At 64.7% G+C, this 57,671-nt stretch carries 48 protein-coding genes, 1 tRNA gene and 1 pseudogene (1 of these 50 running past the window's edge); 20 read left to right on the forward strand and 30 right to left on the reverse strand.

Annotation, left to right across the window (positions count from 1 at the left end; all coding sequences use genetic code 11):
- The 9 genes from ACCQ16_RS07495 to purB all read right to left on the reverse strand — a co-directional run.
- A protein-coding gene (locus tag ACCQ16_RS07495) for an IMPACT family protein (protein ID WP_277569812.1) crosses the window boundary here: on the reverse strand, positions 1-550 show its 5' portion. Its footprint begins 53 nt before the window's first position; only the first 550 of its 603 coding nucleotides appear in the window; it begins with the start codon at positions 548-550; its stop codon lies off the left edge, out of view.
- Positions 551-817: 267 nt separating this feature from the next.
- Entirely contained in the window at positions 818-1,411 is a 594-nt protein-coding gene (locus ACCQ16_RS07500; RefSeq protein WP_277572888.1) for an LOG family protein, read from the reverse strand.
- Between the two features lie 213 nt (positions 1,412-1,624).
- Complete coding sequence (lpdA, locus tag ACCQ16_RS07505; protein WP_014089806.1) at positions 1,625-3,067, reverse strand: dihydrolipoyl dehydrogenase; 1,443 nt, start codon at positions 3,065-3,067, stop codon at positions 1,625-1,627.
- Between the two features lie 111 nt (positions 3,068-3,178).
- Positions 3,179-4,393, reverse strand: a complete 1,215-nt coding sequence (sucB, locus tag ACCQ16_RS07510) for a dihydrolipoyllysine-residue succinyltransferase (protein ID WP_029819101.1) — start codon at positions 4,391-4,393, stop codon at positions 3,179-3,181.
- Positions 4,394-4,435: 42 nt separating this feature from the next.
- A complete protein-coding gene (locus tag ACCQ16_RS07515) occupies positions 4,436-7,264 on the reverse strand; it encodes a 2-oxoglutarate dehydrogenase E1 component (RefSeq protein ID WP_008571999.1) in 2,829 nt (942 codons plus the stop codon).
- A gap of 180 nt (positions 7,265-7,444) precedes the next feature.
- On the reverse strand, positions 7,445-8,374 hold the full coding sequence (locus ACCQ16_RS07520) for a GNAT family N-acetyltransferase (protein ID WP_029819104.1): 930 nt from the start codon (positions 8,372-8,374) through the stop codon (positions 7,445-7,447).
- Positions 8,371-9,867: a JmjC domain-containing protein gene (locus ACCQ16_RS07525; protein WP_029819105.1), complete on the reverse strand. Its 1,497-nt coding sequence runs from the start codon at positions 9,865-9,867 to the stop codon at positions 8,371-8,373. The genes ACCQ16_RS07520 and ACCQ16_RS07525 overlap by 4 nt, the downstream gene beginning before the upstream one ends.
- A gap of 245 nt (positions 9,868-10,112) precedes the next feature.
- Entirely contained in the window at positions 10,113-10,613 is a 501-nt protein-coding gene (locus ACCQ16_RS07530; RefSeq protein ID WP_011346970.1) for a DUF3060 domain-containing protein, read from the reverse strand.
- A 243-nt stretch (positions 10,614-10,856) separates the two neighbouring features.
- Complete coding sequence (gene purB / locus ACCQ16_RS07535; RefSeq protein WP_127165897.1) at positions 10,857-12,224, reverse strand: adenylosuccinate lyase; 1,368 nt, start codon at positions 12,222-12,224, stop codon at positions 10,857-10,859.
- A gap of 164 nt (positions 12,225-12,388) precedes the next feature.
- On the opposite strand from purB, the gene ACCQ16_RS07540 reads away from it, so the two are divergent.
- Complete coding sequence (locus tag ACCQ16_RS07540) at positions 12,389-13,372, forward strand: CAP domain-containing protein (RefSeq protein WP_372380243.1); 984 nt, start codon at positions 12,389-12,391, stop codon at positions 13,370-13,372.
- 10 nt (positions 13,373-13,382) lie between these two features.
- Here ACCQ16_RS07540 and ACCQ16_RS07545 read toward each other — a convergent pair whose 3' ends face one another.
- Complete coding sequence (locus ACCQ16_RS07545; protein ID WP_277572890.1) at positions 13,383-14,705, reverse strand: hemolysin family protein; 1,323 nt, start codon at positions 14,703-14,705, stop codon at positions 13,383-13,385.
- A 283-nt stretch (positions 14,706-14,988) separates the two neighbouring features.
- Between ACCQ16_RS07545 and ACCQ16_RS07550 the strand changes: the two genes are divergently transcribed.
- Positions 14,989-16,395, forward strand: a complete 1,407-nt coding sequence (locus ACCQ16_RS07550) for a class II fumarate hydratase (protein WP_127165893.1) — start codon at positions 14,989-14,991, stop codon at positions 16,393-16,395.
- A gap of 129 nt (positions 16,396-16,524) precedes the next feature.
- Here the strand turns inward: ACCQ16_RS07550 and ACCQ16_RS07555 are convergent, their stop codons facing one another.
- The 7 genes from ACCQ16_RS07555 to ACCQ16_RS07585 all read right to left on the reverse strand — a co-directional run bounded on the left by ACCQ16_RS07555 (position 16,525) and on the right by ACCQ16_RS07585 (position 21,176).
- Entirely contained in the window at positions 16,525-16,947 is a 423-nt protein-coding gene (locus ACCQ16_RS07555; protein ID WP_014089812.1) for a hypothetical protein, read from the reverse strand.
- 366 nt (positions 16,948-17,313) lie between these two features.
- Positions 17,314-17,850: a DUF2884 family protein gene (locus ACCQ16_RS07560; protein ID WP_014089813.1), complete on the reverse strand. Its 537-nt coding sequence runs from the start codon at positions 17,848-17,850 to the stop codon at positions 17,314-17,316.
- A gap of 28 nt (positions 17,851-17,878) precedes the next feature.
- A complete protein-coding gene (locus ACCQ16_RS07565) occupies positions 17,879-18,697 on the reverse strand; it encodes a DUF4097 family beta strand repeat-containing protein (protein WP_029819110.1) in 819 nt (272 codons plus the stop codon).
- 10 nt (positions 18,698-18,707) lie between these two features.
- Entirely contained in the window at positions 18,708-19,694 is a 987-nt protein-coding gene (locus tag ACCQ16_RS07570; RefSeq protein WP_011346978.1) for a hypothetical protein, read from the reverse strand.
- Positions 19,691-20,566 carry an ABC transporter ATP-binding protein gene (locus ACCQ16_RS07575; protein WP_005913764.1) on the reverse strand — a complete coding sequence of 292 codons (876 nt, stop codon included), beginning with the start codon at positions 20,564-20,566 and terminating at the stop codon, positions 19,691-19,693. Before ACCQ16_RS07575 ends, ACCQ16_RS07570 begins: the two co-directional genes overlap by 4 nt.
- Positions 20,563-20,925 carry a GntR family transcriptional regulator gene (locus ACCQ16_RS07580; protein ID WP_003483692.1) on the reverse strand — a complete coding sequence of 121 codons (363 nt, stop codon included), beginning with the start codon at positions 20,923-20,925 and terminating at the stop codon, positions 20,563-20,565. Before ACCQ16_RS07580 ends, ACCQ16_RS07575 begins: the two co-directional genes overlap by 4 nt.
- Positions 20,926-20,927: 2 nt before the next feature.
- Positions 20,928-21,176 carry a hypothetical protein gene (locus ACCQ16_RS07585; protein ID WP_074038585.1) on the reverse strand — a complete coding sequence of 83 codons (249 nt, stop codon included), beginning with the start codon at positions 21,174-21,176 and terminating at the stop codon, positions 20,928-20,930.
- A 133-nt stretch (positions 21,177-21,309) separates the two neighbouring features.
- Here ACCQ16_RS07585 and ACCQ16_RS07590 point away from each other — a divergent pair, with 133 nt between their 5' ends.
- The 11 genes from ACCQ16_RS07590 (at position 21,310) to ACCQ16_RS07640 (ending at position 31,281) form a co-directional block, all read left to right on the forward strand.
- Positions 21,310-21,867, forward strand: a complete 558-nt coding sequence (locus tag ACCQ16_RS07590; protein WP_011346979.1) for a glutathione peroxidase — start codon at positions 21,310-21,312, stop codon at positions 21,865-21,867.
- Positions 21,868-21,897: 30 nt separating this feature from the next.
- Positions 21,898-22,083 (forward strand): hypothetical protein, encoded by a 186-nt coding sequence (locus tag ACCQ16_RS07595; RefSeq protein WP_223866235.1) that lies wholly within the window; start codon positions 21,898-21,900, stop codon positions 22,081-22,083.
- Positions 22,001-22,924, forward strand: a complete 924-nt coding sequence (locus ACCQ16_RS07600; protein ID WP_228734475.1) for an FKBP-type peptidyl-prolyl cis-trans isomerase — start codon at positions 22,001-22,003, stop codon at positions 22,922-22,924. Before ACCQ16_RS07595 ends, ACCQ16_RS07600 begins: the two co-directional genes overlap by 83 nt.
- 25 nt (positions 22,925-22,949) lie before the next feature.
- Positions 22,950-24,299: a UDP-glucose dehydrogenase family protein gene (locus ACCQ16_RS07605; protein ID WP_277572891.1), complete on the forward strand. Its 1,350-nt coding sequence runs from the start codon at positions 22,950-22,952 to the stop codon at positions 24,297-24,299.
- Positions 24,292-24,528 (forward strand): SlyX family protein, encoded by a 237-nt coding sequence (locus tag ACCQ16_RS07610; RefSeq protein ID WP_008576524.1) that lies wholly within the window; start codon positions 24,292-24,294, stop codon positions 24,526-24,528. The genes ACCQ16_RS07605 and ACCQ16_RS07610 overlap by 8 nt, the downstream gene beginning before the upstream one ends.
- Before the next feature lie 18 nt (positions 24,529-24,546).
- Positions 24,547-25,281, forward strand: coding sequence for a DUF2058 domain-containing protein (locus ACCQ16_RS07615; RefSeq protein WP_014089817.1), 735 nt, complete (start codon positions 24,547-24,549; stop codon positions 25,279-25,281).
- Between the two features lie 331 nt (positions 25,282-25,612).
- On the forward strand, positions 25,613-26,458 hold the full coding sequence (locus tag ACCQ16_RS07620; protein WP_277572943.1) for a transporter: 846 nt from the start codon (positions 25,613-25,615) through the stop codon (positions 26,456-26,458).
- Between the two features lie 138 nt (positions 26,459-26,596).
- Complete coding sequence (locus ACCQ16_RS07625) at positions 26,597-27,772, forward strand: LacI family DNA-binding transcriptional regulator (protein WP_029819117.1); 1,176 nt, start codon at positions 26,597-26,599, stop codon at positions 27,770-27,772.
- Positions 27,773-27,785: 13 nt separating this feature from the next.
- Entirely contained in the window at positions 27,786-29,096 is a 1,311-nt protein-coding gene (gene fucP / locus ACCQ16_RS07630; protein ID WP_008576532.1) for an L-fucose:H+ symporter permease, read from the forward strand.
- Positions 29,093-30,079: a carbohydrate kinase family protein gene (locus ACCQ16_RS07635; protein WP_277572892.1), complete on the forward strand. Its 987-nt coding sequence runs from the start codon at positions 29,093-29,095 to the stop codon at positions 30,077-30,079. Before fucP ends, ACCQ16_RS07635 begins: the two co-directional genes overlap by 4 nt.
- Complete coding sequence (locus ACCQ16_RS07640; RefSeq protein WP_277572893.1) at positions 30,076-31,281, forward strand: AGE family epimerase/isomerase; 1,206 nt, start codon at positions 30,076-30,078, stop codon at positions 31,279-31,281. The genes ACCQ16_RS07635 and ACCQ16_RS07640 overlap by 4 nt, the downstream gene beginning before the upstream one ends.
- A 140-nt stretch (positions 31,282-31,421) precedes the next feature.
- Here ACCQ16_RS07640 and metH read toward each other — a convergent pair whose 3' ends face one another.
- The 3 genes from metH to ACCQ16_RS07655 form a co-directional block, all read right to left on the reverse strand.
- Complete coding sequence (gene metH / locus ACCQ16_RS07645) at positions 31,422-34,175, reverse strand: methionine synthase (protein ID WP_029819121.1); 2,754 nt, start codon at positions 34,173-34,175, stop codon at positions 31,422-31,424.
- Between the two features lie 166 nt (positions 34,176-34,341).
- Positions 34,342-35,472 (reverse strand): homocysteine S-methyltransferase family protein, encoded by a 1,131-nt coding sequence (locus ACCQ16_RS07650; RefSeq protein WP_218495654.1) that lies wholly within the window; start codon positions 35,470-35,472, stop codon positions 34,342-34,344.
- Positions 35,469-36,464 (reverse strand): ArsR/SmtB family transcription factor, encoded by a 996-nt coding sequence (locus ACCQ16_RS07655; RefSeq protein ID WP_011346987.1) that lies wholly within the window; start codon positions 36,462-36,464, stop codon positions 35,469-35,471. Before ACCQ16_RS07655 ends, ACCQ16_RS07650 begins: the two co-directional genes overlap by 4 nt.
- Before the next feature lie 88 nt (positions 36,465-36,552).
- Between ACCQ16_RS07655 and ACCQ16_RS07660 the strand changes: the two are divergent.
- Positions 36,553-37,875: pseudogene (locus ACCQ16_RS07660) on the forward strand (acyl-CoA dehydrogenase family protein).
- A gap of 208 nt (positions 37,876-38,083) precedes the next feature.
- The gene (locus ACCQ16_RS07665) at positions 38,084-39,607 is read left to right on the forward strand and encodes a platelet-activating factor acetylhydrolase IB subunit (RefSeq protein WP_277572894.1); all 1,524 of its coding nucleotides are present in this window, start codon (positions 38,084-38,086) and stop codon (positions 39,605-39,607) included.
- A 336-nt stretch (positions 39,608-39,943) separates the two neighbouring features.
- Here the strand turns inward: ACCQ16_RS07665 and ACCQ16_RS07670 are convergent.
- Positions 39,944-40,030, reverse strand: a tRNA-Leu gene (locus tag ACCQ16_RS07670).
- Positions 40,031-40,151: 121 nt separating this feature from the next.
- Here ACCQ16_RS07670 and rnr point away from each other — a divergent pair.
- The 4 genes from rnr (at position 40,152) to ACCQ16_RS07690 (ending at position 47,785) form a co-directional block, all read left to right on the forward strand.
- A complete protein-coding gene (gene rnr, locus ACCQ16_RS07675; protein WP_372380244.1) occupies positions 40,152-42,680 on the forward strand; it encodes a ribonuclease R in 2,529 nt (842 codons plus the stop codon).
- Between the two features lie 273 nt (positions 42,681-42,953).
- On the forward strand, positions 42,954-43,427 hold the full coding sequence (locus ACCQ16_RS07680; protein WP_033837274.1) for a GFA family protein: 474 nt from the start codon (positions 42,954-42,956) through the stop codon (positions 43,425-43,427).
- Positions 43,428-43,735: 308 nt separating this feature from the next.
- Entirely contained in the window at positions 43,736-44,485 is a 750-nt protein-coding gene (gene rlmB / locus ACCQ16_RS07685; RefSeq protein WP_011346992.1) for a 23S rRNA (guanosine(2251)-2'-O)-methyltransferase RlmB, read from the forward strand.
- A gap of 264 nt (positions 44,486-44,749) precedes the next feature.
- Positions 44,750-47,785: a ligand-binding sensor domain-containing diguanylate cyclase gene (locus ACCQ16_RS07690; protein WP_277572896.1), complete on the forward strand. Its 3,036-nt coding sequence runs from the start codon at positions 44,750-44,752 to the stop codon at positions 47,783-47,785.
- Positions 47,786-48,017: 232 nt separating this feature from the next.
- Here ACCQ16_RS07690 and rnt read toward each other — a convergent pair whose 3' ends face one another.
- The 9 genes from rnt to ACCQ16_RS07735 form a co-directional block, all read right to left on the reverse strand.
- Positions 48,018-48,659 carry a ribonuclease T gene (rnt, locus tag ACCQ16_RS07695; protein WP_008572178.1) on the reverse strand — a complete coding sequence of 214 codons (642 nt, stop codon included), beginning with the start codon at positions 48,657-48,659 and terminating at the stop codon, positions 48,018-48,020.
- A gap of 256 nt (positions 48,660-48,915) precedes the next feature.
- Positions 48,916-49,323, reverse strand: a complete 408-nt coding sequence (locus ACCQ16_RS07700) for an RcnB family protein (protein ID WP_011346994.1) — start codon at positions 49,321-49,323, stop codon at positions 48,916-48,918.
- Between the two features lie 110 nt (positions 49,324-49,433).
- Entirely contained in the window at positions 49,434-50,144 is a 711-nt protein-coding gene (gene phoU, locus ACCQ16_RS07705; RefSeq protein WP_008572166.1) for a phosphate signaling complex protein PhoU, read from the reverse strand.
- Between the two features lie 128 nt (positions 50,145-50,272).
- Positions 50,273-51,103 carry a phosphate ABC transporter ATP-binding protein PstB gene (gene pstB / locus ACCQ16_RS07710; RefSeq protein ID WP_005913798.1) on the reverse strand — a complete coding sequence of 277 codons (831 nt, stop codon included), beginning with the start codon at positions 51,101-51,103 and terminating at the stop codon, positions 50,273-50,275.
- A 22-nt stretch (positions 51,104-51,125) separates the two neighbouring features.
- Positions 51,126-51,995, reverse strand: a complete 870-nt coding sequence (gene pstA, locus ACCQ16_RS07715) for a phosphate ABC transporter permease PstA (protein WP_008572164.1) — start codon at positions 51,993-51,995, stop codon at positions 51,126-51,128.
- Entirely contained in the window at positions 51,995-52,969 is a 975-nt protein-coding gene (gene pstC / locus ACCQ16_RS07720) for a phosphate ABC transporter permease subunit PstC (protein WP_003487154.1), read from the reverse strand. Before pstC ends, pstA begins: the two co-directional genes overlap by 1 nt.
- Positions 52,970-53,081: 112 nt before the next feature.
- Entirely contained in the window at positions 53,082-54,173 is a 1,092-nt protein-coding gene (gene pstS, locus ACCQ16_RS07725) for a phosphate ABC transporter substrate-binding protein PstS (RefSeq protein ID WP_008572162.1), read from the reverse strand.
- Between the two features lie 347 nt (positions 54,174-54,520).
- Positions 54,521-55,540 (reverse strand): phosphate ABC transporter substrate-binding protein PstS, encoded by a 1,020-nt coding sequence (pstS, locus tag ACCQ16_RS07730; protein WP_008572161.1) that lies wholly within the window; start codon positions 55,538-55,540, stop codon positions 54,521-54,523.
- Between the two features lie 190 nt (positions 55,541-55,730).
- Entirely contained in the window at positions 55,731-56,981 is a 1,251-nt protein-coding gene (locus tag ACCQ16_RS07735; protein ID WP_008572160.1) for an OprO/OprP family phosphate-selective porin, read from the reverse strand.
- A gap of 337 nt (positions 56,982-57,318) precedes the next feature.
- Between ACCQ16_RS07735 and ACCQ16_RS07740 the strand changes: the two genes are divergently transcribed.
- The gene (locus tag ACCQ16_RS07740) at positions 57,319-57,639 is read left to right on the forward strand and encodes a hypothetical protein (protein ID WP_014089829.1); all 321 of its coding nucleotides are present in this window, start codon (positions 57,319-57,321) and stop codon (positions 57,637-57,639) included.
- Positions 57,640-57,671 lie beyond the last annotated feature (32 nt).

Raw genomic sequence — 57,671 nt, forward strand, 5'->3', positions numbered from 1 at the left:
GGCGGGTTTTCAAGCCGGCGAGCTGATCTGCAGGCAGTTGCACGCGCAACGCTGCACCTTCGGCATCGAAGTGTTCGTCCAGTTTGTCGGCATGGAAGGCCGCCAGTGCTGCGTGCACCAGGCCCAGATCGTCGAACCGGCATTGCACCTGCACCAGCGACAACGCGATCAATGGCTGTCGCGTTGCCAGCCGCAGGCACTCGGCCGCGGTACCGCCGTAGGCGCGCACCAGCCCGCCAGCACCGAGCTTGATGCCGCCATACCAGCGCGTGACCACGACCACCACCCGATCGAAGCCCTGGCCATCGATGGCGGCCAGGATCGGCCGGCCGGCGGTGCCGCTTGGCTCGCCGTCGTCGCTGGAGCGGTAGTCCTGCCCGAACCGATAGGCCCAGCAGTTGTGCGTCGCGTCCGGCACTGCCACGCGCTGCACGACCTCCAACGCATGCGCGGGAGCATCCAATGCGGCAGCGTGGGCCACAAAGCGACTGTGCTTGATGTCCAGACTGTGGTGCGCATCAGCGGCGAGGGTATCGAGCATCGCCGCCATTCTATGCGAGGCGGTGCTACCGATCGCTGCAGCCATCGTGACTGCCGTTGCAAGCTGGCAACACGGCGCCGTGCGCGTGCCGTCGTGCTGCAGCACCTGCGCAGTGTGGCAGTGACGGCGGGCGACGCGCCGGCAGTGGCATCGTGCGTGCCGACGCCGCGGCAGCGGCTACGTACACACCGTCATCGTGTGCCAGGCGACCAGGGAGCCGCGCTCTGCAATCCAGCCGACGCGCAGTGAGACGCTGTTTGTCTTGGCTGCCTTCTATTACACCAGCGTGGAACGACGCTTCTCGTCGATCCACTTCGACGCCTGCGCCGGGGTGTAATGCTGCATCCATTCGAGCATCTGCTCGATATCGGCGCCGTACCACAGGTCGGCGCGTTGGTCCGGGTGCAGGAAGCGCTCTTTGACCATGCGGTCGATCATGCCAATCAGCGGTGCGTAAAACCCTTCGATGTCCAGAAACGCGCACGGCTTGTTGCCGATGCCGAGCTGGCGCCAGGTCAGCATTTCGAAGATCTCTTCCATGGTACCGAAGCCGCCGGGCAGGGCCACGAACGCATCCGACAGCTCGAACATGCGCATCTTGCGCTCATGCATGGAGCCGACGATTTCCAGCGTGGTCAACCCGCGGTGCGCCACTTCCCAATCGGCCAGCTGCTGCGGAATCACCCCGGTCACTTCACCGCCGGCCGCCAGCACCGCATTGGCCACGGTGCCCATCAAGCCAACGTTGCCGCCGCCATACACCAGGCGCAAGCCCTGCTTGGCGATGCGATCGCCCAACGCAATGGCGCGCTCGGCATAGGCGGGTTTGTTGCCGGCATTGGAGCCGCAGTAGACGCAGATGCTTTTCATGGGATTCGGGATTGGGGAGTAGGGATTCGTAAAAGCGGGGGCGCGCCGCGTCGATGTCATCTGGAAAGCCGTGGAATGCACGTTGCACGACTGTTCTGACTGGGCCTGAAAAACTTAACGCCGGAATCTACCCGGCGTTATGTCATGGCTGAGAATAGTCAGAGGCGGGAACCGCAGTTGCGAATCCCAACTCCCGAATCCCAAATCCCGGCCTCAGTTAGCCTTATGAATCGCGCGCTTGCTCACCGCCATGGCGGCATCGTGGATCGCTTCGGACAGCGTCGGGTGCGCGTGGCAGATGCGCGCCAGGTCGTCGGCCGAACCGTTGAACTCCATGGTCAGCACGCCTTCGTGCACCAGCTCGGACACGCCCACGCCCACCAGGTGCATGCCCAGCACGCGGTCGGTTTCGGCATCGGCGATGACCTTGACGAAGCCGGCTGGCTCGCCCATGGCCACCGCGCGACCGATCGCTGCGAACGGGAAGCTACCGGCCTTGTAGGCGACGCCCTCGGCCTTCAGCTGCTGCTCGGTCTTGCCGACCCAGGCAATTTCCGGCTCGGTGTAGATGACCCACGGAATGGTGTCGAAGTTGACGTGACCCGGCAGGCCAGCAATCAGCTCGGCGACCGCGATGCCTTCCTCGAAGCCCTTGTGCGCCAGCATCGGGCCGCGCACGCAGTCACCGATCGCCCACACGCCATCCACGCCGGTGTGGCAATGCCCATCGACCTCGATCTGGCCACGGTCGGTGACCTTGACGCCCGTGCCTTCGGCCAGCAGGTTCTTGGTGGCGGCCTTGCGGCCCACGGCCACCAGCAGCTTGTCCACGGTCAGGGTCTGCTCGCCGGCCGCGTCGGTGTAGCTGAGCACCACCTGCTTGGCATCGCCACTGCCGGTGATCTCCGTCTTGCTGACCTTGGCGCCCAGCTTGATGTCCAGACCCTGCTTCTTGAATTCCTTCAGCGCGGTCTTGGCAACCTCGGCATCGGCCAGCGCCAGGAAGTCCGGCAGCGCCTCGAGGATGGTGACCTCGGCGCCCAGGCGCTTCCACACGCTGCCCAGCTCCAGACCGATCACGCCGGCGCCGATGACCGCCAGACGCTTGGGAACGGCGGTGAAATCCAGGCCGCCGACGTTGTCGACGATGGTGTCGCCGTCGAACTTGGCGAACGGCAGTTCGATCGATTCCGAGCCGGCCGCCAGGATCACGTTGGTGCCCTTGAGTTCGATCTCGCCGCCTTCGTGCTGGGTCACCTTGACGATGTTGCCCGGCTGCAACTGGCCGAAGCCGTAGTACGGGGTGATCTTGTTGGCCTTGAACAGCATCGCGATGCCGCCGGTGAACTGCTTCACGATCTTGTCCTTGCGGCCGATCATGGTGGGCACGTCCATCTTGGCGTCGTTGAAGCTGATGCCGTGGTCGCCGAACAGGTGACCCATGTTCCAGAACTGGCGCGAGGAATCCAGCAGCGCCTTGGACGGAATGCAGCCCACGCGCAGGCAGGTGCCGCCCAGCGCCGGCTTGCCGTCCTTGCCCAATGCCGCGTCGATGCAGGCGACCTTCATGCCCAGCTGCGCCGCACGGATGGCGGCGTGATAACCGGCCGGACCGGCACCGATGACGACGACGTCGAATTGTTCTTGTTCGCTCATTCTTCGCTCACGAGATTAGGAATTGGGGATTGGGGATTCGCAAAACGCAGGATGCTCGAGACCGGGATGCTTTCGCCATCCCGAATCCCGAATCACCAATCCCGGCTTTCATCACAGACCGAACAGCATCCGGCCCGGGTTTTCCAGCTGATTCTTGATGTCGACCAGGAACTGCACCGAATCCTTGCCGTCGATGATGCGGTGGTCATAGGACAGCGCCAGGTACATCATCGGCGCGATCACGACCTGGCCGTTCTCGGCGATCGGACGTTCCTTGATCGCGTGCATGCCCAGGATGGCGCTCTGCGGCGGGTTGATGATCGGCGTGGACAGCAGCGAGCCGAAGGTGCCGCCGTTGGTGATGGTGAAGGTGCCACCCTGCAGGTCGTCCAGGCCCAGCTTGCCGGCGCGCGCCTTGGCGGCGTAGTCGGCAATGCCTTGCTCGACATCGGCGAACGACTGGCGCTCGACGTTACGCAGCACCGGCGTGACCAGGCCCTTGTCGGTCGACACCGCGATCGAGATGTCGCTGTAGCCGTGATAGATGATGTCGTCGCCGTCGATCGAGGCGTTGACCAGCGGGAAGCGCTGCAGCGCGTTGGCGGCGGCCTTGACGAAGAAGCTCATGAAACCGAGCTTGATGCCGTGTGCCTTCTGGAACTCGTCCTGCAGTTCCTTGCGTGCGGCCGACACCTTGGCGAGGTTGACCTCGTTGAAGGTGGTCAGCATCGCGGTGGAGTTCTTGGACTCCATCAGGCGCTTGGCAATGGTCTTGCGCACGCGGGTCATCGGCACGCGCTCTTCCGGACGGGCGCCCGAGGCCTTGCCGACGCCGCCGGCCTTGGCGAAGTTGACGATGTCTTCCTTGGTGACCGCGCCACGACGGCCGGTGCCTTCGACCTGCGACGGGTCCACGCCCTGGGTGATTGCGGAGAAACGCGCACCCGGCGGCAGCGCATCGGCAGCCGACTTGGACGCAGCAGCAGGCGCGGCGGCGGCAGCCGGTGCCGGAGCGGCGGCCGGCGCAGCAGCGGCAGGCGCCGGTGCATCGGCCTTCTTGGCTTCAGCCGGTGCAGCGGCAGCCACGGCGCCTTCTTCGATGATCGCCAGAATCTGGTTGCTGGTGACCGTGCTGCCGGTGTCGAACTTGATTTCCTTCAGTACGCCGTCGACCGGCGAAGGAACTTCCAACACGACCTTGTCGGTTTCCAGGTCGACCAGATTCTCGTCGCGCTTGACCGCTTCGCCGGCCTTCTTGTGCCAGCTGGCGATGGTGGCGTCGGAAACGGATTCGGGCAGTACCGGAACTTTGACTTCGGTGGCCATTCGGGGAGCGTCCTAGGGTTTTCGTTCTTTGGGGAAGAGGAGTTATTCAGCGACTTGGTCGTTGAACGGGTTGAGCAGCGCATCGGCGACCAGCTTCTGCTGCTCGATGATGTGGTCGGCCATGTGGCCGGCGGCAGGCGAGGGCGAACGGGCACGGCCGGCGTAATGCAGGCTCTGACCGCCGGCCAGGCAGAAGTTGAGGTGGTGGCGGATCTGGTACCACGCACCCTGGTTCTGCGGCTCTTCCTGGCACCACACCACATCGGTGGCGTTGCCGTAGGCCTTGAGCTCGGCCGCCAGCTGCGCGCGCGGGAACGGATACAGCTGTTCGATGCGCACGATGGCAACGTCGTCCTGGCCGCGCTTGGTCTGGTCTTCGAGCAGGTCGTAATAGACCTTGCCCGAGCACAGCACCACGCGCTTGACCTTGGCCGCGTCGGCCTTGGCGTCCGGGATCAGATGCTGGAACTGACCGTCGGCCAGTTCTTCCAGGCTTGACACCGCCAGCTTGTGGCGCAGCAACGACTTGGGCGTCATCACCACCAGCGGCTTTCGGGTGGTCATGCGCATCTGGCGGCGGATCATGTGGAAGCACTGCGCCGGCGTGGTCGGCACGCAGACCAGCATGTTCTCCAGCGCGCACAGCTGCAGGAAGCGCTCCAGACGTGCGGAGCTGTGTTCCGGGCCCTGGCCTTCGTAGCCGTGCGGCAGGAACAGCGAGAGGCCCGCGATGCGGCCCCACTTGGCTTCGCCGGCGGCGATGAACTGGTCGATCACCACCTGCGCGCCGTTGGCGAAGTCGCCGAACTGCGCTTCCCAGATGCACAGTGCATTCGGGTCGGTGGTGGAGTAGCCGTATTCGAAGCCCATCACCGCTTCTTCGCTCAGCAACGAGTCGATGACGGTGGCGTCTTCCGGGTTCTGCACCAGCTGGCGCAGCGGCAGATAGTAGTCGTCGGTCTTCTGGTCATGCAGGATCGCGTGACGGTGGAAGAACGTGCCGCGGCCGGCGTCCTGGCCAACCAGACGCAGCTTGTGGCCTTCGGCCAGCAGCGTGGCGTAGGCCAGGTTTTCGGCAAAGCCCCAGTCGCCGGGCTGATCGCCGGCAGCCATCTTGACGCGATCTTCGTAGATCTTCGCCACGCGGGCGTGCAGTTCGACGCCTTCCGGGATGGTGGTGATCAGCTTGGCCAGACGGTCCAGCTGGTCGCGCTTGACGCGCGTGTCCACCGGATCGGCAGCGGTTCCGACCAGGTACTTGGACCAATCGATGGCGAATTCGTCCGGCTTGCGCTTGGCCAGTTCGGTGGTGTATTCGCCCGAATCCAGCTTGTTGCGGTAGCCGTCCACCAGTGCCTTGGCCTCGTCGGCGCTCAGCACGCCTTCGCTTTCCAGCTTGGCGGCATACAGCTCGCGGGTGGTCTTGTGCTTGCGGATGGTCTGGTACATCACCGGCTGGGTCGCTGCCGGTTCGTCGGCTTCGTTATGGCCCCAACGGCGGTAGCACACCAGATCGATGACCACGTCCTTCTTGAACTGCTGGCGGAACTCGTAGGCCAGCTTGGACACGAACATCACCGCGTCCGGGTCGTCGCCGTTCACGTGGAAGACCGGCGCGCCGATCATCTTGGCCACGTCGGTGCAGTACAGCGTGGAACGGGCGTCGTCGCGGGTGCTGGTGGTGAAGCCGATCTGGTTGTTGACCACGATGTGCACGGTGCCGCCGACCGCGAAACCGCGCGCCTGCGACATCTGGAACAGCTCCATCACCACGCCCTGGCCGGCGAATGCGGCATCGCCGTGGATCAGGATCGGCAACACGCTCTTGCGCTCGGCATCGCCGAAACGCTCCTGGCGCGAACGCACGCTGCCGACCACGACCGGGTCGACGATTTCCAGGTGCGAGGGGTTGAAGGCCAGCGCCAGGTGCACCTGCTTGTCCGTGCCAACGGCAATGTCGGCCGAGAAGCCCATGTGGTACTTGACGTCGCCGGTGTGCGCGCGGTCGTCATGGGCATGCTCGAACTTGCCTTCGAATTCGTCGAACAGCTTGCGCGGATTCTTGCCCAGCGTATTGACCAGCACGTTGAGGCGGCCGCGGTGGGCCATGCCGATCACGATGTCCTTGACCTGATCGTTGCCGGACTGGCGAATGATCTCGTCCATCATCGGGATCAGCGAATCGCCGCCTTCCAGCGAGAAACGCTTCTGACCGACGTACTTGGTGTGCAGGTAGCGCTCCAGGCCTTCGGCAGCGGTGAGCCGCTCCAGGGTGCGCTTGCGGCTGGCCGCATCGCCGGCAATCTTGCCGCCGGCGTCTTCCAGGCGCTTGTAGATCCACTGGCGCTGGTCGAACTCCTGGATGTGCATGAACTCGGCGCCGATGCTGCTGGCGTACGTCGCCTTCAGGCGCGTCAGCAGATCCTTCAGCTTCATCCGCGGCTGGCCACCGACGCCGCCGGTGCTGAATTCGCTGTCCAGATCGGCCTGGGACAGGCTGTGGAACGGCAGGTCCAGGTCGGGCGGGTTGACCGGCGGGACCAGGCCCAGCGGGTCGAGCTGTGCGCCGAGGTGGCCACGGGCGCGGTAGGCGGTGATCAGACGGCCGACATTGCGCTCGCGCTCGTCACTGGCGCCTGCGCCGGTGCCGGCGTTTGCAGCCTGCTTGGAAGCGGTGAGGATGTGGGCGATGGCCGCCGAATGCGGGACGTCACCGGCACCGCGACCTTCGAAACCATCGAAGTAGCTCTTCCACTTCGGATCGACACTGTCCGGGGCGACGAGGTACTGCTCGTACAGATCCTCGATATAGGCGGCGTTGCCGCCGGCGAGCTGCGATGACTGCGCGAACTGCTTTAGGAGATTATCCACGATGGTAAGTCGGGTCTGCTGTGGGGATGATTGTGCGGAAGCGGCAGGGCGAGATGCCCCATCGGTCGGTCTCAAATCTCGAAAAATTATACCCCCTTGCGCTAGTGAGGGGGCGTCTGCAAGCTGACCGGCGGGGTAGACCAATTGCGCGCGCGCCTACGTGCAAGGGGCGCTTTGGGGTCAGATGCCGAGCGCGCGCGGCTCGTTCCAGAGCGCGCTGCGCTCCCATATCTGCGCGAATTCGCGCTCCAACTGGCGGCTGCGCGCTGCGCCCGACAGCCAGGTTTCGCCATCATCGAAGCGATGACCTGTTGGACGAAAGTAGTAGGCGTCGTCGCCGACGACATAGGCCGATGCAAAACTTGCATCGACCGGGTCGCTGACCGCGCGGAACCGGAACACGCTGGGCAGGCGCTGTGCCAGGCGCAGCATCGCGCTGCTGCTGGCCGCGGCGCTGGCGGTGTCCTGCACCAGGACATGTACGCGCTTGTCGTGGCGGGCGGTGGCGAAACGGCGCAGCGCATCCAGCACCGCCGCGTTGTCGAACAGGGGCGGGTCCAGGGCGCGGGTGTAGATGAGCACCTGGCGGCGCGCGGTGCACAGCAGCCCGGTGGTGGCGGCCAGGGCTGCGGTGAAGGTGTCCACTGCCATCGGGCCGTCGAGGCGACGGTGCACGACGGTGCCGGGCGCATCGCGGGCCTGGCCGATGCGCTCGGGTGAAAGGTGGGGCGCGTCGGGCAGAAAGCCCAGGCGCGCGAAGACCGCTTCCGCAGCTGGGGTGGGACATGCGTGCAGGCCGGGCCAGCCGTGCTGCCGTGCCGCGTCGACCGCGGCAGCGAGCAGTTGGTCCGCCACGCCACGGCGGCGCCAGTCGGGCAGAACGCCGAGCCGGTCGAGACGGCGGTCGGCGGTGAGCCGCACCGAGGCGATCAACTGGCCGTCGTCGGTGCGCGCTGCCAGATGCAGGCTGAGTGGGTCCAGTGCATCCCACTCGACACCGCTGGTGTCGCCCGCGGTGTCGGTGGCACAGGCCGGCCGCAGCGCACGCAGCGCCGCGGCGTCGGCGGCCGGATCCAGCGTGACGATCTGCGGTCTGGCGTGCGCGCTCATGCAGGCTTGGTGGCGTCGTCGCTGTCGTCGGAATCGGTCTCGTCGGCGATCGCGCTGTCGACGTCCTGCTCGGCTTCGGCGGCGTCGCCGGGTTCGACATCGGCCTCCAGCGCCTCTGCAGGGGTGTCGGCAGCGTCGGCAACCTGTTCGACATCGGCGTCGGTATCGATGTCCCCGTCCGCCTCCGGCGCGTCGTCCTCGGCGTCTTGGTCGCCTTGGTCGTCGTGGTCGGCCGACACGCTCAGGGCATGCGCGTGGTCGTCGTCTGCGATGTCGTCCTCGGCATCTTCGTGGGCGCGCTGGTAGTGGCCCTGTGCCAGCAGCTCCAGCACCACCTCGCGGCCACGCGGGGACAACTGCGCGTACAAGGTGCCGTCGATCTCTTCGGCTGCCGCCAGCCGGGACGCATCCTTGGCCGACAGCGCAAACTCCAGGCCGCTGCAGAACAGCGTGGCACCGCGCTTGGCGCGCCGCCAGGCCAGTCGCGACCACGGGTGGCGGTGCAGCAGCACGCCTTCTTCCAGCGCCTGCTCGACCGCTTCGCGCGGGATCGGCTCGGGCGCCGGCACCACGTCGCCGGAGGCGCGGTAGGTGGTCATGAAGCGGCCGAACCAGTCGCCCAGACGGTCGGGGTCGTTCATGCGCAGCGCATTGAGCGCAGCGACCACGCGGTTCATCGCGGTGACGTCGATCTCGTAGGGGTCGGCCGGCACCTTGAGGTCTTGGTCGTGATAGCGCACGGCCTCGTCGGCATCGGCAATCAAGGTGTCCAGGTAATCGCCGATCAGCTCGGCCGAGGATGGTGCGCGGGTGCCGATGGAGAAGGTCAGGCAGGCGTCTTCGGCCACGCCGTGGTGCGGGATCAGCGGCGGCAGGTAGAGCATGTCGCCCGGGCCCAGCACCCAATCGTGGGTGGGCTTGAACTCGCGCAGCAGCTTGAGCTCGACATCGTCGCGGAACGCCAGCGGCGTGGCCTTGCGGCCCTGGACGGTGCGCGCATCGATCTGCCAGCGGCGGTGGCCCTGGCCCTGCAGCAGGAACACGTCGTAATGGTCGACGTGCGCGCCCACCGAACCACCGGTGGCGGCGAAGCTGATCATGATGTCGTCGATGCGCCAGCGCGGCAGGAAGCGGAAGTGCTCCAGCAGGGCACGCACGTCGGCGTCCCATTTGTCCACGTCCTGCACCAGCAAGGTCCAGTCATGGTCGGGCAGGCCGGGGAAATCGGTTTCCTGGAACGGGCCGGTGCGCACGTCCCAGCCGTCGGTGGCGCGGTCGTGGCTGATCAGGCGCGCCAGCACGCCGTCTTCGCAGGCCAGCCCGGCCAGGTCTTCCGGCTGCAGCGGCGAGGCGAAATCCGCGAACGCATTGCGGATCAACAGCGGGTGCTTGTGCCAGTAATTGCGCAGGAAACGCTCGACCGGCATGCCCAGCGGCTGTCCCGGACGGGCCTGGACTTCGATGGCAAGTGGGGTCGCTTTACGTACGGCCATGTGGGGTCCTTACACGATGTAGAAGAGAGTGTGGTGCGCGGCATCGGCCGGCGCCAATGGCCTATTGTCGACTGCCCGCGCCGGATGTCCACCTGTGCGGCGCGCAGCGTGCCGGCTCGCGTTCGCCGCTGCAGGGCTGGTCGGCATTTCCGATCGCTTCTTCATGTCGATGGCCTTGCGAGCGGCATGGTGGCGCTATCGGCGCACGCCGATCGCCGCGTGCGCCGATAGCGCACCAGCGCGCATCACATCACCTTGTTGCCGCTGCCACGGTCGTCCAGTACAGGCTTGCTGGATGGGTTGACGGTGTTGTCGTTGCCCGAAAACCGCACCTGTTTCACGGCACGCGCGAGCACAAGATTCTTGTTGCCCTGGATATCCACGCGATCGACATCGGTGAGATTGAGCGTGTTGTCGTGACCGCTCACGCTGAGCTGGCCAAGTTGCTGGTTGAGCACCGTGAAGTTGCTTCCCTCCAGGCGAATGCTGCGCGCGGTGTCCAGATTCATCGCGCCACGCGAGGCGGTGATGGTGACCGTGCCGCACTCGCCGTGCAGGATCCATTCGCTGTCATTGCGGGTCAGCCGGACATCCTTGCCGGCACAGTCTGCGCCGCTGGCCGGATCGGTCAGCGTGTTAGATACCGCCGACGGGGCCTGCGCGGCGGGGCCATCGCCGCCGCATCCGCTCAGTGCGAGGACGCTTCCCAGCGTCAACAGGGTCAGTGCCGTATGAGTGACGCGCATCGCCGATCTCCTGAAAGTGAGGCCGGCACGATAGCAGTCCGGTTCGGTCACCATGTGCAGGCCCTCGCCGGCCGCCCGTCCGCGTGCGGGGGGCGACGCGTCCCGCCCCGGGCGTCTTGGCCTCGTCATCACTGGCCTTGATCGTGCTGCATCGGCATGTGGTGATGCCGATGCAGATTCGCCGATGAGGTCCGATGACGTGGCCCGCTTCGCAAGTCCTGCACCGCGTGCGGTTCGGTCAGCTCAGATCGCGCGCGCCAGCTGCTCGGCCAGGCCGGTATAGGCGCCCGGAGTGAGTGCGCGCAGGCGTTGCTTGTCGTCTTCCGGCAGTTGCAGGCTTTCCACGAAGGCCTGCATCGAGGCGGCGGTGATGCCCTGGCCGCGGGTCAGCGCCTTGAGTTGTTCGTAGGGGTTCGGCAGGCCGTGGCGGCGCATGACCGTCTGTACGGCTTCGGCCAGCACTTCCCAGGCCGCATCCAGGTCGGCATCCAGGCGCTCGGGGTTGACGGTGAGCTTGCCCAGGCCCTTGGCCAGCGAATCCAGCGCGACCTGGGTGTGGCCGAACGCGGTGCCGAGTGCCCGTAGCACGGTGGAATCGGTGAGGTCGCGCTGCCAGCGGCTGATCGGCAACTTGGCGGAAAAGTGCTCGAACAGCGCGTTGGCGATGCCGAAATTGCCTTCGGCATTTTCGAAGTCGATGGGGTTGACCTTGTGCGGCATGGTCGAGGAGCCGACTTCGCCCTCTTTCAGCTTCTGCTTGAAGTAGCCCAGCGAGATATAGCCCCAGATGTCGCGCGCCAGGTCGATCAGGATGGTGTTGGCGCGGCGGCTGGCATCGCCGATCTCGGCCACGTTGTCGTGCGGCTCGATCTGGGTGGTGTAGGGGTTGAACACCAGGCCCAGGCTTTCGACGAAACGCTGTGCGAACGCCGCCCAGTCCAGGTCCGGGTACGACACCAGGTGCGCGTTGTAGTTGCCGACCGCACCGTTGATCTTGCCGGTCAGTTCGACCGCGGCGATCTGCTTGCGCTGGCGCTCCAGGCGCGCGACCACATTGGCGATTTCCTTGCCCAGCGTAGTGGGCGAGGCGGTCTGGCCGTGGGTGCGCGAGAGCATCGGCTGGGCGGCCTGGGCGTGGGCGAGGGTGCGCAACGCGGCGGTAATGCCGTCCAGGCTGGGCAGCAGCACCTCGCGGCGGGCCTGCTCCAGCATCAGGCCGTAGCTGAGGTTGTTGATGTCTTCGCTGGTGCAGGCAAAGTGCACGAATTCCAGCGCCGGACCCAGCTCGGCGTCGTCCTTGAGCTGCTCCTTGATGAAGTACTCCACCGCCTTGACGTCATGGTTGGTGGTGCGCTCGATCTCCTTGACCCGCGCGGCATGCGCCACGCTGAAATCGTCGGCCAGGGCGCGCAGGCGCTGCGCGGCAGCCGGTGAGAACGGCGCCAGTTCGGCGATGCCCGGCTCGGCGGCCAGTGCCAGCAGCCATTCGATTTCGACCTTGACCCGCGCCTTGATCAGGCCGTATTCGGAGAAGATCGGGCGCAGCGCATCCACCTTGGAAGCGTAGCGGCCGTCGAGCGGGGACAGGGCGAGCAGGGCGGAATCCGACATGGGCAAGGGCGGCAGCGGTGATGGTGGGGCCAGCATTCTACGCCGCCAGGGCCGCGGGCAGGCCCGCCGCGCTGGAAAGTGGGTTGCCAGGCCCACGCCAGCGTGGACTGAATGGCGGGCTATCTGCGCGGCAGAGACGCCCGACATGGCGCGAGCTGCACTTTATGGTAGAGCTCCCCGCGCTGTTCCGGCCTGCCATGCGCCCGATCTTCGCTCGTCTCGCCTTCGCGATCCTGCCCGCCGCGCTGCCCGCCACCGCGCAGGATGCCGATTTCGCCGCGCAGGCGGCGGCGCTGTATCGCACCCCGCCAGCGATCGCCGGCTGCCGGGCCGGCGAGTTGCAGCCGGCGCAGCGACAACGCGTGCTGGCGCTGATCAACGACATCCGTCGGCTGCACGGTCTCGACGCGGTCGACGACGACCCGGCGGCCGAGCCCGAGGCCACCCAGGCGGCCTTGGTGATTGCCGCCAACGGCCGCCTCAGCCATACGCCGACGCCGGACTGGCGCTGCTATTCCGACAGCGCGGCCAAGGGCGCGCGCCGCAGCCTGATCTATGGCGGGGTCAGCTCGCCGCTGCTGCGTTTTTCCAGCGCCGATGAGATCGTGATCGAGTGGCTGACCGACGCCAACAACGTCAGCGCCGGTGGACTGGGGCACCGGCGCTGGCTGCTGGATCCGTTTCTGCAACGCGTCGCCTTCGGCATGGTGGCCGGCCGCAATGGCGCTGCGTTCAGTAGCGGTGCCGCGCTGCGCTTGGTTCCGACGGTCGGTGTCGTCGCGCGAACGCGCGAGGATTTCGTCGCCTGGCCGATCGGCGAGTACCCGGGCCGGTACTACGCCGACGATACGTTGTTGTCGTTTACCGCCTTGCCGGACCGCAAGCGCAAGTTCGCCAATCGCGATGTCGACTACGCCGATGCGCAGGTGGAGATCCGCGAGCGCGATGGACGCCAGCTGCAGGTGCGCAACCTGAGCGAGGACCACGAAGGCTTCGGGGTGCCCAACAGCCTGCAATTCCGGGTGCCGCGCTTGCAGCCGGGTGTGATCTACGACGTGACCATCCGCGTGGTGCGGTTCGGTGGACAGTCGCGCGATTACCGTCATTGGTTTCGCATCGGCCAATCGCCTCGCGCGTCCACCGAATGAATCGACGACATCAGCTGGCCGCATCGACGGCTTCGCCCACCGGGCGCACCGTGACCGCCTGGATGCGGTGGCCTGCCATGCGCCGTACGGTCAGCAAGTGGCCATCCAGTTCCAGCGTTTCGCCTTCCTCGGGCAGGCGCTGCAGCTGATACAGGATCAGCCCGCCGACCGAATTGACGTGGTCCGGCGCGCTCAGATCCTGACCGAGCAGGCGTTCCAGGCGGAAGATCGAGGTGCTGCCGGCGACCAGCAGCGAGCCGTCCTGGCCACGGATCGGGGCATCGCGCACCACATGGCGGTGCTCGTCCTCGATGTCGCCGACCACCACTTCCAGCAGGTCTTCCAGGGTGAAAAAGCCCAGGATGCGGCCTTCTTCTTCCACGCACAGCGCCAGATGGGTGGTGCCGGCGCGGAATTGCTCCAGCGCGTTGGGAATCGGCGTTTCCAGGGTCAGCACGATGGGAGGGCGCAGCAGCGGGCGCAGATCGTCCAGGTTCTGGCCGCGTGCCATCGCCACCAGCAGATCCTTGGTGTGCAGGATGCCCAGCACCTGCTCGCCATCGGCATCGAACCAGGGGTAGCGGCTGTAGCGCGACTCACTGAATTCGGCCAGCACCGCTTCCAGGGCCATGCCTTCGCGCAGGCTGCGCAGGTGCTCGCGCGGACGCATCAGGTCGCCGGCGACCAGATCCGGCAATTCCAACGCGTGGCTCATCAAGGCCAGCCCCTGGTCGGGCGCTGCGGCGTTCGGGTCCTGGCGGCCGACGATCAGCATCAATTCCTCGCGTGAATAACGATGCGAGTGGTGCTCCACTTCGCCCCAGCCGAGCAGGCGCAGAAAGCGGTTGGCGCTGGTATTGAGTACCCAGATGGCCGGGTACATCAGCCAGTAGAAAACGTACAGCGGCGCGGCGGTCCACAACGACATGCGTTCCGGGCGGCGGATCGCCATGGTCTTGGGCGCCAGTTCGCCCAGCACGATGTGCAGGAACGAAATCAGGCTGAAGGCGATTGCCAGCGCGGTGAATTGTGCCGCTTCCGGCGACAGGCCCAGCGTATCGAACAGCGGTTGCAGCAGATGTGCGAACGCCGGCTCGCCGACCCAGCCCAATCCGAGCGAGGCCAGGGTGATCCCGAGCTGGCAGGCCGACAGATACGCATCCAGATGGGCGTGCACCCCGAGCAGCAAGCGCCCACGCCAGCCGTTGGTTTGCGCCAGGCCCACCGCTTGCGTGTGCCGCAGCTTGACCAGCGCGAATTCGGCGGCGACAAAGAACCCATTCAACAGCACCAGCAACAGCGCGACCAACAGGAGCAAGACGTTACCTAGCATGTCCGCCTCCGTGCGCTGCAGGAGCGGTACATCTGCGTGCTAGCGCATGTGCGGTGGAGGTGCGGGGTATCCCGGCAACAGATGTGGCGTTTGCGTTTCTACAGTCAGGCTCGTCGCCCATGGCGGCTTGGCATCTCGTCATGATCAACAGGCAGTCTAGCCGACAGCGTGCGACGACATCGTCGCAACGCGGCGAGCGAGTATCGTAGACGGCCTCGCCAGCGTGGGTACGCCCGCCGCCAGCCATCGATCACCACAAGTCAGCAATGTGCGGAGAGTGCAGATGAGCGAACGTTTCAGGACCGAACACGACAGCATGGGCGAACTGCAGGTGCCCGCCGATGCGTTGTGGGGCGCGCAGACCCAGCGCGCGGTGCAGAATTTCCCGGTGTCCGGGCAGCCGATGCCGCGTGGCTTCATTCGCGCGCTGGGTTTGATCAAGGCCGCGGCAGCCGGCGTCAACGCCGAGCTTGGATTGTTGCCCAAGTCGATCGGCAAGACCGTGCAGGCCGCCGCGTTGCAAGTGGCCGAGGGTCGCTTCGATGCGCAGTTTCCCATCGATGTGTACCAGACCGGTTCGGGCACCTCGTCCAACATGAATGCCAATGAGGTGATTGCCACCTTGGCCACGCGTGCCGGCAAGGATGCGGTGCATCCCAACGACCACGTCAATCTCGGCCAGAGTTCCAACGATGTGGTGCCCACCGCCATTCGCGTGTCTGCATTGCTGGCTGTGCAGGAACATCTGCAACCGGCGCTTAAGCATCTGCGCAAGACCATCGACAAGCGCGCCAAATCGCTGGACAAGATCGTCAAGACCGGTCGCACGCATTTGATGGATGCGATGCCGCTCACCTTTGGGCAGGAGTTCGGCGCGTGGTCGGCGCAGCTGAGTTCGGCGCAGGAGCGTGTCGACGACGCGCTCAAACGCTTGCGACGCTTGCCGCTGGGAGGTACGGCGATCGGGACCGGCATCAATGCCGACCCGCGCTTCGGTGGCAAGGTGGCCAAGGCCTTGTCCAGCCTGAGCGGAGCCAGGTTCGAGAGCGCGGAAAACAAGTTCGAAGGCCTCGCCGCGCAGGACGATGCGGTGGAGCTGTCCGGTCAGCTCAACGCGCTGGCGGTGGCGCTGATCAAGATCGCAAACGACTTGCGCTGGATGAATGCCGGTCCGCTGGCGGGACTGGGCGAAATCGAACTGCCGGCGCTGCAGCCTGGCAGCTCGATCATGCCGGGCAAGGTCAATCCGGTGATTCCCGAAGCCACCGTGATGGCGTGCGCGCAGGTGATCGGCCACCACACTGCCATCACCATCGCCGGGCAAACCGGCAACTTCCAGTTGAACGTGACCTTGCCGCTGATCGCCTACAACCTGCTGGATTCGATCAACTTGCTGGGCAATGTTTCGCGTCTGTTGGCCGACACGGCCATTGCCGGGCTGAAGGTGCGTCAGGAGCGCGTCCGCGAGGCGCTGGACCGCAACCCCATTCTGGTGACCGCACTGAATCCGATCATCGGCTACGAAAAAGCCGCGGCCATCGCCAAGCGTGCCTACAAGGAGCAGCGGCCGGTACTGGATGTGGCCAAGGAAGACAGCGGGCTCGGCGAAGCGGAACTGCGGCGATTGCTCGACCCGGCAGCCTTGACGCGCGGCGGTATCCAGGCCGGCGGCGGTGGCGGCGGCGGCTGATCACCGCAGTGCATATGGAAGAGCGCACCTGTGCGCGATGAGGCGTGATCGGTAACTGCTCATCGCGCGCAACCGCGTTCCTGCGGTTTTCTTGCTGCTTCTGGCCGCTTGGCTGACGTGCGCTGGGCGTCAATGCCGCTCGGCTTGCAGGTTACTAAAACTCTCGCGATACGGCTGCAGCGACGGGATTTCATCCAGCAATTCCCCACTGAGCGTCTGGATCTGCGGCGTGGCGGTCAGCTTGATCGACTTGTATTCCGGATCCGGGCCGGCCTCGTTCACCGCCTGCTGACGCAACATCTGCAGGTGGCCGAACAGCAACTGCAGCTTGGCGCGTGTGGCTTCTTTCTGAGGCAGCGCGATGTCGTCGATCTTGAGCGTGCCGTCGGGGGTGATTTCGGCATTGGCAGCCGGCGGGCGGCGGATCATCACCGACTGCGTGGTGACCGCAACGCGCGGCTTGCCGCGTTCGGCGCGGCGAGACGACTGGTCGCCGCAGGCAGCAAGCGTGCACAGCAGAAGCGCCATGCAGAGCATCACGAACTTGTTCATGGGGTCGATGGAGTGAGGGAAGCGCATTAGTGTAATCCCGCTCCGGTCTGCGGATCGGCAAAGCGGCCGTCCGGTGCCTGCCAAAATGTCGCAGGGCGTCGATGCGTTTGGTTACCGTGCACGCATCGCCGGTTCCAAGCGCGTTCCGGCCGGCCGATCAGCGATGGCACGCGCCATGCGGACAGCTGCGCAGGCGGTGCGATACGCAGTTGCTGAGCGTTGCGGATGGAGGCGCTGCCACCTGCCTGCGAACGGTCGTCAACCAGGCGTGTGGCGCACCGGCGTCGCAGTGGACGATCGGCACATGCCGCGCCGCGCACCGACGACGCCCGCCCGGCGGTGCGCGTCGTCGGTCTGTCGGGCCATCTACTTGCGGCAATCGTCGATGTCGTGCTGCGTCAGGGTCGAGTACGGCGCAAAGGCCGGCACCAGGTGCGCGGCTGCATCCTGTGCGGTGCGCAGCGTGGCCAGCTGATCGCAGATCTGCAGGGCCTTGTGCTTGAAGGTGTCTGCCTCGGCCTCGATCTTGTCGCCGATCTGATCTGAGTTGCCGCTGAGCACGCCCTTGATCGCTTCGCCTGCGGCATGTGCGCCGAACGCCGCGCCCTGGGTGCCGATGTCGATGCCCTTCTTGGCCACGCCTTGCACTTGCGCGTAGTAACTGCGCATCGCCTGGCGTTGCGCCTCATTCAAGTCCACCGGCTTGCCGTCGATGCTGAGCGCGCCATCGACACCGATGGTGGCGGCCGGCAAGCCGTCGCGCTTGAGCGTCAGGCTCTTGCCGGTAAAGGTCACGCCGGCACCATTGGCCTGGCTGGAGACGTTGACGGTGGGTTCGGACTTGCCGCAACCCGCCAGCAATACGCTCATCACTACCGCCGAAACAAGCAATTTCATCAGCATTTCCCCCACATCCTGAAAGAAGTCGTCGTCATTTGTCTGTCGGTACCCGGGTGCTGCCGGAGACCTCGCTCACATCGATATCGCCGCTTCCCTTGTGCGCCACGCTCAGATCGCCACGCACCTTGCGGACATTCAACGCGCCGGAAGCGACCGACTCCACGTTGACATTGCCTTGCACATCGCGGATATCGACATCGCCCGAGCCGATCGTGCCGATCTTGATGTTGCCTGCGACGCCGTGCAGCTTGATCTCGCCGGACTGCACTTTCGCCACCTCTGCCGCACCGTGCACCTCACGCGCCTTGAGGTCGCCCGAGCCCACTGCCAGCACGCGCAGCGCGCCCAGATCTTCCAGCTCGACATCGCCGGAACCCACCTTGGCGGTCACGCGGCCCTTGGTGTGACGAATGGTCATGTCGCCCGAACCCACGTCGGCGCTCACTGCGGCGGCCCCGTTGATCTGCGCATCGCCGGAACCCACGTCAAATTGCACCAGCATCGTGTTGGGCACGCTGCCGCGCAGGTCCAGGTAGGAATAGCTGTTGCCGAAGGAAAACCGGCGGTCATCGTTCAAGCTCACCACCAGCTTGTCGCCGACGCGCTTCTGGGTCACGGTCAGGCTCTTGAGCAATTCGGCCCTGGCAGCACAGGCGCGCCCGCCCAGTTTCCCGCCGCCGCCGGGCGAGGCGTCCAGATGCAGGTCGTTGGAAGCGACCTCGAACAGGACCGACTTCACGCCGGTCAGTTGCAGGTCCAGGCTACGTGGTTCGGAGAACTTGCACTGCTCCTCTGCCGCTGCAACACCGGGCAATGCGAGCAGGATGGCCAGGCTCAGGGTCAGGCGCATGGGAGGTCCCTCAGGCTTCGGAGCGCCGACGGCGCAGGTAGATGGAAGCGGCGATCAAGGCGATACCGACGGCTGCGCCAATCCAGATATCCGCGCTGCCATAGACGCGCGTGCTGTCGGTGTGCTGCAGGGCCCATTGCACCAGGTCGCTGGGGCTTTGCAGGGTGCTGCTGTCCAGGTTCCCGCTGACGGCAAGTGGCGACCAGGTGCCGGGCAGGGCGCTGAGCAGGCCACGGTAGCCGACGATGTACCAGATCCAGCCGATCGGCAGCGACACGCCCGGCATCGCCGAGAGAATGCTCAGCATCACGCAGGCCAGCAGCGGAAACAGCACCGCCCACAGGAACGGCTTGCTGTTGGCCCAGGCCGAGCAGAACATCAGCCAGCCCACGGTCGGCAGCGCCCATAGCAGGCTCATCGGCACGGTCTTGAGCAACAGCCACAGCAGCGAGAACGGGTGCGAATGGGTCGCCAGCGCCCAGGGGCTGGGCACGCCGGCAATCAGGGCGCCAACGATGGCGATCAGCCACAGCGCCATGCCGACCGCCGCACCGATCGCAATGGAGATCAGCGGCGCCAGCAGCAACGCCCAGGCAGCCTTGGACAACACGGTCTGCACGTCCGACACCGGCAACGATTTCCAGAACAGCACGCTGCGGTCGCGGCGATCGTCGTACAGGCTGCCGAGTGCGTAGAAAAACACCACGAATGCCAGCACCACCGAGGCGATGCCGATGCCGCCCAGCAGCAGGCCGTCGCCGACCTGGCCCAGCGTGCGCGTGTATTCGGCCAGATCGTCCATGGTGATGCTGTCGCCGACCATGTTGCGGCGGGCGCTGATCGCACCGATCACCGCGCCCAGCAGCGCGAAGAACACCGCGATGCCGCCGGTGATGAACTGCGCCCACACGAAGCCGCCACGGTGCTCCCAATATTCGCGTTTGAGCAGCCAGGCGAAGGTGCGTGCGGGTGATGCTTGGTTGGTCACTGCATTCATGCGTAGGTCCCCTTCATGACCGCAACGAACAGGTCGGCTAGGCCGGGATTGCGGGTTTCGCCAAAACGGGCGAGCTGCTCTTTCGGCGCGCCATCGAACAACATCACGGTCTTGCCGAACGGCAGGCCGCGCTCGTCGATCGGTTTCAGGGCGCGCGCTGCATCCAGCTGGTCGGCACCGACCAGGACTTCGGTGTAGCGCTCGGAGACGCTTTCCATGTCGGCGGTGAGCACGATGCGGCCGTCGCGGATGAACATCACATCGGTGAGGATGTGTTCGATCTCTTCGACCTGGTGGGTGGTGACGATGATGGTCTTCTGCTCGTCGAAGTAATCCTCCAGCAGGCGCTGGTAGAACTGCTTGCGGTAGAGGATGTCCAGGCCCAGGGTTGGTTCGTCCAGCACCAGGATGCGTGCGTCGATGGCCATCACCAGCGCCAGATGCAGCTGCACGATCATGCCCTTGGACAACTCGCGCACCCGCGATTTGCGGTTGAGCTGGGTATTGGCCAGGAAGCGCTCGCACTTGGCGCGATCAAAACGCGGATGCACGCCGGCGACGAAGTCGATCGCTTCGCCGACCCGCAGCCAGCGCGGCAGCACCGCCACGTCGGCAATGAAGCAGACCTCGTTCATCAGCGCATTGCGCTGGGTGCGCGGATCCATGCCCAATACCTGCAACTCGCCGGCGAAATCGGTCAGCCCCAGCACCGCCTTGAGCGCAGTGGTCTTGCCGGCGCCGTTGGGGCCGATCAGTCCAATAATGCGGCCGGCGGCAATGGTGAAGCTGGTGTTGTCCAGCGCGAGCCGATGCTTGTAGGCCTTGCGCAGGCCACGTGCGTCGACCACATGGTCGGAGGAGACGGCGGTCATGGTGTTTTTCCCTGTGGCAACAGATCGTCGATGGACAGTCCCAGGCGCTGGATCCTTTCCAGCACGGCGGGCCATTCTTCATTCAAGAAACGCTCGCGTTCGCTGCCACGCAGCTTCTGTGCGGCCTCCGGGGTCATGAACATGCCCAGGCCGCGGCGTTTCTCCACCAGGTTCTCGTCGGCCAGTTCCTGGTAGGCGCGCGAGACGGTGATGGGGTTGAGTTGGTAATCGGCCGCCACCTGGCGCACCGAGGGCAGGGCATCGCCGGGCTTGAGAATTCCATCGAGCATCATGGCAATCACCCGTTCCTTGAGTTGGCGATAGATGGGAGCGCCGTCGCTCCACTGAATGTCGTTCATGATCAGCTCCGTGGGCGCAGGGCCTGCGCGAAGGAGAAATAGGGCATCGACAGCGAGGCGCGCACATGCCGGCCAGGCCGGGAACGCGCTTCGGGGGGAGTTGTCGCGTTTTCCGTAACCGCCTCCGACACGCCATAATCGGCGTCGGACTCCGTCACCTGACTGGAAGCGGCTCCCAGGCAACCAATGGCAAACAGGGTGCTGCCGAACAGCAACAGCGGAACTGGTCGCGTCAAGCGTGTGCTGTTCATGCTTTCCCCTGCGTTGGGTGACTGGTGTTGTATTCAACTATAACACCGACACGCAGGCAGTCAACTGTTTGTCATCCCCAACTGATGGCACCCCTTATCGGTGCGCCGCCTCAACTTTCGAAGGGCATTGCTCATGTTGCTCAATCGTTTGCTAGCTCTTGTATTGACTGGCTTTTTTGCAACATCCGCGTTCGCTGCCGGCACTCCGGTACTGGATGTGGAATACCGGCCGCTGGCCGGCAAGACGCCAATCAACCTGAACCGTACCTACGGCGGCAAGGTCGTCATGGTGGTCAACACCGCCAGCAAGTGCGGCTTCACCCCGCAGTACGAAGGGCTGGAAGCGCTCAACCAACGCTTCGGCAGCCGCGGCTTCACCGTGCTGGGTTTTCCATCCAACGATTTCCAGGGACAGGAACCGGGATCGGAGAAGCAGATCCAGGAATTCTGCACGCTGACCTATGGGGTGAAGTTCCCGATGTTCGAAAAGGTCCATGTGCTGGGTGCGCAGGCAACGCCGCTGTATCAGCGCCTGACCCAGGCCACTGGCGTGGCGCCGGGCTGGAACTTCCACAAGTATCTGATCAGTCGCGATGGCCGGGTGGTTGCGCAGTTCCCCAGCAAGATCAAACCGGACGATCCGAGCGTGCTGGCAGCAATCGAACGCGAGCTCAAGGCACCGGCGCACTGAGCACTCGCATCGCCGCGCGCGCATGCGACAATGCGCATTCAGCGCCATCGGTGGCGTGTCTTTTCACTTTTGGGAAGTGCATCGAATGAAGATGGGAAAGCGCGGCGCGGCGGCGTCGTTACTGATGGTGGCAATGTCGGCATCGATGCCGGCGATGTCGCAGCAACCGGCCGCAGCGGCCACCAAGGAGAAGCCAGCTTTGAATGCATCGTCTGACAAGAGCACGCGCGACAACGTGAGCTACGCCATCGGTATGGACGTGGCACGTTCGTTCGAGCCGATTGCTCAGGACATCGATGTGAACGCGATGCAACGCGCCATCGAAAATGCATTCAAGGGCGGCAAGCCGCTGTTGTCGGATGAGCAGACCCAGGCCACCGACACCGCGTTGCGTACCGCGCTCGCTGCCCGCAATGGCCAGCAGGTGCCAGGCATGGCGCCGGGCGCCGCGCCGGCCGCACCGTCCAAGGAAAATGTCGGCCTGATGCTCGGCGATCGTGCGGTTGGTCCGTCGCTGGCCGGCATCAAGGACGAGATCGATCTGTCGATCCTGATGGAAGCAGTGCGTACCGTGTTCGCCAAGGGCACCACGCGTCTGACCCAGCAGGAAGCCGCAGCCACCATGCAGGCATTTGCCTCTGCCAAGCAGGGGGCTGCCGCTGCCAACAATCGCAAGCAAGGCAATGAGTTCCTTGCCAAGAACAAGACCGAGAAGGGCGTGATCACCACCGCGTCCGGCCTGCAGTACATGGTGTTGCGCCAGGGCAGCGGCGAGCGCCCGATGCGGACCAGCAAGGTGCGTGTGAACTACGAAGGCAAGCTGCTCAACGGGCAGGTCTTCGACAGTTCCTACCAGCGCGGCCAGCCGGCGGAGTTCGGTCTGGATCAAGTCATCCCCGGTTGGACCGAGGGCGTCGCGTTGATGCCGGTCGGCTCGAAATACCGTTTCTGGATTCCATCCAACCTGGCCTATGGCCCGAACGGCACGCAAGGCGGGCCGATCGGACCTGACGCAACGTTGACGTTCGATGTCGAGCTGATGGGTATCCTTCCCTGATCTTCCGTGGCAGGCATTCCATTCCATGCGCGTTGCGATCTTCGGCACCGGCTACGTGGGTCTTGTGACCGGTGCCTGCCTGGCCGAAGTGGGGCACCAGGTCGTCTGCGTGGATATCGATCAAGCCAAGCTTGATGCCCTCAATCGCGGGTTGATTCCGATCTATGAGCCCGGCCTGGAGCCGATGGTGAAGGCCAACCATGCCGCCGGCCGGTTGCGCTTCACCAGTGATGCGGCTGCAGCCATCGCGCATGGCGAGATCACCTTCATTGCCGTCGGCACGCCGGCTGACCAGGACGGGAGCGCCGACCTGCAATACGTGCTGGCAGTCGCGCGCACGGTGGGCCGGCATATCGACGGCCCGGCGATCGTGGTCAACAAGTCCACGGTGCCGGTCGGCACGGCCGACATCGTGCGCGTGGCGATCCAGGAAGAGCTGGACGCACGCGGCGTGGACCATGAGTTCGATGTCGTCTCCAACCCCGAATTCCTCAAGGAAGGCGACGCGGTGGCCGACTGCATGCGCCCGGACCGCATCGTGATTGGCGCCAAGAAGCCGGCGGCCATTGCGCGCATGCGTCGGCTGTACGCGCCGTTCAACCGCAATCGCGATCGCATCGTGGAAATGGACGTGCGGTCGGCCGAGCTGACCAAGTACGCGGCCAACGCGATGCTGGCGACCAAGATCAGCTTCATGAACGAGATCGCCAATATTGCCGAGCGTGTCGGTGCCGACGTCGAGCACGTGCGTAACGGCATCGGCTCGGATCCGCGTATCGGCTGGCACTTCATCTATCCCGGCGCCGGCTACGGCGGCTCGTGCTTCCCGAAGGACGTGCAGGCACTGGCCAAGACGGCCGAGCAGTACGGCATGCGGCCGACCCTGCTCGACGCAGTGGAAAGCGTCAATAACGCGCAAAAGGGCCATCTGTTCGAATTGGTGCAGCGGCATTACGGTGCCGAGGGCACCGGTAGTGTGGCCGGAAAGACCTTCGCGGTGTGGGGTCTGGCGTTCAAGCCCAATACCGACGACATGCGTGCTGCGTCCAGCCGTCGCCTGATGGAACAGTTGTGGGAAGCCGGTGCCACCGTGCGCGCCTACGACCCTGAAGCCACTCGCGAAGCCAGGCGCATCTTCGGCGAGCGCGATGATCTGGCGTATTGCGACGATGCCTTTTCTGCACTGGAAGGTGCCGACCCACTGGTCGTGGTCACCGAGTGGAAGCAGTTCCGCAGCCCGGACTTCGGCAAGATCAAGCAGGCCTTGAAGGACGAGGTCGTCTTCGACGGCCGCAACCTTTACGACCCGCAGGAGATCGAAGCCGCAGGTCTGGCGTACTACGCCATTGGACGAGGCCGTTCGTTATATGCATGAGCAACTCCCGCTGCACGACCGCGCGCTGGAAGCGCGGTTGATCGAATTGGAAACGCGCCTGTCCTTTCAGGAGCAGGCGCTCAACGAACTGAGTGAAGCACTTGCAGACGCCCGTTTGACGGGTGCACGCAACGCCGAACTGATCCGCCACCTGCTCGAGGATCTGGGCAAGGTGCGCTCCACATTGTTTGCCGATGCAGCGGACGAACCGCCGCCTCCGCACTATTGATTGCAGATTGCCGCCGCCATGAGCGATACCTTACGTGACCAGTTGCTTGGGTTGGGCTTCAAGTCCGCGCCCAAGCCCGAACGCAAACCCGACGCACGGCCTGCAGCGCGTGCACATGGCAATGGCGGCAAGCCAGCACCCGGAGGGAATCGGCCGGGCCAGGGCAGGGGACCGCAGCGGCCGCATGCCGCCGCGTCAACCGACGGCAATGGCGAGCGCAAACCCGCTGGCAGGCCCGAGCGTCGGCATGACGGCAAGCCCGGCGCAGCGCCGCGTCCGCAGCATGCCGCTGCAGACCGTCACGGCCCCCGGCCGGCACGCACGCGCGAAGATATCGATCTGGCCAAGGCCTATGCGATTCGTGCGCAGCGCGAGAAGGACGAGCGCATCGAAGCCGAGCGAGTGAAGCAGGAAGAAGCACGCCTGCGTCGCGAAGCCAAGGCCAAGCTCGAAGCGCTGGTGAAGGACAAGGGTTTGAATGATGCCGCTGCGGATATCGCCCGGCATTTTCCGTATGGCGGCAAGATCAAGCGCATCTACGTCACCGCCGATCAGCTCAAGGCGCTCAACGCCGGCGAGCTGGGTGTGCTGCAACTCAACGGACGCTATCTGCTGGTGACTGCCGAGCTGCTTGCCGAAGCCGAGGCGGTGTTCGCCCCATCGGTCGCCTTGAAGGTGGACCCGAACGCACCAGCGGGCGATGACCCGTACGCTGATCCGAAGTATCAGGTGCCCGACGACCTAGTCTGGTAGAACGCCCGATGCGTGGTGTGTGTTGTACATGGGCACCTGCCGGTGCCCATTTTCATTGCATTCTCCGCAGGCAATAAGCGCGCAGCCACCGCGCAAGCCACAGGGCGGCCATCGGATTGTCTGGCGCAGAATGTGGGTTGGTTGCTTGACCATGGTGCTTCATGCAAGGCCATCGGGGCTCGCCCTGACCGCTGGCGCGGGAGACAGCGCGCAGCGCGACGCTATACAAGCCGGTCACGGGTGGCGCGGCACCATGCGCGCCGTTACGTGTCGATGCAGGCCGGCGCCTTTTGCCGTGCCCTCGTCCCTGCTCGGTTGCTCCGTCCTGCCAATGGTGCTGCATATGTCCCTGTCGTCGAAATTCCTGAAATCCAACGTCGTGGCAGCCATCGACAGTCGTGCCCTCAGTCGCGTGCCGGTGCAGGCGCCGCGCCGAACGGCGTCGGCCTTGGTGATGCTTGCGCTGTGCTTGGCTAGCGGGCACGCCGCCGCGCAGGCAGACGATGCGCCGGCGTTCGACCGGCCGGGCATTCCATTCGCTGCGGAGGCGTTGCAGCCAGGTGCGTTTGCCTGGGAGCAGGGCTTGCCGGATGCAAGTACCGACCGCAGCGACGGGCAGCGCACGACCCAATACACCGCCGACACGCTGCTGCGTCTGGGGTTGTTCCAGAATGTCGAACTGCAACTCGGGAGCGACAGCTACAACTGGCAGCATGGTGGTGGCATGCGGGTACGTGGCGGCGGGGATAGCAGTGTCGGATTGAAGGTGGCCTTGCCATCGCGTTCGGAGAGCTTTCATTGGGCTGCGCTGGGCACTTACAGCATCCCGACCGGCAGCCCGGCCTTCAGCGACGGCTACTCGCGCGAACTCGGTGTGACTGCATCCTGGGATCTGGCGCAGCAGCGTGCCATCGCGTTGTACGTCAATTACGCGCGCGATGACGACGGGCACACCTGGACCTTCGCGCCCAATTACACGTTTTTTTCCGGCGACCATTTCAGCAGCTATGTGGAAGCGGGCGTGGACACCGGCAGCGCGCATTCGCGCGTGGCCGGCGCGGGTGGCGCCTGGCAGCTGCCGCATGCGATGCAGCTGGATGTGTCGGTGTTGCGGGGACTGACCTCGGAAAGCCCGGCCTGGCAAGGTGGCATCGGGCTATCGATCGCGTTTGAGTGACTGGTGCGAACCGCCGCTGTCGGATCACTGGCCAGTCGGTGCGTTGCCCTGGGCCTTGGCCTCGTGCGAGATGGGCTATGTTGCACTGCCGCATGCATTGACTGCGCGGAAGAGGCCTAATTGGATCGATCCAATTTGATGCCACTGCATGCGTCTTTTTTCCACCGCAAGGCTTGCCACGTGACGCCAGCCAAGCCGACACCCGAAATGACTGCGGACGATGGTACGCCAGGCGCGCGGCGCGGCGCGGTGACGCTACGCGATATCGCCAGCGCCATCGGTGTCTCGCGCGCAACGGTGTCGCTGGTGCTGCGCGGGAGCCCGCTTGTGCATGCAAGCACGCGCGCGCGCGTGGAGGCCGAGTTGGATCGGCAGAATTACGTCTACAACCGCGCCGCGGCGAATTTGCGCCAACGCACCTCGTCCAGCGTCGCGCTGGTCATCAACGATTTGTCCAACCCGTTTTTTGCCGAGTTCGCCGCCGGTGTGGACGAGGCACTAGGCGCAGCCGGCTATGTCACCTTGCTCGGCAGCACCGGCGAATCGACGCAGCGTCAACAGGCAGTGCTGACCTCGCTGATGGAGCACACGCCGGCGGGCATCATCCTGTCGCCGGCCGAAGGCAGCCAGGCGCAGGCGCTGACCCAGGTGCTCGGCCGCCAACGCAACGTGGTGCTGTTCAATCGCGAGGTGGAGGGCGCGCAATGGGATCTGCTGGCGCTCGACAACGCACAAGGCGCGTTCGAGGCCTGCGCGCACCTGATTGCGCAAGGTCATCGGCGTATCGTGTTCTTCGGTGGGCATGCCGCATCCAGTTCCTGCCGGCAGCGTCGCGCCGGCTATGCGCGCGCGATGCAGGAGGCGGACCTGGAAACGCATTACGTCGAGTCGGCTCCAAATCGCCAGGACGCCGCACTGTGCGGGGCGCGCTTGCTGAGCACTGCGGCGCAGGCTGCGACTGCAGCGGTCTGCTACAACGACAGCGTTGCGCTCGGTCTGATGGCGGCCCTGGCCAGGCACGGCATCGTGCCCGGCCGCGACTTTGCGGTGACCGGCTTCGACGACATCGCCGAAGCGGCGCTATTCACGCCTGCATTGACCACCCTGGCTGCAGACCCGCGTGCACGTGGCAGGCAGGCTGCGCAGCTGGTACTGCAACGCATCGGTAGCCCAGAGCTCGCCGCACAACAGCTGACCGCCGCAGTTGCCTTGAATATTCGTGCGAGCAGCGCCTGCGGACCGACAGCGCGAATGTCATCACCTCCCCCAAGCGGTCCATCCGCCCATTCCCCCACCAAGGCCTCCGGCCGCTGACCAGGCAATCCCTATGGTTTCCCTTTCCACGCAATCCTCCGTGCCCAGCGGCAACAAGGCGCCCGTCAACAACGGCGTGGCGTTGTCGGTGGTCACCACGATCTTTTTCATGTGGGGCTTTCTGACCTGCCTCAACGACATCCTGATTCCGCATCTGAAGGCGGTGTTCGAGCTCAACTTCGCGCAGGCGATGCTGGTGCAGTTCACCTTCTTCGGTGCGTACTTCCTGATGTCGCTGCCGGCCGGTTGGCTGGTGAATCGGTTGGGCTACAAGCAGGGCATCGTGGCCGGGTTGGCGGTGGCGGCGGTGGGCGCGCTGGGTTTCTGGCCGGCGGCGGAATTGCGCGTGTACAGCGCATTTCTCGGCGCATTGTTCGTGCTGGCCACCGGCATCACCATCTTGCAGGTGGCCGCCAATCCCTACGTCGCCTTGCTGGGACCCGAGCGCAGCGCCTCCAGTCGCCTGACCCTGGCCCAGGCACTGAACTCGCTCGGTACCGCGATCGCGCCGCTGTTGGGCGGCTGGTTGATCCTCTCCAACACGGTGATGAGCGGCGACCAGCTGAAGGCCCTGCCGGAAGCCGAGCAACTGGCTTATCGCGTGCAGGAAGCGCAGGCCGTGCAAGGCCCGTACATCGGGCTGGGTATCGTGCTGTTCTTGCTGGCGATTTTCGTGTTCTTGTTCCGTCTGCCGGCACTGACCGACGCCAGCGCACAGAAAGACGACAGCAAGCATTCCTTGCTCGATGCCTTGCAACACCCGCATGTGCGCTTCGGTGTGTTGGCGATCTTCTTCTATGTGGGCGCAGAAGTGGCCATCGGCAGCCTGATGGTCAATTACTTCTCGCTGCCGCAGATCGGTGGGTTCACCGAGCGTGAGGCAACCAAGTACGTGTCGGCCTACTGGACGCTGGCGATGATCGGCCGTTTCATCGGCTCGGCGCTGCTGGCCAAGTTGTCGCCGCGCGTGTTGTTGTCGGTGTTCGCGGCCATCAATGCGGTGTTGCTGGGCCTGACCATGGCCAGCGGCGGCATGTTGGCGGTATATGCGCTGGTGGCGATCGGCCTGTTCAATTCGATCATGTTCCCCACCATCTTCACCCTGGGTATCGAACGGCTCGGCCCGCTGACCGGGCGCGCGTCGAGCCTGCTGATCATGGCCATTGTCGGCGGTGCGATCGTGCCGTATCTGCAAGGGCTGCTGGCAGACAGCATCGGCCTGCATGAGTCGTTCGTGCTGCCGTTGCTGTGCTACCTGTACATCGTGTTCTACGGTATCTGGGGCTCGCGGTTGCGCGGCGCACTGGCGGAGGCACGCGCATGAGTGCGACCAAGCATCAGGTAGTGTGTTTCGGCGAAGCGCTGATCGACATGCTGGCGTTGCCGCAGGACGGCCCGGACCAGGCGCGTACCTTCGCGCAATATGCCGGCGGTGCGCCGGCCAATGTCGCCGTTGCGGTGGCGCGCCTGGGGGGCGCTGCGCATTTCGTCGGCATGCTCGGGCGCGACATGTTCGGCGATTTCCTGCTGCAAAGCCTGCAGCAGTCCGGCGTGGCGACCGATGGCATCGTGCGCACCGATCAGGCCAAGACTGCGTTGGCGTTCGTTGCGTTGGACGACGCGGGCGAACGCAGTTTCAGTTTCTACCGTCCACCGGCAGCGGACCTGTTGTTCCGTCCCGAGCACTTCGCCGCGGACGGGTTTACGCAGGCAGCGGTATTGCATGTGTGCTCCAACAGCATGACCGAGCCGGAGATTGCCCAGTGCACGCTCGACGGCATGCGCCGTGCGCGTGCCGATGGCGCCATCGTCAGCCTTGACCTCAACCTGCGCCCGATGCTGTGGCCTCAGGATGTCGATCCGGCGCCGTTGCTGTGGGAAGCGCTGGCGTTGGCCGATGTGGTCAAGCTTTCGCGCGAGGAGCTTGAGTATCTGGCGGGAACGCTCGATGGCGATGCCAGTGCGGTCACGCAAAAGCTGTGGCAGGGCAAGGCCAGTTGGTTGCTGGTCACCGATGGCGGCGGGCCGGTGCATTGGCAGACACGCACCGATGCGGGCCAGGTGCCGGCGTTCCAGGTGCAGGTGCGCGATAGCACCGCCGCTGGCGATGCATTCGTCGGCGGGCTGCTGTATCAGCTGGCAACGCGTGCTGCATCGCTGGAGCAGCTATGCGGCGATTCCGCGGCAATCAATGAGGTGATTCGGTTTGCTGCCGCGGTCGGCGCGCTGGCGGTGACGCGCAAGGGCGCGTTCGCGGCAATGCCGAGCATCGATGAAGTCCATTCCTTGATCCAGGAACAATCATGAGCCGCTTGCCTGCAACACCCGCACCCGATTTCCGTTCGGCTGACGTCTTGCGCCAGCACATCGCCGACACCATGGCGTTCTACCATCCGCGCGCGATCGATCCGGCGGGCGGGTTTTTCCAGTATTTCCGCGATGACGGTTCGATCTACGATGCCGGGCATCGGCATCTGGTCAGCAGTACGCGTTTCGTCTTCAACTACGCGATGGCCTACCGCGAGTTTGGCGATGCTGCGTATTTGCAGGCGGTGCGTCACGGGCTGGACTATCTGCGTAACGTGCATCGCAACCCGCAAACCGGCGGTTATGCATGGACGCTGCGCGATGGTGTGGTCGAAGACGACATGAATCACTGCTATGGCGTGGCCTTCGTGCTGCTGGCGTATTCGTGCGGTCTGAAAGCCGGCGTCGACGAGGCGCGCGCGTGGATGGACGAAACCTGGCAGCTGCTGGAAAAACATTTCTGGGAAGCGGAGTTCGGGCTGTATCGCGACGAAGCCGACGCGCAATTCAACTTCACCAGCTACCGCGGCCAGAACGCCAACATGCATATGTGCGAGGCGATGATCGCCGCGTACGAGGCCAGCGGCGAGCAGCGTTATCTCGATCGCGCGCTGGTGCTGGCCGAGAACATGACCCGGCGCCAGGCCGCCAAGGCCGATGGGCTGGTGTGGGAGCATTACGACCCGCAGTGGAACATCGATTGGGACTACAACCGCGACAATCCCAAGCACCTGTTCCGCCCGTGGGGTTTTCAGCCCGGCCATCAGACCGAATGGGCCAAGCTGCTGATGCTGCTGGATCGGTATGCGCCGGCCGACTGGTTGCTGCCGACCGCGCAGCATCTGTTCGACGTGGCAGTGGAGCGCTCATGGGACACGCAGCGCGGTGGGCTGTATTACGGCTTCGACCCTGACGGCAATGTCTGCGACGACGACAAGTATTTCTGGGTGCAGGCCGAGTCGTTGGCCGCTGCTGCATTGCTTGCGCAGTGCAGCGGCGACGATCGCTACTGGCAGTGGTACGACACGCTGTGGGCCTATTCGTGGGCGCACATGATCGACCATCAGTATGGCGCGTGGTATCGCATCCTGGATGCGGACAACCGCAAGTACAGCGATGAGAAAAGCCCGGCGGGTAAGACCGATTACCACACCATGGGCGCGTGCTACGAAGTCTTGAACGTGTTGCGGCCGGCTGCTTGATGCTGGCGTGATCCAAGCGCCGCCGCGCAATGCGGTGGCGTTGCCGCACAGGAGCGCACCCGGGCGCGATGAGGCTTTACCGATAAGACCCCCATCGCGCCCGGGTGCGCTCCTACGATATCTGCGGTCAGCAGATGCCCTTACTCCGGGTCGTAATCCAGATTCGATGCCAGCCAACGCTCGGCCAATGCCAGCGTGATGCTCTTGCGCTTTGCATAATCGGCCACCTGTTCCTTGCTTAGTCGCCCGACCACGAAGTATTGGCTCTTGGGATGGCTGAAGTAATAACCGGAGACCGCGGCAGTGGGCAGCATCGCAAAGCTTTCGGTCAGCGACATGTCGGCGTTGCGCTCGGCATCGAGCAGATCGAACAAGGTGCGTTTTTCGCTGTGTTCCGGGCAAGCCGGGTAGCCGGGAGCCGGGCGAATGCCGCGATAGCGCTCGGCGATCAAGGCTTCGTTGTCCAACGCTTCGTCCTCCACATAACCCCAGAACTCGGTGCGCACGCGTTGATGCAGTCGCTCGGCCAGCGCCTCTGCCAGACGGTCGGCCAACGCCTTGAGCAGGATGGAGTTGTAGTCGTCGTGCGCCGCTTCGAACCGGGCCACATGCGCATCGATACCGATGCCGGCAGTGACCGCGAACGCGCCGATCCAGTCCTGCTTGCCGCTGCTCTTGGGAGCGACGAAATCGGCCAGGCAGAAGTCGGGGCGGTCGATGGGCTTGTCGACTTGCTGGCGCAAGAAGTGCAGGGAATGGGGAATGGAGAATCGGGAATGGTCGAGTATGCGGGCATCGCCTTGCAATTCCCGGTTCCCGATTCCCGATTCTGCCGGCTCCGTCAGGACGACAACATCGTCTCCAACGCTATTTGCCGGCCACAGCCCGAACACGGCCTTGGCCGTCAGCCACTTCTCTTCGACGATGCGCTTGAGCATGCGGCGTGCGTCGCGATACAGCTCGCTGGCCTGGGTGCCGACGATTTCGTCGCTGAGAATCGCCGGGAACTTGCCGGCCAGCTCCCATGCCTGGAAGAACGGCGTCCAGTCGATGAGTTCGATCAGCTCCTGCAACGGGTAGTCGTCGAAAACGTGGATGCCTGGCTGGCGTGGGGCCGGTGGAGTGTAGGTGTCCCAATCGCCGTCGAAGCGCTGCGCACGGGCTTTTTCGAGCGACACCAGGCGCTTGGCATCGCCGCGGTTACGGTGGCGTGCGCGGATTTCCGCGTAATCGGCATCGTTGGCGGCAACGAAGGCCTGGCGCAGGTCGCGCGAGATCAGCGACTGCGCCACGCCCACGGCACGCGAGGCGTCCTTCACCCACACGGTGGGCGCGGTGTAGTGCGGGTCGATCTTCAGCGCGGTGTGCGCGCGCGAGGTCGTTGCGCCGCCGATCAACAACGGAATGTCAAAGCCCTGCCGCTGCATCTCGCGCGCCACATGCGACATTTCTTCCAGAGATGGCGTGATGAGGCCGGACAGCCCGATCAGATCCGCGTTTTCTTCGCGAGCGCGATCCAGGATCACCTGCGCCGAGACCATCACGCCCAGATCCACCACATCGAAGTTGTTGCAGGCCAACACCACGCCGACGATGTTCTTGCCGATGTCGTGCACATCGCCTTTGACGGTGGCCATGATGATCTTGCCGTTGGACTTGCCGACATCGCCGGTGCGCAGTTTTTCCGCTTCGATGAAGGGCAGCAGATAGGCCACCGCCTTTTTCATCACGCGCGCGGACTTGACCACCTGCGGCAAAAACATCTTGCCGGCGCCGAACAGATCGCCCACCACGTTCATGCCGTCCATCAGCGGGCCTTCGATCACGTCCAGAGGGCGCGTGGAATGCTGGCGCGCTTCTTCGGTGTCGGTTTCCACGAATGCGTCGATGCCGTGCACCAGCGCATGCGCCAGGCGCGCGCGTACCGGCTTGTCACGCCAGGCCAGGTCTTCGACTTTCGCCGCGCCCTTGGTGCCCTTGTAGCGCTCGGCGATTTCCAGCAGACGTTCGGTGCCGTCGCGGCGTCGGTTGAGGATCACGTCCTCCACGCGTTCGCGCAGTTCCGGATCCAGCTCGTCGTAGATCGGCATGCCGCCGGCATTGACGATGCCCATGTCCATGCCGGCCTTGATCGCATGGAACAGGAACACCGAGTGGATTGCCTGGCGTACGGTTTCGTTGCCGCGGAAGGAGAACGAGACGTTGGAAACGCCGCCGGACACATGGCAGTGCGGCAGCGTGTCCTTGATGATGCGGGTGGCTTCGATGAAGTCCACCGCGTAGTTGTCGTGCTCTTCGATGCCGGTGGCCACGGCAAAGATGTTCGGGTCGAAGATGATGTCTTCCGGCGGAAAGCCAACCTGCTCGGTCAGTAGCGTGTAGGCGCGCGTGCAGATCTCGACCTTGCGCGCGCAGGTGTCGGCCTGGCCCGCCTCGTCGAAGGCCATCACCACCGCGGCGGCGCCGTAGCGCAATACCTTGCGGGCGTGTTCGATGAACACTGCTTCGCCTTCCTTGAGCGAAATGGAGTTGACCACGCTCTTGCCTTGCAAGCATTTCAATCCCGCTTCGATGACGCTCCACTTGGACGAATCCACCATCACCGGAATGCGCGCGATATCCGGCTCGGACATGATCAGGTTGAGAAAGCGCGTCATGGCCTTCTCCGAATCGATCAGGCCTTCGTCCATGTTGACGTCGAGGATCTGCGCACCGCTGTCCACCTGCTGACGCGCGACCTCCACCGCTTCCTCGTAGCGCTCCTCCTTGATCAGCTTGCGGAACTGCGCGCTGCCGGTGACGTTGGTGCGCTCGCCGACGTTGACGAACAACAGGTCCGGCGTAATGACCAGCGGCTCAAGGCCGGACAGGCGGGTGTAGCGGGGAGTGCTCATGCAAGGCTCTGCTGGACGATGACGGCGCGATCGGTCGTGGTGAGTGGGTGTTCACGGCCCGGGCCTCGGGCGCGGTGCAATGCAGCCCTCATCCGGCGCTGCGCGCCACCTGCTCGCGCAGGCGGGAGAAGGTGCGCAAAGGGTGGATGAGGGTGAGCCTGACGCATCACGCCGCCAGCTCTTGTGCGCCAGGCAGTTGCCGCGGTGGCAGATCGGCGACCGCTTCGGCGATGGCGCGGATATGGTCCGGAGAGGTACCGCAACAGCCGCCGACCAGGTTGAGCAGGCCGGCCTGTGCGAATTCGCGTAGCGTGGACGCCATTTCTTCCGGCGTCTCGTCGTATTCGCCGAAGGCATTCGGCAAGCCGGCGTTCGGATGCGCGCTGACATAGGCGTCGGCGATCTGCGCCAAGGTTTCCACGTGCGGGCGCAGATCCTTGGCGCCGAGCGCACAATTCAAGCCGATCGACAACGGCCTGCCGTGCGCGACCGATGCATAAAACGCTTCGGCAGTCTGTCCGGACAAGGTGCGCCCGGATGCGTCGGTGATGGTGCCGGAAACCATCACCGGCAAACGCCCGCCGCGTGCCTCGAAGACCTCTTCGATCGCATACAACGCGGCCTTGGCGTTGAGCGTGTCGAAGATGGTTTCCACCATCAGCGTATCCGCGCCGCCATCGATCAAGCCCTCGATGGCCTCGCGATAGGTTTCGCGCAGTGCATCGAAACTGGTGTTGCGGTAGCCGGGATCGTTGACATCGGGGCTGATGGAGGCGGTACGGCTGGTGGGGCCGAGCACGCCGATCACAAAGCGCGGTTTGTGCGGAGTCAACGCCTCGACTTCGTCGCAACAGGCGCGCGCGACTTGCGCGCCTGCCTTGTTCAACTCGTACACCAGATGTTCTAGGTGATAGTCGGCCTGGCTCACCGACGTGGCGTTGAAGGTATTGGTTTCCAGTAGATCGGCACCTGCATCCAGATAGGCGCGATGAATGCCGGCAATGATCTCCGGGCGGGTCAACAGCAGCAGATCGTTGTTGCCCTTCAGATCGTGGCCCTGCGGTACGTGTGCGTGGTCGCAACCGGGGCCGTGCACGTGCGCACTGTCGTAGCCCTCGGCAAAGCGGGTGCCGCGGTAATCGGGCTCCTGCAGATCGTGGCGCTGGATCATGGTGCCCATCGCGCCATCGATGATGAGGATGCGCTCGGCAAGCGCGGCGGTGAGCTTGGCTGCGCGCTCGGGACGTAGCCAGGGCAGGGCATGTGCGACGGGGGAGTGGAGTGCTGCAGGCGTCATGATGCGATGCTCCGTGAGACAGCGGCGCTGCGGTCGGCGATTCCCGAATCCCGATTCCCCATTCCCGGCTTCACAGCAATCAACGAGATCACTTCGAAATGGGGCGGGCGCTTTTCGCGTGTCACCGTCTCCAGGCTGGAGACGTCCAGCCCGGCTTTTTCAACGAACTTGCGCAGCTCCTTGGCAGCAAACCCCAGATTGACGTGGCCGTACGCATGCACCGCGGCGCGGTGTTCGTGCTTGGCCAGGCTGCACAGCAGCAGGCGGCCGCCCGGGCGCAGCACGCGCGCCGACTCGGCCACCGCCTGCGCCGGTTTGGCCGCGTAAGTCAGCGCGTGCATCAGCACCACCAGGTCGAAGCTGGCATCGGGGAATGGCAGCGCATGCATATCGCCTTCGCGCACTTCCACGTTGCGCAATTTGCGCAGGCGCTCGCTGGCGGCCGCAACCACGCGCGCGCTGGTATCGATGCAGATATAGCGGGTGGCATGCGGTGCCACCAGTTCGGCCAGCACGCCGTCGCCGGACGCGATATCGAGCACGTCGCCGGTTTCCAGCAGGGGCAGGGCGGTGCGCGCCAGGGCCTCCCAGGTGCGTCCCGGCGAGTAATGCCGTTCCATGTCGCCGGCCACCGAATCGGCCCAGTTCTGGTCCGCGGCACGGTTGGCCAGCACGGCGGCCACGCGCTCGGCATCCTGGCGCAACAACGGATCGTCGCTGCCGGTGCTCAGTGCCAGCCATAGCGCGCGCTGCGCCGGGTCCAGCGACACTTCGTCGAAGCGGTAATACGCCGATACCCCGGCGCGGCGGTCGCGGACCAGCCCGGCTTCCTTGAGTTTGGCCAGGTGCGTGGACACCCGCGGCTGCGCCAGCCGGGTAATGGCCGACAGCTCGGCCACGGTGAGTTCTTCCTGCTCCAGCAAGGCCAGCAGGCGGACTCGCGTGGCGTCGGCGAATACCTTCAAGCGGGCCGACCAGTCTTCCAGATCCATGAATATCTCTATATCGCGATATGGAGATATTTTCGGGCCGGCGGCAGGTGCGGTCAACTACATACGCATGCGAATGGTTGGCGCTACAATGGGGCTCAGCTCAGGCCTGAAGGGGTGCGACGTGGATTTCAGCTTTACCGAAGAACAATTGATGATCCAGGATGTGGCGCGCCGCATCGCGCAGGAAAAGATCGCGCCCAGCGCCGAGCAATTCGACCGTACCGGCGAATTTCCGCTGGAAAATATCCGCCTGCTTGGCGAAAACGGTCTGATGGGCATCGAGGTGCCGGTCGAGTACGGCGGCGCCGGCATGGACCCGATCAGCTATGCGCTGGCGATGATCGAAATCGCCGCGGCCGATGGCGCGCACTCCACCATCGTCTCGGTCAACAACTCGCTGTTTTGCACCGGCATTCTCAAAAACGGCAGCGAAGCGCAGAAGCAGCTGTACGTGCGCGCGATCGCCGAGGGCACGCACATCGGTGCGTTCGCGCTGACCGAGCCGCAGTCCGGCTCGGATGCCTCGGCAATGCGCTGCCGCGCGGTCAAGCAGGCCGATGGCAGCTTCGTCATCAATGGCAAGAAGAGCTGGATTACCTCCGGCCCGGTGGCCAAGTACATCGTGTTGTTTGCGGTGACCGAGCCGGACAAGGGCTCGCGCGGCATCACCGCCTTCATGGTCGATACCGACCGCGCCGGTTTTCATCGCGGCAAGACCGAGCCCAAGCTCGGCATCCGTGCCTCGGCCACCTGCGAAATCGAGTTTGCCGATTACGTTGCGCAGCCCGACGAGGTGCTGGGCGTGGAAGGCGAGGGTTTCAAGACTGCGATGAGCGTTCTGGATGCCGGGCGCATCGGCATTGCCTCGCAAGCGGTCGGGATTGCACGCGCGGCGTATGAGGCCACGCTGGCCTACGTCAAGGAGCGCAAGGCATTTGGCGCGGCGATCGGCACGTTCCAGATGACCCAGGCCAAGATCGCCGACATGAAGTGCAAGCTGGATGCGGCGCTGCTGCTGACGCTGCGTGCCGCATGGTTGAAAGGGCAGGGGCAGAAGTTCGGCACCGAAGCGGCAGTGGCCAAGCTCACTGCATCAGAGGCGGCGATGTGGATCACCCATCAGGCGGTGCAAATTCATGGCGGCATGGGGTATTCGAAAGAAATGCCGCTGGAGCGCTACTTTCGTGATGCCAAAATTACCGAAATCTACGAGGGCACCTCGGAAATTCAACGCCTGGTGATCGCGCGCGGCGAAACCGGGCTGCGCTGAGGTCTTGCCGCGCTCCAGCAGTGCCGCTGCGCGCGGCACCGCTGGAGCGCTCTCCGCGATGCCAAAATTACCGAAATCTACGAGGGCACCTCGGAAATCCAGCGCCTGGTGATCGCGCGCGGCGAGACCGGGCTGCGCTGAGGTCTTGGCGCGCTCCAGCGGTGCCGCTGCGCGCGGCACGACAGGGTCGCGGCGAAGCCCGTGATTCCCTCAGCATTGCCGCAGCAACGCGGCAACGACGGAGTGATCGCGGCAGTGCGTTGTGATCATCAAGGGCGGCTATGCCAAGGGTTGTCCTGCGTTGCATGCGCGGACCACAATCGACGCTTCTCCCGTGTCTGGTGCGCGCATGTCCCGGTCTTCGCACGCTGCTTCGTCCCGTGTTTCACGCTCCGGCTTTGCGCATACCCTGTGGTGCTGGGGGCTGCTGCTGTTCTGCACGACGGCAGGCGCGCAAACCTCGCCGCCTTCGATCGTGCCAACCGATCGTCTGCGCGAGTCCTGGTGGGCGCAGCGGCATGCGCAGGTGCTGGAGCAGGTCAAGCAGCACCCGGATACCAAATTGCTGCTGATCGGCGATTCGATCACTCAAAACTACGAGAAAGCCAAGGCGCCGGACGAAGACTTCCGACCGACCTGGCAAACCTTCTACGGCAGCCGCGGTGCGCTGAACCTGGGTTTCAGTGGCGACGGCACCGAAAACGTGCTGTGGCGGCTGGCCAATGGCGAAGTCGACGGGTTGCAGCCGAAGGTCGCGCTGGTGCTGATCGGCACCAATAACACCGGCCATCTCGGTCAAACCGCCGAACAGACCCAACTCGGTATCGATGCGGTGGTCGCGGCGATCGAGCAGAAGCTGCCGCGCACGCACATCCTGCTGCTGAGCGTGTTGCCCAGCGATCTCTCCAGCGAAAAATCGCGGCGCGATGCGCAGATCAATCAGGGCCTGGCCGTGCGTTACGGCGACAACCCACGCGTGACCTATCTGGATGTGAGTTCGGTCTTCCAGCGCGACGGCAAACTCCGCACCGATCTGTTTTACGACACCCGGTTCCGTCCGGCGGCCGGTGCCTTGCATCCGGACACGCGGGGGCAGCGCATGCTGGCCGAAGCGATCGAGCCCACGCTGGCGCGGCTGTTGGGCGAGCCACCGGTCAAGCCTGTGGCCGAACTCGGCCGTGACGCGGCGACCTCGCTGATGCCGGTCGACTGGCTGGAGCAGGATTCCTACGACTGGTACGCACGCCACCACGCAGCGCTGGCCGTCGCGCGCAGCCTGAAGCCGGAGGTGGTGATGATCGGCGACTCGATCACGCATTTCTGGTCTGGGCCACCGCAGGCCACGCGCGTCAGTGGCCCCGAATCATGGCAATGGTTGTATGGCACGCGGCCGGTCCTGAATCTGGGCTTCGGCTGGGACCGCACGCAAAATGTGCTGTGGCGCATCCGGCAGGGCGAACTCGATGGCCTGGACCCGCGCTGGGTGGTGCTGCATATCGGCACCAACAATCTCAGCGGCACCGCGCAATCGCGCGCCAGCACCCCGGCTGAAGCGGCGTTGGGTGTGCAGGCGGTGGTGAGCGAGGTGCGCCGTCGCCTGCCCAACAGCAAGCTGATCCTGATGGCGATCATGCCGCGTGGCCGCAACCCCGACGATGCACGGCGCGCGCCGATCGCCGAGACAAACCGGCTGCTGGTCGCGCGCTATGCCAAGGATCCGGCGGTGCAGTTGGTCGATATCGGCCCCAAGATGCTGCAGCCCGACGGCACGCTGCCCGAAGCGCTGATGCCCGATGGCACCCATCCCAGCGAGTCCGGCTACCGCATCTGGGCGCAGGCGCTGCGCGAGGCGGGCATTACCGCTGCGCCGTAACGGTAGCGGCACGCGAGCGCATTCATCGATAAGCGAGCGCAGCGGGTAAGGGTGATAGTGCGGCCGCCCGCGCGCTGCCGGGTCGCGCGGGCCGGCAGGCGCGCTTGGTTTTCAGGAGTGCGCGGGGCCACTTTCCGGCGTGGAGCGTGATGATGGCCAAGGGCTCAAGCGAGGCCATCTGCGCCCCGGGCAGTGAGCTGGTCTGCCGTTTTCCAACGCCGAAAGAGCGAGCCGGGGCCGGGCTGCCGGCAAGGGCGCGGCGATCGAGTGCAGCGCACTGCATTTTCGAACCCCAGAAACCAGAAGACCCCCGATTGCTCGGAGGTCTTTTTAAACTGGTGCCCAGAAGAGGACTCGAACCTCCACGAAGTTGCCCCCGCTAGCACCTGAAGCTAGTGCGTCTACCAATTCCGCCACCTGGGCAGGTGAGCCGCGAATTTTGCAGGCCCCCGGCCGGCTTGTCAATGGGTTCCATGCGGCAATCGTCGGCGGTCGCGCCGGCCTTGCTGCCCATCCCGCCGCGCCACGCAGTACCATGTAAGCAATGACAAAGAAAAAAACCCCAGATTCCGATCGGCCGAGTCGCCGCAAATCCACCGGCGCAGGCGATTCCAGCACTGCCGAACAGCAGAAGTTGCCGGGCTGGATGCCAGACTTCCTGGTCCGCGCCGCAGCCGGCGCATCGACCAAGTCCGCCAACAAGCGCGCTGCCGACAAAGCATCCAACCCCTCCAAAGCCTCGTCACAGCCGGCGGCCGCGCCGCCTGCGCCGCGCGCTCCGCATCCGCGCAAGAGTGGGCCGTCTGCGCCGCCGCCGGAACGCTTCCAGACCACCGCGCCTGCGACTGCCGAATTCAAGGATCCGCATGCCGAGCGCGAGGCTCTTCGGTATGCCGAGCCGATCGCCAGCCGCGAGGCCATCCTGCAATTGCTTGAAGCCTGCGACGGTCCGCAGACCGCCGAAGAAATTGCCGAGCAGCTCAATCTGAGCGACCGCATCGATGCGCTGGGCAAGCGCCTGGCCGCAATGGTGCGCGAAGCGCAACTGGTGCAGAACCGCCGCGGTGGCTACGCGCCGGTGCAGCAGACCAGCCTGATCGCCGGCGTGGTCATCGCCAATCCGGAGGGCTTCGGTTTCCTCAAGCCCGACGAGGGCGGCGACGACCTGTTCCTGCCGCCGTTCGAAATGCGCAAGGTCATGCATGGCGACCGCGCGCTCGCCAATGTCACCGGCATCGACCGTCGCGGCCGTCGCGAAGGTGCCATTGCACGCGTGCTCGAGCGTGGCATGTCGCGCATGCTGGGGCGCTTTTTCTATGAGCACGGTGTGGCTTACGTCGACCCCGACGACAAGCGCATCCAGCGCAATGTGCAGATTGCCCCGGACGGTATCGGCGAGGCACGCGAAGGCCAATTGGTGGTCTGCGAACTGATCGCGCCGCCGGACGCGCGCCGCCCGGCGATCGGCAAGATCATCGCGGTACTGGGCGACAAGCTGACGCCGTCGCTGGTCGTCGAAATGGCCATCCACGGCCATGAATTGCCGCATGAATTTCCGCAGGAAGTGCTGGACGAAGCGGCGGCGGTGCCGTTGGTGGTCGAGCCGCAGATGATCGGCGGGCGCGTGGACCTGCGGCAGATGCCACTGGTCACCATCGATGGCGAAGACGCCAAGGATTTCGACGACGCGGTGTATTGCGAGCCCAATGCCGACGGCTTCCGTCTGGTGGTGGCAATCGCCGATGTGTCCAATTACGTGCGTCCCGGGACGCCGCTGGACGACGAAGCGCAAAAGCGCGCCACCTCGGTGTATTTCCCCGGCTTCGTGGTGCCGATGCTGCCGGAAACGCTGTCCAACGGTATCTGCTCGCTGATGCCCAAGGTCGACCGCATGTGCTTCGTCTGCGACATGCAGGTGGGACGCGATGGTGAAGTGACCGGCTCGCGTTTTTACGAAGCGGTGATGAATTCGCACGCACGCCTGACCTATAACCAGGTCTGGAAGGCGGTGGGCGAAGACGATGCGGACACCAAGGCCTTCATCGGCCCGCTGCTGCCGCAGGTGCAGCGCCTGCATCAGCTGTATCACGTGCTGTCGAAGGCACGCACGCAGCGCGGGGCGATCGAGTTCGAAACCTCCGAAGTGCGCTTCGTGCTCGACAACACCGGCGAAGTCACCCAGGCCGGCATGCTGGTGCGCAACGATGCCCACAAGCTCATCGAAGAATGCATGATCGTCGCCAACGTCGAGGCGGCGCGCTATCTGCTGAGCGTGCATGTGCCTGCGCCTTACCGTGTGCATGAGCGCCCGCCGGAGAGCAAGTACGAAGACCTGCTGGAGTTCCTCAAGGAGTTCCAGCTGAGCTTGCCGGCATGGAGCAAGGTGCGCCCCGGCGATTACACCAAGTTGCTGAAGAAAGTGCGCGCGCGCCCGGATGCGGCGTTGCTGGAATCGGTGTTGCTGCGCAGCCAGAGCCTGGCGGTGTATTCGCCGGAGAACAACGGCCATTTCGGTCTGGCGTTGGAGGCATACGCGCATTTCACCTCGCCGATCCGGCGTTACCCGGATCTGCTGGTACACCGCGCAATCAAGCATGCGTTGACCGGCGTCAGCCCGCAGACATTCATCTATACCCCGCGTCAGATGGCGGCGCTGGCATTGCAATGCTCCGAGCGCGGACGGCGTGCCGATGAAGCGGAGCGCGAAGTGGACGAGCGCTACCGCGCCGCGTGGATGGAAAAGCACGTCGGTGGCCAGTTCGATGGCGTGATCAGCGGTGTGACGGGATTTGGCCTGTTCGTGGAGTTGACGCAGTCCAAGGTCAACGGCCTGGTGCACGTCACGCAGCTGCCGCAGGACTATTACCAGTTCGATCCGATTCGCAAGACGCTCAGCGGCGAGCGCCGTGGTCGCGAGTTCCGCCTCGGCGACCCGGTGCGCGTGCTGGTGCTCAAGGCCAGCATGGAAGAGCGCAAGATCGACTTCCGCCTGGCCGACGAAAATGGCGCAGCGCCCGAAGCGCCGCTGCCGCCACGCGAGAAGCCGACCAAGCGCAAGAAGAAGCCGTACTGAGTTGCAGGACGGCGCTGCGGGCGGCCGAACTGGCAGCCCGCCACGCGAGGTGGTGGTGACAAGCAGCCACTAAAATGAAGCGCGGGTCGTCGGGCGGGTGTAGACGAGGCTGATGAGCCGCGGCGCGCCCGCGGTTCACGGCGACTCCCACGATTGGCCGCATCCGCTTGGCCGTGATCGCAGTCGTGTTATTCGCTGTGAGAGAGGCAGGTGGGCTGTTGCAGGCGAGTGGGTCTGCAATGATGTCCATAACAGACTGACGCGGAGCGGGGCATGGACACTTCAAGCGAATATAGCGGTGGCTGCCAGTGCGGGGCGGTGCGGTTTCATGTGCGTGGTGCGTTGGTGGATGCTTCGATCTGCCACTGCCGCATGTGTCAGAAGGCATTCGGCGCGTATTACGCGCCGTTGGTGTCTGTGCGAGGCACCGAGTTTCGCTGGACCCGTGGCGAGCCCAAGCGCTTTGCATCGTCGAATGTCGTGCAGCGCGGTTTTTGCGCCGAATGCGGCACGCCATTGACGTATGAGGCACCCGACGGCGTGGCAGTCGCGGCAGGTGCCTTCGACACGCCCGAGCAGTTGCCGCCGCATATCCAATATGGACTGGATCGCAAACTGCCCTTCGTCGATGGCCTGGCGCAGCTGCCTACGCGTCCACCCGAAGACGATGCCGCCGCGGAGGCTTTTTTGGCCAGCGTGGTGTCGCGACAACATCCCGATCACGACACTGCGCATTGGCCGGCGTGAGAAAAGGCTTTGGTTTGTTGTGCTGCTGATCGCGGCATGCGAGCAGCAATGGCGTCACCTCGCTCGCGGCCGTCACTGGCCGCGGCAACACGCGCCAGTGCGCCATCTGGCAGGCATCCATCGACACGATGGGGTGCGCGGCCGGCGTGCGGTCAATGCAGGCGTGCGCCATTGGCCCCGGGCGCTGCGCGTCCAGCACCAGTGCCATCGCCGCATCGCGTCGTTGGCATCGCCGGGCTCCACGCACCGGCCGTGACGTGACAGGCCGCAGGCCCTACCATTCCCCTTTACCTCTTCGTATGCCCGCAATGAGCAAGCAGAACCAGTGGATCGTCGGCGTCAATGCTGTCGCCTCGTCCGTCGAGAACGACGCCGACAACGTGCGCGAGGTGTTGATCGAGGCCGGCAGCAAGAATCCGCGCCTGACCGAGATCGAAGAACAGGCGCGCCGCAAGGGCATCGACGTCCGCCGGGTCAATACCCAGGCACTGGACGGTGTGGGTGGGCAGGTACGCCACCAGGGCGTGGCCGCACGCTATGCCGCCGCGCGGCTGTGGGCCGAGAACGAGCTGGAAGGGTTGGTCGAGGCCGCCGAAGGGCGCGCGCTTGTGCTGATCCTCGATGGCGTGCAGGACCCGCACAACCTTGGCGCATGCCTGCGCAGTGCGGCAGCGGCCGGGGTCACCGCAGTGGTGATTCCCAAGGACAAGTCGGCCACGGTGAACGCCACCGTGCGCAAGACCTCCGCCGGTGCGGCCGACCGCATTCCGGTGGTGGCGGTGACCAACCTGGCGCGCTGCCTGCGCGACCTGCAGAAGCAGGGTGTGTGGCTGTATGGCTTGGCCGGCGAAGCAGAGGCTTCGTTGTACAGCGTGGATCTGCGCGGCAATGTCGGGCTGGTGCTGGGTGGCGAGGCCGATGGCCTGCGCCGTCTCACCCGCGAGCATTGCGACGGCCTGGTCAAGATCCCGATGCCCGGCGAAATTGAAAGCCTCAATGTGTCGGTCGCCACCGGTGTGACCCTGTTCGAGGCCGTGCGCCAGCGCCTGGGCACCTAACGGCCCGCATGCATCAGGCGCGAGCGCAGGCGTGCCGGCCTGCGTAACCCACGCGCGTTACGCGATGCACAGCAGCGCCAACGCTTGATCGTTGCATTGCCGATGGGCATCTGCGCAATGTTCCGCGCAGATGCGGTTCGCGAGGCGTTGACTGGCGCACGCGCAGGGAGGTGCAGCAAGGCTTTCCAGGCATGCGCAGCCACCGTCGAACGCAGCGCGACGTTTTTGCCTACCATATCGCCAGCGAACGGCGCGTTGTGTGTGATGAACGATGGGGTGGGCGCCTGGCAAACAGGCGAGAGCAGTTGCGGCGTCCAGGCGTCAGCACGACGAAAGCATAGACGGCAGCCGCGCTGGCTCGGTGTCGGCGCCTGCCTGCTGTTGGCACTGTGTTCGCTTGTTGCGGCTGCCTCACCGGCCGGCACGGCACGCTTGCGCGATTACGCCATCGATAGCTGGAGTTCGCGCAACGGGCTGCCGCACAACTCCTTGCGCGACATCGCCCAGACCCGCGACGGGTATCTGTGGTTCGCGACCTGGGAAGGGTTGGTGCGCTACAACGGGCTGGAATTCAGCGTGATCGACCGCAGCACGCGTCCGGGGCTGCCCGATAACGGCGTCGGCGCGCTGTATGTAGATCGCGATGGCGCGCTGTGGCTGAGCGATGCGCGCGGCAATCTGGTCCGGCATGGTGCCGACGGGCAATGGCGACAGTGGCAGCGGCAAGGGCAATGGCCGCAGGCGTTGATCCATGCCATGACCATGGATGCCGAAGGCCGCATGTGGCTGTTGTTCGAAGGGCACGGGCTGGGCTGCCTGTGGCCGGATGGGCGCTTCGACTATTTCCCGCCGCACGATGACGCACCGCTGCAGAGCAGCTTTCCGCGCATGGTGGTCGATGCGCAGGGGCGCTTGTTGATCGGCACCTTCGATGGATTGATCTACCGCGAACCGGATGGGCGCATGCACCGCGCGCCGGCCGCATTCGGGTTTCCGCCGGGGTTGGCATGGCCGTATCGCGCAACGGACGGCACGGTGTGGGTGGTTGCGGGAGATCAGCTGTATCGCCTGCAGGGCGAGCGCGCCGAGCTGATGCATCGGGTGCCGGGGCAGGGCCACTTCACCGCGATGCTGCAGGATCGCAATGGCGACCTGTGGCTGGGCAGCGAAAACCAGGGGCTGCTGCGGATCGGGCCGTACGGCGTGGAGCATCTGCCGGCCGGTCGCAGCCTGCCGACCGGGCGCATCGTCAGTCTGCGTGAGGACGCCGAAGGCAGCATCTGGGTCGGCGCAAATGGCGGTCTGTTCCGGCTGCGCGAGACACTGTTCAGTCGCTACAGCCAGCGCGATGGATTAAGCGGCGACTACAGCCGCGCCATGTTGGAAGACCGCGACGGCAGCCTGTGGATCGCCGGAACCGCCGGCCTGGACCGGATGCTGCCGGACGGGCGCATCGTGGCGGTGCCGGTGGCCACACGATCGGGGCGACGTCTTTCGGTGCTCAGCCTGGCGCTGGACCGGCACGGCGATCTTTGGGTGGGCACCTATGCCGATGGTGTCTTCGTGTTGCGCGCCGGGCGCGTGCTGCGCCATTACGGCGAGGCCGAGGGCATTCCCGGCGGACATATCCGCGCGATCGTGATCGACGACCACGAGACGGTATGGCTGGCAACCCAGCGTGGCGTGGTGCAGCTAGTGGAAGGCAAGCGCACGCCGTTGGCGATCGATGGCTTGCCTGCCAGCGTGGTGACCGCATTGGCCAACGTCGATGGCGCGGTGTGGATCGGTTCGGTCGATGGTGCGGCAGTGCTACGCAACGGCAAGCTGCGCCAGTTGAATCTTGAGCAACTGGGCGGCGCGCGCAGCGTATTCGGTTTTCAGGCCATCGGCGATGCCATGTGGATCGCGACCGACCGCGGGTTGTATCGCGAGCGCAATGGCGTTCTCGCACGCGTAGGTCTGGAGCAGGGGATGCCGGTCGACACGGTGTTCCAGCTTGTCCAAGACCGGCTTGGCAATGCGTGGATCAGCAGCAATCGCGGCATGCTGCGTACCGAATTCAAAACGCTCGATGCAGTTGCCGATGGGCGCGGCACGCTCGCGATCGAACGCTATGGCGAGATCGATGGCATGGGCAATGCACAGGCCAACGGCAGTTCCGGCCCCAGCCTGCTGCGGCGTGCCGACGGCACGGTGTGGGTGGTGACAGCTGGCGGGGTAAGCATGGTCGACCCCTCACGTCTGCAGCGCTTTCGCGAACGTCGCCCGCCGCCGGCAGTGATCGAGAACGTGCAGCAGGATGGCCGCCCGTTGGTGTGGCGCCAGCGCGCACAACTGGCTGGCGGGCATCGCTTGAACGTGTCCTACGTCGGCATGAGCTTTCTGCTGCCGGAGCGAATCGAGTACCGCACCCGGCTGGAAGGCCTGGACAACACCTGGACCGAACGCGGCCGGCAGCGCAGCGTGGAATTCATCGGCCTGCCGCCGGGCCGATATCGTCTGCACGTGGCTGCGCGCCATCCGGGCGGGGCATGGAGCCCGCACGAAGCGGTGTGGGCGTTCGAGGTATTGCCGCTGTGGTGGCAACGCCAGGATGTGCGCTTTGCCGCGGCGCTGGGGGCGCTCTTGCTGCTGGCCCTGCTGTATCGGGTGTTGCTGCATCGCTACAAGACCCATAACGCGCGCCTGGCCGAGCTGGTGCGCAAGCGCACCGAAGACCTGCAACGGCAGGCGCAGCGCTTGCTGCAGGCCAATCAGGAAAAGAGCGAGCTATTGACACGTTTGCGCATCAAGTCCGATGTGTTCGAGCGCCAGGCGCACGAAGATGCATTGACCGGGCTACCCAACCGTCGTCATTTCGACGAAGCGCTGGCGCGCGATATCAGCCGTGCACGGCGCAGTGGGCGGCCGCTGGTGCTGGCGATTCTGGATATCGATCACTTCAAGCGCATCAACGACCATTATTCGCACGCCAGCGGCGATGCGGTCCTGCACGAGGTGGGAGTGCTCCTGACGGCGGCTGCGCGCGCCTCGGATCTGCCGGCACGCCTGGGCGGCGAAGAATTCGCGCTGCTATTGGCCGACACCACGCTGGACGAGGCACAGGCGCTTTGCCTGCGCATCCGCGCGCTCTTCCACGCCCGTCACAACTGGGCCAGCGTCGAGGGCTTGCAAGTGACCTTCAGCGCCGGTGTTGCCGCGCTGCGCGACGACGACACCGGCTCGTCGCTGATGCAGCGCGCCGATCACGCCTTGTACGAGGCCAAGAGCGCCGGCCGCGATCGGATCTGTGTGGGTTAGACGCCGGGATTCGGGAATCGGGATTTGGGATTGGCAACGGCAGTGCAGGCGTTCCTTCTCCTGCGGGAGAAGGTGCCCAGAGGGGCGGATGAGGGTACGGCAGCAAGCAGCAGTGCCGCGTCGTGATCAGACGGTTGCGGCTCGTGCTTGGTAAACGTACGCGATTGGCCGCTTCAATCCAGAAACCACGACGCTTTTGCCAATCCCGAATGCCCAATCCCGAATCCCGTCCTCACACCGGCCCGGGCCAGGCGTTGGCGATCTTGCAGAACAGGCGTGCGGTCTGTTCGGTGTCGTAGACCGCGCTGTGGGCGTCGGCCGCATTCCAGTCCAGTCCTGCGGCCTGGGCGGCGCGTGCCAGCACGGTCTGGCCGTAGGCCACGCCAGCCAACGTCACCGTGTCGAACACGCTGAAAGGATGAAACGGGTTGCGTTTGTGGCCCACGCGCGCCACGGCGGCGTTGAGAAAATTCAGATCGAAGTGGGCGTTGTGGCCGACCAGGATTGCGCGCTGGCAGCCGTATTTCTTCACTGCTGCGCGCACCGGCGCGAACACATGGTCCAGCGCGTCCTTTTCCTGTTTCGCGAAGCGGAACGGGTGGTCGAGCACGATACCGGTGATTTCCAGCGACTTCGGGTCGATCTCCAGCCCGGGCGCCGGCACCAGGTGCGCGCTGGCGGTCTCGCCGGGAAAGAAGCGTCCGTCGGTATCCATCTCGATCGGCACGCAGGCGATCTCCAGCAGGGCGTGCTTGTTCCAGTCGAACCCGCCGGTTTCTACGTCCACCACCACGGGCAGATAGCCACGAAAGCGGCGCGACATCGGCAAAAAAGAGGGGGCAGGCTGTGCATCGACCGGTTCGTTCATCCGCATAGCCTAGCAGGTCGCACGCCGTGCTCTGCCCTGGCTGCAGGCTGGCACGCTCACAACGGCGCAGCGACGCCGCGACGATTGGGTGCACGGCCACTCGAGTGGCGTCGGCGTGCATTGCCGGCCCACTGTCTGCGCGCGTCTTCCCCGAACCGGGCGACTGCAGACCACACAGCGACAGTCGCCATACACCGAAATGAAAAGGCCCGATCCGCGTTGCCACGGACCGGGCCTCCCTAACGACACGGTGAGCGAGCCCTTAGCGACCCGCGACGACGCTGGTAATCAGCCCGGTGGCCACTGCGATCAGCACGTAGGTGTTATCCACGCGACGCCATTCGTGCCCGCGCGGCGGCGGCTTGAGATGGTGCTTGTGGTAGTCGGCAACGCGGCTACCACGATGGTCCGGTGCCAGCCGCTCGCCGCGGCGATACGGCGGGCCGCGGCGCTCGTTGCGATGATCCTCGTGATGCGCGTTGCGGCGATCGTCGCGCCTGTCGTCATGCCTGTCGTCGCGGTGATCGTCATGGCGGTCAGGACCATGGTCGTCGTGACGCTGCGCATTGCGGTCACGGTCGTGATCCAGCTCGTGCTGCTGCGGTGCTGCAAACGCTGCGCCAGAGGTCAGCAGCGTCAAGGCCATGAAGGATCCAACGAAACGTTTCATCAGCGGACTCCTGGGTCACAGGAAATGCCTGTGCAGCTGCACCGTAGAAGTTTCAAGCTGAATACGTAATGAGAAGGCCTTGCGGCGCCTTACGGCCACGCTGCCGCGGTCTAGATGACGCCGGTGCTGCTGGTGTCGTCGCGCTTCACGCGCGGAGGCAAGGGCTGCTCGCCATGCACCAGGAACCACACGTTCTCGGCGATGTTGGTGGCGTGGTCGCCAATGCGTTCCAGATTCTTTGCCATGAACAGCAGATGCGTACACGGGGTGATATTGCGCGGGTCTTCCATCATGTAGGTGAGCAGCTCGCGGAACAACGCGGTGTACTGCGCATCCAGGCGTGCATCTTCGTCGCGGACACGGATCGCCGCATCGGCATCCTTGTTGCGATACGCCTGTACGGCTTCGCGCACGGCATCGGCCGCCATCTGGCCAAGCGCGCGCAGGCCCACGGTCTGCGGCAGCGGCGGTGCGGAATTGAGCGCGATCGAGCGCTTGGCCACGTTGGCCGCGTAATCGCCGATACGTTCGATATCGGCCGGAATCCGCAGGCCTGCAAGAATTTCACGCAGATCGCGCGCCATCGGGCCGCGCAATGCAAGCCGCATCACGTCGTGGCTGATCGCATGCTCCAGTGCGTCGATCGCCTCGTCGTTGACCACGATGCGGTGCGCGGCGTTGTCATCGCGACGCTCCACCACATCCAGCGCGGCTTCCAGCTGCGCCACCGCCGTCTCGCCCATGCGCACGATCTCGGCGACAAGACGGTGCTGCTCCTCGTCGTAGCTTTTGACGATATGGTCGTTGAGGTGCTGGTTCATCGTGGTCTCGATTCGTGGCAGTGGTGGATGTCCGCCGTAACCTTGGCGACATGGCAGATGATGCAAATGTCGTGCCGGGCGGTGCGGCGGAACTGCGTCAATGCGGCGTTGCGCTGGCGCGCCTTACATCAACCGAAGCGGCCGGTGATGTAGTCCTCGGTCTGTTGCTTGGATGGCTGCGAAAAAATGGTTTCGGTGCGGTCATGCTCGATCAGGTCGCCCAGGTACATGAAGGCGGTATAGTCGGACACGCGCGCGGCCTGCTGCATGTTGTGGGTGACGATCACGATGGTGTAGTCGCGCTTGAGCTCTTCCACCAACTGTTCGATGCGGCTGGTGGAAATCGGGTCCAGCGCGGACGTCGGTTCGTCCAGCAACAGCACATCCGGGCGCAGCGCCACCGCACGTGCGATGCACAGGCGCTGCTGCTGGCCACCGGAAAGCCCCAGTGCGCTCTGCCCCAGCTTGTCCTTCACCTCGTCCCACAGCGCGCCCTGGCGCAAGGCCTGCTCGACGCGGTTCTGCATGTCGGCCTTGGACAGCTTTTCGTGGTGGCGGATGCCGTAGGCCACGTTTTCGAAGATGGTCATCGGAAACGGCACCGGCTTCTGGAACACCATGCCCACCTTGCTGCGCAGGCGGTTCATCGGGTACTTCGGCGACAGGATGTTTTCGTTGTCCAGCAACACCTCGCCGCGCGCTTCCATCTTCGGATACAGCGCATAGATGCGGTTGAAGATGCGCAGCAAGGTCGACTTGCCGCAGCCGGAGGGACCGATCAACGCGGTGACGCGCTTTTCGGGAATCTCGATGTTGATGCTCTTGAGCGCGTGGTACTTGTCGTAATAGAAATCCAGATTGCGTGCGGCCACCTTCACCGGCGCCTGCGCCGTCGGCGCCCCCGTGGCGGCCGGAACAGCGATGCGATGCATCGGCTTGGCGTTTTGGAGATCGTTCATGTCGGGTGTCCGGAGGGAAAGGTCAGTCATTGGAAATCTTGTTGCGCAAGAGCAGGGCACGCGCACCCAGGCTCACCAGCAACACGAACACGGTCAGTACCAGCGCGCCGGCCCAGGCCAGCGTTTGCCAGGTGTCGTACGGGCTGCCGGCGAATTGATTCATGATCACCGGCACGCTGGCCATCGGCTGGAAGATGTTGCTGTTCCAGTACTGGTTGCCGAATGCGGTGAACAGCAGCGGTGCGGTTTCGCCGCTGATGCGCGCCAGTGCCAGCAGCACGCCGGTGACGATGCCTGCCGAGGCGCTGCGGTACAGCACCTGCACGGTGACTTTCCACTGCGGAATGCCCAACGACAATGCGGCTTCACGCATCTGCGCCGGCACCAATCGCAGCATTTCGTCGGTGGTACGCACCACTACCGGCAGCACGATGAAGGCCAGCGACAGTGCGCCGGCGAATGCCGAAAAGCGCCCACCGGTCTGCATCACGTACAAGGTGTAGACGAACAGGCCCAGCACGATCGAGGGCGCCGACAACAGGATGTCGTTGACGAAGCGCACCACCACGCCGGCCTTGCGCGCATTGCCGTACTCCGCGAGCCAGGTGCCTGCGGCGATGCCCAGCGGCGTGCCGATGGCCAGCGCCAGCCCGCACATCACCGCACTGCCGAAGAAGGCGTTGAGCAGGCCGCCTTCCTGCATCGGCGGCGGCGTCATCTTGGTAAACAGGTTGAGGTCGATGCCCGGGACTCCCTTGGACACCAGCGTCCACAGGATCCAGGCCAGGAAGAACAAACCAAACAACGCAGTGACGCAGGAGAGCAGCAACGCAATGGCGTTGACGACCCGGCGGCGGTTGTACAGCGATTGCGACACCGAAGCGGCGGACATCAGTTGCCCTCCCGACGCGACAGCTGCATCAGCATGAAGCGTGCGATGGCCAGCACGATAAAGGTCACGATGAACAACACAAAGCCCAGCAGCAGCAATGCTGACCGGTAGGTCTCAGTGGCTTCGCCGAAATCGTTGGCGATCAACGCCGCGATGGTGGTGCCAGGCTCCAGCAGCGACGGCGACAGGCGCACCGTGTTACCGACCACGAAGGCCACCGCCATGGTTTCGCCCAGCGCACGCCCCAGACCCAGGAACACGCCGCCGATCACCGCCGAGCGGGTGTAGGGCAGCACGATGTCCCAGCTCACTTCCCACTTGGTCGAGCCCAGTGCGTATGCCGATTCCTTCAAGCGCGTGGGCACGGTCAAAAACACTTCGCGCATGACCGAGGAGATGAAGGGAATCACCATGATCGCCAGCACGAAGCCGGCAGTCAGCAGGCCGATGCCCAACGGCGGGCCCTGGAACAACGGGCCGATCAGCGGCAGCGTGCCGAGATGATCGTTGAGCCATGGTGTGACATGTTCGGTCATCACCGGCACCAGCACGAACAGGCCCCACATGCCGTAGATGATCGAGGGGATGCCGGCCAGCAGTTCGATGGCAGTGCCCACCGGGCCACGCAGCCAGCGCGGTGCCACTTCGGTCAGAAAGAACGCGATACCGAAACTCACCGGCACCGCAATCAGCATCGCGATCACCGCGGTGACCAGGGTGCCGTAGATCGGTGCCAGCGCACCGTATTTGTTTTCGACCGGATTCCAGTCGGCCGAGTAGAAGAAACTCAGGCCCTGCATCTGCAAGGCATGGCGTCCGCCCCACAGCATCGACAGTGCCGCGCTGCCGAGCGCCAACAGGACGAAAACGACCGTAGCGGCCAGCGCAAGCTTGAACAGGCGATCGGCACGTGCGTCGCGCAGGTCGCGGCCGCGTGGCGCGGTCATCGCTTCGGGAATGGCGGTGGCATTCATTCGATTGGACTCGTCACCCGCGCAATGGCGGGAGCGTGAGACAGCAGGAACGGCGAGGCACCTTCAGGTACCTCGCCGCAGCGCAGCCCGCCGCATGGGCGGGTGCAGGGCATTACTTGAACTCGCTGCCCCAATAGGCTTCGATCTGCTTCACCAGCTCCGGCGGCAGCGGCACGTAGTGCAATTCGCTGGCCTGGGCCTGGCCGTTTTCCAGCGCCCACTTGAAGAAGTCCAGCGTCGCCTTGCTGCGCGCGGCGTCCTTGGATTGCTTGTGCATCAACATGAAGTTGGTCGCGGTGATCGGCCACGCCTTCTCGCCCGGCGCATTGGTGATCACCAGGTTGAAGTCACGGGCGTTGGCCCAGTCGGCGCTGGCAGCGGCGGCAGCAAAGCTTTCCGCGTTCGGCTCGACCCACTGGCCGGCCGCGTTCTGCAGCGAGGTGTACGGCATCTTGTTCTGCAGGGCGTAGGCCAGCTCGACGTAACCGATCGAGCCCTTGATCTGCTGCACATACGAGGCAACGCCTTCGTTGCCCTTGCCACCCACGCCGCCCGGCCACTGCACCGAGGTGCCTTCGCCGACCTTGCTCTTCCACTCCGGGCTGACCTTGGACAGGTAGTTGGAGAAGTTGAAGGTGGTGCCCGAACCATCCGAGCGATGCACCAGGTTGATCTTGGTGGCCGGCAGGGTCACGCCCGGGTTGGCCGCCACAATGGCCGCGTCGTTCCACATGGTGACCTTGCCCAGGAAGATATCGCCCAGCAGGGCGCCGGTCAGGCGCAGCTTGCCCGGCGCGATGCCTTCCAGATTCACCACCGGCACCACGCCGCCGATGGCGGACGGGAACTGGCCCAGGCCAGCCTGTTGCAGTTCCGTGCTGTCCAGCGGTTTGTCGGTCGAGCCGAAATCCACGGTGCCGGCCTTGATCTGCGCAATGCCGCCGCCGGAGCCGATCGACTGGTAGTTGACCTTGTTGCCGGTGGCGGCGTTGTAGTCGGCCGACCACTTGGACACCAGCGGATAGATGAAGGACGCACCGGCGCCGGAAATTTCAGCGCCCTTGCTGTCGCTGGCGGTGGCGCCTGCGGTCGGCGCGCCCTTTGCGGCGTCTGCGGACTGCGCGTCCTTGCCGGGCGAGCACGCGGCCAGGGCGAGGGCGATGGTGAGGGACAGGGCGGTCAGGCTGGCCGACTGCAATTTCATGGAAGCTCCGAGGCTGGATTGGCCGGTGTCTCCGGCAGACCACACTATGAAATGATGTTTTTGTTACACCTGCATGACAGTGCCTTCTGGCCAACGCATCACAAAAAAAGGACGCGGACCGCGGAGGGCGTGGCACCCTCCGGGATCCGCGTCCCGGGGCCGACGCCGGGGAGAGAGACGGCGTCGTTCCTTTACGCGTTTTCGTGCTGGCTGCCGAGCCTCGGTGCGGGGCACCTAGTTGCCATTTCAGGCGGCCCTGCAGGTCGCCGGCATGGACCAGACAACCGCCCATGCCGTTCAAGGCATGGCTTGCCCACCTTGGCGCTGCACCAGAGGCTGCGCCGTCCTTAGTGCGGCAGATTCTTGGCCCAATACGCCTCGATCTGGGTGACCAGCGTGTCCGGCAGCGGCACGTAGTCCAACTGCTTGGCCTGCGCATCGCCCTTGGTGTAGACCCAGCGGAAGAAGTCCAGCGTGTTCTTCAGGCCAGCCGGGTTCTTCGGCTTTTTCTGCACCAGAATGAAATTGGTCGCCGTGATCGGCCAGGCGTTATCGCCAGCGGCGTTGGTCATCACCAGATAGAAGTCCTTGGCCGTGCCCCAGTCGGCACTGTTGGCCGCGGCGGCGAAGGTTTCATCCGACGGTTGCACGAACTTGCCGGCCGCGTTCTTCATTGCGGTGTAGGCCATTTTGTTCTGCAGCGCGTACGACAACTCGACATAGCCGATGCCGCCCTTGATCTGCTTCACGTAGGCGGCCACGCCCTCGTTGCCCTTGCCGCCGATGCCGGTCGGCCACTGCACGGCAGTCCCTTCGCCAACCTTGCTCTTCCAGTCCGGGTTGACCTTGGACAGGTAGTTGGTGAAGTTGAAGCTGGTGCCCGAACCGTCGGAGCGGTGCACCACGGTGATCTTGCCTTCCGGCAGTTTCATGCCCGGGTTGAGCGCGGCGATGGCCGGGTCGTTCCAGGTGCTGACCTTGCCCAGGAAGATGTCGCCCAGGGTCTTGCCGTCCAGCTTGAGCGTACCGGCGGCGACGCCCGGAACGTTGACCACCGGCACCACGCCGCCGATCACCGAGGGAAACTGCGCCAGGCCGGCAGCGGCCAATTCTTCCGGCTTGAGCGGGGCATCGGACGAGCCGAAGTCCACGCTGGCCGCCTTGATCTGGGCAATGCCGCCGCCCGAACCGATCGATTGGTAGTTGACCTGCTTCTTGGTGGCGGCGTTGTAGTCGGCCGACCACTTGGACATCACCGGGTAGATGAACGACGCACCGGCACCGGTGACATCGGCAGCCTGGGCACACAGTGCCAGCGAGGCGGCGAGTACGCCGACGGCCAGACGGGTCTTGAAGGAGTGGATCACGGAACAGCTCCTGTAGCGAAGGGATGAGGACGTCCCGCCGTGGTGCCATTGCAGGGCAATGGCATGACTATGCGGTGTCTGGGAGATGACAGGGCGATGACGGCGTTGCGCCGTCGAATGTTCAGGCCGGCAGGAAGTGGCGGCGCTGCCACCGCGTGCGCTCGACCGATCGCACGCGGCAGCGACGCACTTACCAGTAGAACTGCGCGCGTGCTTCGATGATCGACGGGTTATCGTCGACCAGGCCGCGCGTGGTGCTGTTGTAGCGGGTGCTGTCGACCTTGGCGTAGTCGAGGGCGAACTTGAAGTTCGAGCGCCAGTACCAATTGGCGCCGACCGTCCAGATGTTCATCTTGCCGCCCAGCACGCCATCGACGAACGGTGTGTTGCCGTTGGCGACCAGGTGGCCATCGTTGAGGTCCAGGGTGTCGTAGCGCACCGCCAGCTGCCACATGCCCGATGCCGGCTCGTTGGGCAGCGGGGTGGTCGGCACGCCAGCCTTGTAGCCCCAGGTTTCGCCGGTGAGGTTCCAGACGCCGCTCACGTACCAGCCGTCGCTCTTATAGTCGTGCGCATTGGCACCGATGCGGTTGGCGTTTTCCTGGAAGTACTCGCTCTGCAGCTTGAACGGCCCGGTGATCCACATCGCCTCGGCACCGGCCACGCCAACGTTGTCCACATTGGTGATGGCGCCGCTGTCGATCAGGCGAACGGTGGTCAGGTCGGCGTCGGGGCGTGCGCGCAGGCGCAAGGTGTCGTCGTCGGTGTCGTAGGCCAGGTAGCTCAGGCCGAAGTGCAGCACGTTGCCAGTCTCGTTGATCGGCGCCCAGGTGCCGCGCGCGCCATAGCCGTTGCCGTGCGCCTGGTTACGGGTCAGCTCGCGGCCGAATGCACTGGCGGTCACGCTCCAATTGTTGTCGCCCATGCCATAGGCCACGCCCAACCGGCGCGAGATGCCATAGGTGTTGGTCACCGACGCCTTGGAGACGAAGTCGTTGTTCTTGGTGCTGGACAGTTCTTCCAGGCTGTTGGGCTGCTTGAACTGGCCGATCTGCAGGTAATTGTTCGCGTTGCCGCCGAACTTGTACTTGATGTTGTTATCCAGGAAGCGGCCCGTGCTGCGAATGGTGGTGCCACGGATGGTGACCTCCTTCAGCACGCTCGGGTCATAGCCGGCGACCCATTCGAAGTTGCCCGGGCCCTTGCCCTTGAGGACCAGCTCGGCGCGCCGGATGCTGAATTCGGAATTGTCGCCATTGGCACCGATCGGGCCATTGAGGTCCTGCACATCGTTGTGGAACCAGTTGCCGTCGGCCTGGACCAGGCCTTCCAGCGAGATTTCCGAACCACCGATTACATCGATGGCGATCTCGGCGTGTGCTGCAGGGGCGGCCAGTGCCAGCAGCAGCGCGGAACCAAGCAGGGTGGGAGCGAGTTTCATAGATGCCTTGCGACCTGAGAAAGTGGGCGCAGGCTAGGGTGTGAAGGTTGCGTTAATGTGACAAAACAACAGAAACGTAATACGTCATTTTTGCCAATAAAGACAAGAGTTTACGTGCGTTTCAACTATGTCAGTGTGTGTCAAAAAACTGAACGGCGCTGTTTTATGACAGTACTCGGTGCCAACCTCAACGCCTTGAATTTCCCAGCTGTGGCGCTGACGGGCTGAACTGGCGCTATGTCAGCCTGAACACATGCGTCAGTTTGTGCGGCGCACCACTTGCATACGCGGCGTCAAAATTGTTAGCTTCGAGGCCATGTTTCCTCGATTCCTCCAAATGCTGTTGGTCTGCCTGCTCGCGCTTTCCGCGTGGTCGGCAGCCAATGCGCACGCGCGCATGCATCATGCGTTCGTGGGCGACGGCCTGGCGGTAATGGTGGATGCTGGCGAAGAACGCGATGCAGCAGAAGATCCGCAGGACGACGGCGATACACAGAGCCAAGTCGACACACAGCCTGCAGACGATATCCCCTTGCTCTCCCAAGCATGGCCGATGCTGGCGCGGTATTCCCCCTCTTGGCACGCGCATCACGCGCCGGCAAATCAAAAACGCGACCTGATCCCACAGCTGCGCCCTCCAAACGCACTGCTTGGCTGATCCCCGCTGTCGCTGCACCCGGTGCATTCCGC

Origin of the sequence: Xanthomonas sp. NCPPB 1062 (assembly GCF_041481705.2) — a bacterium.
In the GTDB taxonomy this organism is placed as follows: Bacteria; Pseudomonadota; Gammaproteobacteria; order Xanthomonadales; family Xanthomonadaceae; genus Xanthomonas; species Xanthomonas euvesicatoria.

Bases quoted from the DNA above. Each gene is read 5' to 3' on its own strand.
- ACCQ16_RS07690 (WP_277572896.1), top strand. From the start codon at position 44,750: ATGAACGATGGGGTGGGCGCCTGGCAAACAGGCGAGAGCAGTTGCGGC.
- ACCQ16_RS07560 (WP_014089813.1), bottom strand. From the start codon at position 17,850: ATGCTGATGAAATTGCTTGTTTCGGCGGTAGTGATGAGCGTATTGCTG.
- ACCQ16_RS07555 (WP_014089812.1), bottom strand. From the start codon at position 16,947: ATGAACAAGTTCGTGATGCTCTGCATGGCGCTTCTGCTGTGCACGCTT.
- ACCQ16_RS07565 (WP_029819110.1), bottom strand. From the start codon at position 18,697: ATGCGCCTGACCCTGAGCCTGGCCATCCTGCTCGCATTGCCCGGTGTT.
- ACCQ16_RS07665 (WP_277572894.1), top strand. From the start codon at position 38,084: ATGTCCCGGTCTTCGCACGCTGCTTCGTCCCGTGTTTCACGCTCCGGC.
- purB (WP_127165897.1), bottom strand. From the start codon at position 12,224: ATGTCGGATTCCGCCCTGCTCGCCCTGTCCCCGCTCGACGGCCGCTAC.
- ACCQ16_RS07545 (WP_277572890.1), bottom strand. From the start codon at position 14,705: ATGCTAGGTAACGTCTTGCTCCTGTTGGTCGCGCTGTTGCTGGTGCTG.
- rlmB (WP_011346992.1), top strand. From the start codon at position 43,736: ATGAGCAAGCAGAACCAGTGGATCGTCGGCGTCAATGCTGTCGCCTCG.
- ACCQ16_RS07615 (WP_014089817.1), top strand. From the start codon at position 24,547: ATGAGCGATACCTTACGTGACCAGTTGCTTGGGTTGGGCTTCAAGTCC.
- fucP (WP_008576532.1), top strand. From the start codon at position 27,786: ATGGTTTCCCTTTCCACGCAATCCTCCGTGCCCAGCGGCAACAAGGCG.
- ACCQ16_RS07700 (WP_011346994.1), bottom strand. From the start codon at position 49,323: ATGAAACGTTTCGTTGGATCCTTCATGGCCTTGACGCTGCTGACCTCT.
- ACCQ16_RS07550 (WP_127165893.1), top strand. From the start codon at position 14,989: ATGAGCGAACGTTTCAGGACCGAACACGACAGCATGGGCGAACTGCAG.
- lpdA (WP_014089806.1), bottom strand. From the start codon at position 3,067: ATGAGCGAACAAGAACAATTCGACGTCGTCGTCATCGGTGCCGGTCCG.
- pstB (WP_005913798.1), bottom strand. From the start codon at position 51,103: ATGAACGATCTCCAAAACGCCAAGCCGATGCATCGCATCGCTGTTCCG.
- ACCQ16_RS07680 (WP_033837274.1), top strand. From the start codon at position 42,954: ATGGACACTTCAAGCGAATATAGCGGTGGCTGCCAGTGCGGGGCGGTG.
- pstC (WP_003487154.1), bottom strand. From the start codon at position 52,969: ATGAATGCCACCGCCATTCCCGAAGCGATGACCGCGCCACGCGGCCGC.
- ACCQ16_RS07525 (WP_029819105.1), bottom strand. From the start codon at position 9,867: ATGGCCGTACGTAAAGCGACCCCACTTGCCATCGAAGTCCAGGCCCGT.
- ACCQ16_RS07590 (WP_011346979.1), top strand. From the start codon at position 21,310: ATGTTGCTCAATCGTTTGCTAGCTCTTGTATTGACTGGCTTTTTTGCA.
- ACCQ16_RS07520 (WP_029819104.1), bottom strand. From the start codon at position 8,374: ATGAGCGCGCACGCCAGACCGCAGATCGTCACGCTGGATCCGGCCGCC.
- rnr (WP_372380244.1), top strand. From the start codon at position 40,152: ATGACAAAGAAAAAAACCCCAGATTCCGATCGGCCGAGTCGCCGCAAA.
- ACCQ16_RS07610 (WP_008576524.1), top strand. From the start codon at position 24,292: ATGCATGAGCAACTCCCGCTGCACGACCGCGCGCTGGAAGCGCGGTTG.
- sucB (WP_029819101.1), bottom strand. From the start codon at position 4,393: ATGGCCACCGAAGTCAAAGTTCCGGTACTGCCCGAATCCGTTTCCGAC.
- ACCQ16_RS07600 (WP_228734475.1), top strand. From the start codon at position 22,001: ATGTCGGCATCGATGCCGGCGATGTCGCAGCAACCGGCCGCAGCGGCC.
- phoU (WP_008572166.1), bottom strand. From the start codon at position 50,144: ATGAACCAGCACCTCAACGACCATATCGTCAAAAGCTACGACGAGGAG.
- ACCQ16_RS07655 (WP_011346987.1), bottom strand. From the start codon at position 36,464: ATGGATCTGGAAGACTGGTCGGCCCGCTTGAAGGTATTCGCCGACGCC.
- ACCQ16_RS07580 (WP_003483692.1), bottom strand. From the start codon at position 20,925: ATGAACGACATTCAGTGGAGCGACGGCGCTCCCATCTATCGCCAACTC.
- ACCQ16_RS07585 (WP_074038585.1), bottom strand. From the start codon at position 21,176: ATGAACAGCACACGCTTGACGCGACCAGTTCCGCTGTTGCTGTTCGGC.
- ACCQ16_RS07605 (WP_277572891.1), top strand. From the start codon at position 22,950: ATGCGCGTTGCGATCTTCGGCACCGGCTACGTGGGTCTTGTGACCGGT.
- ACCQ16_RS07570 (WP_011346978.1), bottom strand. From the start codon at position 19,694: ATGAATGCAGTGACCAACCAAGCATCACCCGCACGCACCTTCGCCTGG.
- ACCQ16_RS07735 (WP_008572160.1), bottom strand. From the start codon at position 56,981: ATGAAACTCGCTCCCACCCTGCTTGGTTCCGCGCTGCTGCTGGCACTG.
- ACCQ16_RS07595 (WP_223866235.1), top strand. From the start codon at position 21,898: ATGCGCATTCAGCGCCATCGGTGGCGTGTCTTTTCACTTTTGGGAAGT.
- ACCQ16_RS07740 (WP_014089829.1), top strand. From the start codon at position 57,319: ATGCTGTTGGTCTGCCTGCTCGCGCTTTCCGCGTGGTCGGCAGCCAAT.
- ACCQ16_RS07620 (WP_277572943.1), top strand. From the start codon at position 25,613: ATGGTGCTGCATATGTCCCTGTCGTCGAAATTCCTGAAATCCAACGTC.
- ACCQ16_RS07635 (WP_277572892.1), top strand. From the start codon at position 29,093: ATGAGTGCGACCAAGCATCAGGTAGTGTGTTTCGGCGAAGCGCTGATC.
- ACCQ16_RS07500 (WP_277572888.1), bottom strand. From the start codon at position 1,411: ATGAAAAGCATCTGCGTCTACTGCGGCTCCAATGCCGGCAACAAACCC.
- rnt (WP_008572178.1), bottom strand. From the start codon at position 48,659: ATGCGGATGAACGAACCGGTCGATGCACAGCCTGCCCCCTCTTTTTTG.
- metH (WP_029819121.1), bottom strand. From the start codon at position 34,175: ATGAGCACTCCCCGCTACACCCGCCTGTCCGGCCTTGAGCCGCTGGTC.
- ACCQ16_RS07575 (WP_005913764.1), bottom strand. From the start codon at position 20,566: ATGACCGCCGTCTCCTCCGACCATGTGGTCGACGCACGTGGCCTGCGC.
- ACCQ16_RS07640 (WP_277572893.1), top strand. From the start codon at position 30,076: ATGAGCCGCTTGCCTGCAACACCCGCACCCGATTTCCGTTCGGCTGAC.
- pstS (WP_008572162.1), bottom strand. From the start codon at position 54,173: ATGAAATTGCAGTCGGCCAGCCTGACCGCCCTGTCCCTCACCATCGCC.
- ACCQ16_RS07650 (WP_218495654.1), bottom strand. From the start codon at position 35,472: ATGACGCCTGCAGCACTCCACTCCCCCGTCGCACATGCCCTGCCCTGG.
- ACCQ16_RS07530 (WP_011346970.1), bottom strand. From the start codon at position 10,613: ATGCGCGTCACTCATACGGCACTGACCCTGTTGACGCTGGGAAGCGTC.
- pstA (WP_008572164.1), bottom strand. From the start codon at position 51,995: ATGTCCGCCGCTTCGGTGTCGCAATCGCTGTACAACCGCCGCCGGGTC.
- ACCQ16_RS07540 (WP_372380243.1), top strand. From the start codon at position 12,389: ATGGTAGAGCTCCCCGCGCTGTTCCGGCCTGCCATGCGCCCGATCTTC.
- ACCQ16_RS07625 (WP_029819117.1), top strand. From the start codon at position 26,597: ATGCCACTGCATGCGTCTTTTTTCCACCGCAAGGCTTGCCACGTGACG.